Source organism: Mesorhizobium sp. CA16, assembly GCF_020165175.1.
Taxonomy (GTDB): Bacteria; Pseudomonadota; Alphaproteobacteria; order Rhizobiales; family Rhizobiaceae; genus Mesorhizobium.
In genome coordinates this window covers 1-54,723 of record NZ_JAIUHP010000017.1, presented here as the reverse complement: position 1 = coordinate 54,723, position 54,723 = coordinate 1, and the positions used below count along the sequence as shown (strand labels likewise).

The 54,723-nt window shown below is 64.7% G+C and carries 59 protein-coding genes (1 of these 59 only partly in view); 25 read left to right on the top strand and 34 right to left on the bottom strand.

Annotation, left to right across the window (positions count from 1 at the left end; translation table 11 throughout):
* The 4 genes from LB525_RS22285 to ppa all read left to right on the top strand — a co-directional run.
* Positions 1–37: the final stretch of a TPM domain-containing protein gene (locus LB525_RS22285; RefSeq protein ID WP_263492856.1), read on the top strand. It extends 821 nt beyond the left edge of the window; the window shows 37 of its 858 coding nt (coding positions 822–858); its start codon lies beyond the left edge, outside the window; the stop codon is at positions 35–37.
* Between the two features lie 6 nt (positions 38–43).
* Entirely contained in the window at positions 44–682 is a 639-nt protein-coding gene (locus LB525_RS22280) for a TPM domain-containing protein (protein ID WP_224547169.1), read from the top strand.
* A gap of 218 nt (positions 683–900) precedes the next feature.
* Positions 901–1,410: a GNAT family N-acetyltransferase gene (locus LB525_RS22275; protein ID WP_040991512.1), complete on the top strand. Its 510-nt coding sequence runs from the start codon at positions 901–903 to the stop codon at positions 1,408–1,410.
* Positions 1,411–1,533: 123 nt separating this feature from the next.
* A complete protein-coding gene (gene ppa, locus LB525_RS22270) occupies positions 1,534–2,067 on the top strand; it encodes an inorganic diphosphatase (RefSeq protein WP_095769600.1) in 534 nt (177 codons plus the stop codon).
* Positions 2,068–2,069: 2 nt separating this feature from the next.
* Here the strand turns inward: ppa and LB525_RS22265 are convergent, their stop codons facing one another.
* Genes LB525_RS22265 through LB525_RS22250 form a run of 4 tightly spaced genes read right to left on the bottom strand, consistent with a single transcriptional unit; the run spans position 2,070 to position 6,526 of the window.
* Positions 2,070–3,017, bottom strand: a complete 948-nt coding sequence (locus LB525_RS22265) for an ABC transporter permease (RefSeq protein ID WP_224547166.1) — start codon at positions 3,015–3,017, stop codon at positions 2,070–2,072.
* Positions 3,018–3,020: 3 nt separating this feature from the next.
* Entirely contained in the window at positions 3,021–3,998 is a 978-nt protein-coding gene (locus tag LB525_RS22260; RefSeq protein WP_224547165.1) for an ABC transporter permease, read from the bottom strand.
* 1 nt (position 3,999) lies between these two features.
* On the bottom strand, positions 4,000–5,463 hold the full coding sequence (locus LB525_RS22255; protein ID WP_224547163.1) for a sugar ABC transporter ATP-binding protein: 1,464 nt from the start codon (positions 5,461–5,463) through the stop codon (positions 4,000–4,002).
* A 46-nt stretch (positions 5,464–5,509) separates the two neighbouring features.
* The gene (locus LB525_RS22250; RefSeq protein WP_095769596.1) at positions 5,510–6,526 is read right to left on the bottom strand and encodes an ABC transporter substrate-binding protein; all 1,017 of its coding nucleotides are present in this window, start codon (positions 6,524–6,526) and stop codon (positions 5,510–5,512) included.
* Between the two features lie 181 nt (positions 6,527–6,707).
* Between LB525_RS22250 and LB525_RS22245 the strand changes: the two genes are divergently transcribed.
* From LB525_RS22245 to LB525_RS22215, 7 genes are all read left to right on the top strand, one after another.
* Positions 6,708–9,119 carry a glucan 1,4-alpha-glucosidase gene (locus LB525_RS22245; RefSeq protein ID WP_224547160.1) on the top strand — a complete coding sequence of 804 codons (2,412 nt, stop codon included), beginning with the start codon at positions 6,708–6,710 and terminating at the stop codon, positions 9,117–9,119.
* A 50-nt stretch (positions 9,120–9,169) separates the two neighbouring features.
* Complete coding sequence (gene gnd / locus LB525_RS22240; RefSeq protein WP_140544756.1) at positions 9,170–10,183, top strand: phosphogluconate dehydrogenase (NAD(+)-dependent, decarboxylating); 1,014 nt, start codon at positions 9,170–9,172, stop codon at positions 10,181–10,183.
* Between the two features lie 13 nt (positions 10,184–10,196).
* On the top strand, positions 10,197–11,573 hold the full coding sequence (zwf, locus tag LB525_RS22235) for a glucose-6-phosphate dehydrogenase (protein ID WP_224547158.1): 1,377 nt from the start codon (positions 10,197–10,199) through the stop codon (positions 11,571–11,573).
* A 16-nt stretch (positions 11,574–11,589) separates the two neighbouring features.
* The gene (locus LB525_RS22230; RefSeq protein WP_224547156.1) at positions 11,590–12,294 is read left to right on the top strand and encodes an ROK family protein; all 705 of its coding nucleotides are present in this window, start codon (positions 11,590–11,592) and stop codon (positions 12,292–12,294) included.
* Positions 12,295–12,499: 205 nt separating this feature from the next.
* Complete coding sequence (locus LB525_RS22225; RefSeq protein WP_095769591.1) at positions 12,500–12,961, top strand: MucR family transcriptional regulator; 462 nt, start codon at positions 12,500–12,502, stop codon at positions 12,959–12,961.
* Between the two features lie 178 nt (positions 12,962–13,139).
* Positions 13,140–14,240: an aminotransferase class I/II-fold pyridoxal phosphate-dependent enzyme gene (locus tag LB525_RS22220; RefSeq protein WP_224547154.1), complete on the top strand. Its 1,101-nt coding sequence runs from the start codon at positions 13,140–13,142 to the stop codon at positions 14,238–14,240.
* Between the two features lie 155 nt (positions 14,241–14,395).
* Complete coding sequence (locus LB525_RS22215) at positions 14,396–15,634, top strand: MFS transporter (RefSeq protein ID WP_224547145.1); 1,239 nt, start codon at positions 14,396–14,398, stop codon at positions 15,632–15,634.
* 87 nt (positions 15,635–15,721) lie between these two features.
* On the opposite strand, the gene LB525_RS22210 is transcribed toward LB525_RS22215, so the two are convergent.
* Positions 15,722–15,952, bottom strand: coding sequence for a hypothetical protein (locus LB525_RS22210; protein ID WP_224547448.1), 231 nt, complete (start codon positions 15,950–15,952; stop codon positions 15,722–15,724).
* A gap of 285 nt (positions 15,953–16,237) precedes the next feature.
* The gene (locus LB525_RS22205) at positions 16,238–17,140 is read right to left on the bottom strand and encodes a LysR family transcriptional regulator (RefSeq protein WP_224547446.1); all 903 of its coding nucleotides are present in this window, start codon (positions 17,138–17,140) and stop codon (positions 16,238–16,240) included.
* 136 nt (positions 17,141–17,276) lie between these two features.
* Between LB525_RS22205 and LB525_RS22200 the strand changes: the two genes are divergently transcribed.
* Positions 17,277–17,699: a RidA family protein gene (locus LB525_RS22200; protein WP_224547142.1), complete on the top strand. Its 423-nt coding sequence runs from the start codon at positions 17,277–17,279 to the stop codon at positions 17,697–17,699.
* A gap of 340 nt (positions 17,700–18,039) precedes the next feature.
* Here LB525_RS22200 and LB525_RS22195 read toward each other — a convergent pair whose 3' ends face one another.
* The 6 genes from LB525_RS22195 to hemC all read right to left on the bottom strand — a co-directional run bounded on the left by LB525_RS22195 (position 18,040) and on the right by hemC (position 24,095).
* Positions 18,040–18,756, bottom strand: coding sequence for a glutamine amidotransferase (locus tag LB525_RS22195; RefSeq protein WP_224547130.1), 717 nt, complete (start codon positions 18,754–18,756; stop codon positions 18,040–18,042).
* Between the two features lie 18 nt (positions 18,757–18,774).
* Positions 18,775–19,254 (bottom strand): TerB family tellurite resistance protein, encoded by a 480-nt coding sequence (locus LB525_RS22190; RefSeq protein ID WP_224547128.1) that lies wholly within the window; start codon positions 19,252–19,254, stop codon positions 18,775–18,777.
* Between the two features lie 45 nt (positions 19,255–19,299).
* Positions 19,300–20,877 (bottom strand): heme biosynthesis protein HemY, encoded by a 1,578-nt coding sequence (locus LB525_RS22185; protein WP_224547126.1) that lies wholly within the window; start codon positions 20,875–20,877, stop codon positions 19,300–19,302.
* Between the two features lie 9 nt (positions 20,878–20,886).
* Positions 20,887–22,356: a COG4223 family protein gene (locus LB525_RS22180; RefSeq protein WP_224547124.1), complete on the bottom strand. Its 1,470-nt coding sequence runs from the start codon at positions 22,354–22,356 to the stop codon at positions 20,887–20,889.
* A 100-nt stretch (positions 22,357–22,456) separates the two neighbouring features.
* On the bottom strand, positions 22,457–23,170 hold the full coding sequence (locus LB525_RS22175) for a uroporphyrinogen-III synthase (protein WP_224547123.1): 714 nt from the start codon (positions 23,168–23,170) through the stop codon (positions 22,457–22,459).
* 1 nt (position 23,171) lies between these two features.
* Positions 23,172–24,095 (bottom strand): hydroxymethylbilane synthase, encoded by a 924-nt coding sequence (hemC, locus tag LB525_RS22170; RefSeq protein WP_224547121.1) that lies wholly within the window; start codon positions 24,093–24,095, stop codon positions 23,172–23,174.
* Positions 24,096–24,197: 102 nt separating this feature from the next.
* On the opposite strand from hemC, the gene tsaD reads away from it, so the two are divergent.
* The 6 genes from tsaD to LB525_RS22140 all read left to right on the top strand — a co-directional run bounded on the left by tsaD (position 24,198) and on the right by LB525_RS22140 (position 28,239).
* A complete protein-coding gene (gene tsaD, locus LB525_RS22165; protein WP_224547444.1) occupies positions 24,198–25,283 on the top strand; it encodes a tRNA (adenosine(37)-N6)-threonylcarbamoyltransferase complex transferase subunit TsaD in 1,086 nt (361 codons plus the stop codon).
* The gene (locus LB525_RS22160; protein ID WP_224547119.1) at positions 25,280–26,281 is read left to right on the top strand and encodes an NAD(P)H-dependent glycerol-3-phosphate dehydrogenase; all 1,002 of its coding nucleotides are present in this window, start codon (positions 25,280–25,282) and stop codon (positions 26,279–26,281) included. The genes tsaD and LB525_RS22160 overlap by 4 nt, the downstream gene beginning before the upstream one ends.
* A gap of 15 nt (positions 26,282–26,296) precedes the next feature.
* Complete coding sequence (locus tag LB525_RS22155) at positions 26,297–26,593, top strand: YciI-like protein (protein WP_040996441.1); 297 nt, start codon at positions 26,297–26,299, stop codon at positions 26,591–26,593.
* Positions 26,594–26,683: 90 nt separating this feature from the next.
* Positions 26,684–27,109, top strand: a complete 426-nt coding sequence (locus LB525_RS22150; protein ID WP_095769579.1) for an EVE domain-containing protein — start codon at positions 26,684–26,686, stop codon at positions 27,107–27,109.
* Positions 27,064–27,762, top strand: coding sequence for a class I SAM-dependent methyltransferase (locus tag LB525_RS22145; RefSeq protein ID WP_224547117.1), 699 nt, complete (start codon positions 27,064–27,066; stop codon positions 27,760–27,762). The genes LB525_RS22150 and LB525_RS22145 overlap by 46 nt, the downstream gene beginning before the upstream one ends.
* 51 nt (positions 27,763–27,813) lie before the next feature.
* The gene (locus LB525_RS22140; RefSeq protein WP_224547115.1) at positions 27,814–28,239 is read left to right on the top strand and encodes a DUF1761 domain-containing protein; all 426 of its coding nucleotides are present in this window, start codon (positions 27,814–27,816) and stop codon (positions 28,237–28,239) included.
* A gap of 105 nt (positions 28,240–28,344) precedes the next feature.
* On the opposite strand, the gene gcvA is transcribed toward LB525_RS22140, so the two are convergent.
* A complete protein-coding gene (gene gcvA / locus LB525_RS22135; protein WP_095769576.1) occupies positions 28,345–29,265 on the bottom strand; it encodes a transcriptional regulator GcvA in 921 nt (306 codons plus the stop codon).
* 130 nt (positions 29,266–29,395) lie between these two features.
* Here gcvA and LB525_RS22130 point away from each other — a divergent pair, with 130 nt between their 5' ends.
* Positions 29,396–29,656, top strand: coding sequence for a hypothetical protein (locus LB525_RS22130; RefSeq protein ID WP_224547113.1), 261 nt, complete (start codon positions 29,396–29,398; stop codon positions 29,654–29,656).
* Between the two features lie 111 nt (positions 29,657–29,767).
* On the opposite strand, the gene LB525_RS22125 is transcribed toward LB525_RS22130, so the two are convergent.
* Complete coding sequence (locus LB525_RS22125; protein WP_224547111.1) at positions 29,768–30,364, bottom strand: L,D-transpeptidase; 597 nt, start codon at positions 30,362–30,364, stop codon at positions 29,768–29,770.
* An 84-nt stretch (positions 30,365–30,448) separates the two neighbouring features.
* Between LB525_RS22125 and LB525_RS22120 the strand changes: the two genes are divergently transcribed.
* The gene (locus LB525_RS22120; RefSeq protein WP_095769573.1) at positions 30,449–31,132 is read left to right on the top strand and encodes a response regulator transcription factor; all 684 of its coding nucleotides are present in this window, start codon (positions 30,449–30,451) and stop codon (positions 31,130–31,132) included.
* 266 nt (positions 31,133–31,398) lie between these two features.
* Positions 31,399–31,854 carry a Crp/Fnr family transcriptional regulator gene (locus LB525_RS22115; protein WP_095769572.1) on the top strand — a complete coding sequence of 152 codons (456 nt, stop codon included), beginning with the start codon at positions 31,399–31,401 and terminating at the stop codon, positions 31,852–31,854.
* Positions 31,855–32,138: 284 nt separating this feature from the next.
* Here LB525_RS22115 and xth read toward each other — a convergent pair whose 3' ends face one another.
* The 7 genes from xth to tesB all read right to left on the bottom strand — a co-directional run bounded on the left by xth (position 32,139) and on the right by tesB (position 40,398).
* Positions 32,139–32,945 (bottom strand): exodeoxyribonuclease III, encoded by an 807-nt coding sequence (xth, locus tag LB525_RS22110; protein ID WP_224547110.1) that lies wholly within the window; start codon positions 32,943–32,945, stop codon positions 32,139–32,141.
* Between the two features lie 225 nt (positions 32,946–33,170).
* A complete protein-coding gene (locus LB525_RS22105; protein ID WP_140846382.1) occupies positions 33,171–33,839 on the bottom strand; it encodes an outer-membrane lipoprotein carrier protein LolA in 669 nt (222 codons plus the stop codon).
* A gap of 286 nt (positions 33,840–34,125) precedes the next feature.
* Positions 34,126–36,804 (bottom strand): DNA translocase FtsK, encoded by a 2,679-nt coding sequence (locus tag LB525_RS22100; protein ID WP_224547108.1) that lies wholly within the window; start codon positions 36,802–36,804, stop codon positions 34,126–34,128.
* A gap of 224 nt (positions 36,805–37,028) precedes the next feature.
* On the bottom strand, positions 37,029–37,307 hold the full coding sequence (locus tag LB525_RS22095) for a hypothetical protein (protein WP_224547095.1): 279 nt from the start codon (positions 37,305–37,307) through the stop codon (positions 37,029–37,031).
* A 263-nt stretch (positions 37,308–37,570) separates the two neighbouring features.
* The gene (locus LB525_RS22090) at positions 37,571–38,854 is read right to left on the bottom strand and encodes an ammonium transporter (RefSeq protein WP_318012417.1); all 1,284 of its coding nucleotides are present in this window, start codon (positions 38,852–38,854) and stop codon (positions 37,571–37,573) included.
* A 94-nt stretch (positions 38,855–38,948) separates the two neighbouring features.
* Entirely contained in the window at positions 38,949–39,287 is a 339-nt protein-coding gene (locus LB525_RS22085) for a P-II family nitrogen regulator (protein WP_006327120.1), read from the bottom strand.
* A gap of 247 nt (positions 39,288–39,534) precedes the next feature.
* Complete coding sequence (gene tesB, locus LB525_RS22080) at positions 39,535–40,398, bottom strand: acyl-CoA thioesterase II (RefSeq protein ID WP_095769566.1); 864 nt, start codon at positions 40,396–40,398, stop codon at positions 39,535–39,537.
* Positions 40,399–40,501: 103 nt separating this feature from the next.
* Between tesB and LB525_RS22075 the strand changes: the two genes are divergently transcribed.
* Complete coding sequence (locus LB525_RS22075; protein WP_224547440.1) at positions 40,502–41,770, top strand: ubiquinone biosynthesis hydroxylase; 1,269 nt, start codon at positions 40,502–40,504, stop codon at positions 41,768–41,770.
* A gap of 332 nt (positions 41,771–42,102) precedes the next feature.
* On the opposite strand, the gene LB525_RS22070 is transcribed toward LB525_RS22075, so the two are convergent.
* From LB525_RS22070 to LB525_RS22060, 3 genes are all read right to left on the bottom strand, one after another.
* Positions 42,103–42,633, bottom strand: coding sequence for a hypothetical protein (locus LB525_RS22070; RefSeq protein ID WP_224547093.1), 531 nt, complete (start codon positions 42,631–42,633; stop codon positions 42,103–42,105).
* Between the two features lie 142 nt (positions 42,634–42,775).
* Positions 42,776–43,132, bottom strand: a complete 357-nt coding sequence (locus LB525_RS22065) for a YciI family protein (protein ID WP_224532150.1) — start codon at positions 43,130–43,132, stop codon at positions 42,776–42,778.
* Positions 43,129–43,545: a hypothetical protein gene (locus LB525_RS22060; protein WP_224547091.1), complete on the bottom strand. Its 417-nt coding sequence runs from the start codon at positions 43,543–43,545 to the stop codon at positions 43,129–43,131. The genes LB525_RS22065 and LB525_RS22060 overlap by 4 nt, the downstream gene beginning before the upstream one ends.
* 14 nt (positions 43,546–43,559) lie before the next feature.
* On the opposite strand from LB525_RS22060, the gene LB525_RS22055 reads away from it, so the two are divergent.
* The gene (locus tag LB525_RS22055; protein WP_124998336.1) at positions 43,560–43,985 is read left to right on the top strand and encodes an OsmC family protein; all 426 of its coding nucleotides are present in this window, start codon (positions 43,560–43,562) and stop codon (positions 43,983–43,985) included.
* 214 nt (positions 43,986–44,199) lie between these two features.
* Here the strand turns inward: LB525_RS22055 and LB525_RS22050 are convergent, their stop codons facing one another.
* From LB525_RS22050 to LB525_RS22015, 8 genes are all read right to left on the bottom strand, one after another.
* Entirely contained in the window at positions 44,200–44,832 is a 633-nt protein-coding gene (locus LB525_RS22050; protein WP_224547088.1) for a YceH family protein, read from the bottom strand.
* Positions 44,829–45,638: a DNA polymerase beta superfamily protein gene (locus LB525_RS22045; protein ID WP_224547086.1), complete on the bottom strand. Its 810-nt coding sequence runs from the start codon at positions 45,636–45,638 to the stop codon at positions 44,829–44,831. The genes LB525_RS22050 and LB525_RS22045 overlap by 4 nt, the downstream gene beginning before the upstream one ends.
* Before the next feature lie 7 nt (positions 45,639–45,645).
* Positions 45,646–46,425 (bottom strand): succinate dehydrogenase iron-sulfur subunit, encoded by a 780-nt coding sequence (locus tag LB525_RS22040; protein WP_140634833.1) that lies wholly within the window; start codon positions 46,423–46,425, stop codon positions 45,646–45,648.
* A complete protein-coding gene (locus tag LB525_RS22035) occupies positions 46,425–46,859 on the bottom strand; it encodes a DUF3052 domain-containing protein (RefSeq protein WP_224547084.1) in 435 nt (144 codons plus the stop codon). Before LB525_RS22035 ends, LB525_RS22040 begins: the two co-directional genes overlap by 1 nt.
* Positions 46,860–46,861: 2 nt before the next feature.
* Complete coding sequence (sdhA, locus tag LB525_RS22030) at positions 46,862–48,697, bottom strand: succinate dehydrogenase flavoprotein subunit (RefSeq protein WP_224547081.1); 1,836 nt, start codon at positions 48,695–48,697, stop codon at positions 46,862–46,864.
* A gap of 4 nt (positions 48,698–48,701) precedes the next feature.
* On the bottom strand, positions 48,702–49,097 hold the full coding sequence (gene sdhD / locus LB525_RS22025; RefSeq protein ID WP_224547079.1) for a succinate dehydrogenase, hydrophobic membrane anchor protein: 396 nt from the start codon (positions 49,095–49,097) through the stop codon (positions 48,702–48,704).
* Complete coding sequence (gene sdhC, locus LB525_RS22020; RefSeq protein WP_224547077.1) at positions 49,097–49,519, bottom strand: succinate dehydrogenase, cytochrome b556 subunit; 423 nt, start codon at positions 49,517–49,519, stop codon at positions 49,097–49,099. Before sdhC ends, sdhD begins: the two co-directional genes overlap by 1 nt.
* A 227-nt stretch (positions 49,520–49,746) precedes the next feature.
* Positions 49,747–50,298 (bottom strand): hypothetical protein, encoded by a 552-nt coding sequence (locus LB525_RS22015; RefSeq protein WP_224547075.1) that lies wholly within the window; start codon positions 50,296–50,298, stop codon positions 49,747–49,749.
* A gap of 344 nt (positions 50,299–50,642) precedes the next feature.
* On the opposite strand from LB525_RS22015, the gene LB525_RS22010 reads away from it, so the two are divergent.
* Positions 50,643–50,990 carry a hypothetical protein gene (locus tag LB525_RS22010; RefSeq protein WP_095769555.1) on the top strand — a complete coding sequence of 116 codons (348 nt, stop codon included), beginning with the start codon at positions 50,643–50,645 and terminating at the stop codon, positions 50,988–50,990.
* Between the two features lie 306 nt (positions 50,991–51,296).
* Here the strand turns inward: LB525_RS22010 and LB525_RS22005 are convergent, their stop codons facing one another.
* The gene (locus tag LB525_RS22005) at positions 51,297–52,493 is read right to left on the bottom strand and encodes a GGDEF domain-containing protein (protein ID WP_224547065.1); all 1,197 of its coding nucleotides are present in this window, start codon (positions 52,491–52,493) and stop codon (positions 51,297–51,299) included.
* A gap of 160 nt (positions 52,494–52,653) precedes the next feature.
* Here LB525_RS22005 and LB525_RS22000 point away from each other — a divergent pair, with 160 nt between their 5' ends.
* On the top strand, positions 52,654–52,959 hold the full coding sequence (locus tag LB525_RS22000) for a hypothetical protein (protein ID WP_095769553.1): 306 nt from the start codon (positions 52,654–52,656) through the stop codon (positions 52,957–52,959).
* Between the two features lie 63 nt (positions 52,960–53,022).
* On the opposite strand, the gene leuC is transcribed toward LB525_RS22000, so the two are convergent.
* The gene (gene leuC, locus LB525_RS21995; RefSeq protein WP_224547063.1) at positions 53,023–54,432 is read right to left on the bottom strand and encodes a 3-isopropylmalate dehydratase large subunit; all 1,410 of its coding nucleotides are present in this window, start codon (positions 54,430–54,432) and stop codon (positions 53,023–53,025) included.
* Positions 54,433–54,723 lie beyond the last annotated feature (291 nt).

Genomic DNA, 54,723 nt, shown 5'->3' with positions numbered 1-54,723 from the left:
CTCGTCGGGCGGCGGCGGCTCCTCGGGAAGCTGGTGAGGCATCATGGCAACGCGACCGATCAGCGCCGAGGACCATGACCGCATCGCCGAAGCGATCCGCACCGCCGAGTTGAAGACCGACGGCGAGATCTACTGTGTCGTCGCTCGGGCCAGCGACGGCTACTTCTTTCCGGCCGCGTTCACCACAACGATCGGCGTGTTCGTCACCAGCCTTGCCGTCGCCTATGGGCTGGAGGCATGGTGGCTGTCCATACGGCTGCCGCATTTCGTGCTGGCGCAAGCGCTGGCGCTGGCCTCGGTGCTCGTTTTGCTCTGGTTCCTGCCCACTTTGCGCATTCATTTCGTGCCGAGAAGGCTGCGCTATCAGGCGGCGCACGCCAATGCGATGAAGCAGTTCCTGGCCCGCAACGTCCACCGCACGAGCGCGCGCACCGGCGTGCTCATCTTCGTCTCCATTGCCGAGCGCTATGCCGAGGTCGTCGCCGACTCCGGCATCGACGCCAAGGTCGGCCAGCATGTCTGGGACGGCGTGGTGGGCGACCTGACCAAACATGCCGGTGACGACCGGCTGGCCGACGGCTTCGTCAAGGCTATCGGTACGGTCGGCGCGGTGCTCGCCGAGCATTTCCCGGTCACCGAAGGCGACACCAACGAGCTCGATGATCATCTCGTCGAAATCTGACTAGAGCATGATGCCGAAAAGTGTGAGGCGGTTTTCGGGCGACATCATGCTCTATCTCTTGGATTTAGAGACGGATTCAGATTTCAGGTCGATTCGACCTGAAATCATCCGGCTCTTGACGCCTCGTCGGCGAACGCACCTTTCGCCTGTGCGAAAGCGCGGAGGCGTGTTGGCGGACTCTTTGCAATCGCCCGATGCGGGTTTATGGTTAACCAATCATGAACACGCTGACGATCGACATCCGGAAGGCAGAGCCGCGCGACGCGAGCGCCATCGCCGAGGTGCATCAGCAGGCCTGGCGCGGCGCCTATTCCGGCATCATCCCGCATCGAACGCTGACCTCGATGATCAACCGTCGCGGCGTCGACTGGTGGGCCAACGCGATTCGCCGCGCCGCCACCGTGCTGGTCGTCGAGATCGGCGGAACCGTCGCCGGCTATGCCACGATCGGCAAGAACCGCGCCCGCGAGCTCAGGCAGCAGGGTGAGATCTACGAGCTCTATCTTCGTCCGGAATATCAGGGCATCGGGCTCGGCAGCCGGCTGTTCAAGGCGGCCAAGGCCCGGCTCGCCGACCACGGCCTGCGCGGCCTCGTGGTCTGGGCGCTGGAGGACAATCACAACGCCTTGGCCTTCTACGCCGGCAATGGCGGCCGCGATATTGCCGAAGGCGTTGAAGTCTTCGAGCAGAAGGCGCTCAAGAAAGTGGCTTTCGTCTGGAATGACTGACGTCGCCTAGGTTACAATCCATCACAAACTGTGCGCTTCCATTGGCGTTCAGTGCCATTCGCCGCATTGCACCATGACGTTTCGCCCGCTATCGGTCTTGCAATCGAGAGAGGGATTTTAGCCATGCGTATCGAAGCCGTGCCCACAGGAAAGAACCCGCCTGAGGACGTCAACGTCATCATCGAGGTGCCGATCGGCGGCGAGCCGATCAAATATGAAATGGACAAGGAGGCCGGCACCCTGTTCGTCGACCGCTTCCTGCACACCTCGATGCGCTATCCCGGCAATTACGGCTTCGTGCCGCACACGCTGTCGGGCGACGGCGACCCGATCGACGTTCTGGTCTGCAACACCCGGGCGCTGGTGCCGGGCTGCGTCATCAATGTACGGCCGATCGGCGTCTTGATCATGGAAGACAATGCCGGCCAGGACGAGAAGGTGATCGCCGTTCCCTCGCCCAAGCTGACGCTGCGCTACGAGAACGTCACCGAATACACGCATCTGCCTGAGATCACGCGCCAGCAGGTGCAGCACTTCTTCGAGCACTACAAGGATCTCGAGCCCGGCAAATGGGTCAAGATCGAGGGCTGGCACGATTCCAAATATGCCAAGAAGATGATCGTCGACGCGATCGCGCGGGCCAAGACAGCCAAATAAGGCTACCGAACGGCCTTCTCGCCGCCGGCCGCCGTGATCACCCCGACGATGATCAGCCCGGTCAGCACCAGCCGCACGCCGGCGCTGACGCCGAACGTGTTGAGCATGGTGAGCAGGAGCACCAGGAACAGGCCGGCGCCCCAGACGCCCGGCACATTGGCCTTGCCGCCAGCGACCGAGGTGCCGCCGATGACCACGACCGCGATCGAGGCGAGCAGGTATTCGTTGCCGATATCGACATTGGCGCCGCGGAAATAGCCGGCAAGCAGCGCCCCGTCGATGCCGCCCAGCGCGCCGCACAGCGTGTAGGTGAGGAAGCGGATGCGGCCGACATTGACGCCGGCAAGCCAGGCGGCGCGGATGTTCTGGCCGATCGCCAGCACCGAGCGGCCGTAGATCATGCGCTGCAGCGCCAGCGCGGCGCCGATGGTGAAGACGACCGTCAGCATCGCCAGCGCCGGAATGCCCAGCACCTGCCAGTTGGTGAAGTCGGCAAAGCCCGGCGGCGGCTTGATCTGCAGGCCGCGGCCATAGCTGATGTCGACCGACTGGATGATGAAGCTCGCCGACAGCGTCGCGATGATCGGCGGGATGCGCAGCGCCCAGATCAAGAGATAGTTGATTGCGCCGATCGCGGCGCCGCAGGCGAGTGCGGCAAGCAGCCCGACGACGATCATGGCGTCGCTGCCGCCCATCACTTTCATGGCGACCGCGCTTGCCAGCCCGATATTGGCTGGCAGCGACAGGTCGACATTGCCGGGTCCCAGCGTGATGACGAACATCTGGCCGACGCCGACGATGACGGTGAAGACGGCGAGCGAAAGTGCTGCCGTGACCATGCCTCCGGCGCCGTAGCCGCCTGTAAAGGCAATCGTGGCCAGCCAGACGACCAGAGCGCCGACGAACGACCAGATCCAGGGTTTTTCAAGCAGCGTCCGCACCGAGGTCATCGCTCACCGCTCCCTGCGGCTGATCAGCACCCGCGCCGCCAGCACGATGATCAGGATCGCTCCGTTGGCGGCCACCTGCCAGTCGGGCGGGATGTGCATGAAGGTCAAGAGCGGCGAGGCGGCCAAGGCCAGCGTCAGCGCGCCAAGGACGGCGCCGATCGGCGACACCCTGCCGCCGACGAACTCGCCGCCGCCGAGAATGACGCCGGCGATCGAAAGCAGCGTATAGCCATTGCCGATATTGGCGTCGGCCGAGGTAGTGATGCCGATCAGCGCCATGCCGGACAGAACGCCGAACAGGCCGGTCAGCGCGAACAGCACGATCTTGGTCTTGAGCAGCGACCAGCCGGCGCGCCTCAGCGCCGCGGCATTGCCGCCTGAGCCGCGCAGGATGACGCCGTAGGACGTGCGCATCAGGCCGAAATGCACGACCGCGGCGATCAGCAGCGCGGCAAGGATCGGGAACGGAATGTAGGGCGGCTTGAACGACAGGATCGACAGCAGCCAGTCCGGCGCCTTGCCGCCGGGCTTGGGCAGGATCAGGATCGCAAGCCCCTGCCAGACGAAGCTCATGCCGAGCGTCACCACGATCGAAGGCAAATTGCGCAGGTGGATCAGCGCGCCCAGCAATGCATAGACGCCGATCGAGCCCATGAGCACGAGAATGCCGAGGAGCGGCGCGTCCCGCAGCCATGTCGCGGTGACGCAGCCGACGAAGCCGACGAACGTCCCTATCGACAGGTCGAGCTCGTTGCCGGCGATGACGAACATCTGTGCGATCGTCGCCAGCGCGATCGGGATCGCCAGGTTGAGCATCAGGTTGAAGCCGAAATAGCTGATGGCGCGCGGGTTGAGCCAGGCAATCGCAATCAGCACCAGCGCCAGCGACAAAGCCGGCAAAAGGCCGCGCAGCATGCGCGCCCGGGCGGCGCTGCCGCGCGGGGAGGCTTTCGGAACGGTGCCGGGGGCGATCGCCGTCATCTCAGGCCGCATCGCCGAACGAGGACTGGATGATCTTTTCCTCCGTCAGCTCGTCGCGCCCAAGATTGGCGACGATCCGGCCGTTCTTGAAGACGTAGACATGGTCGCAATTGTCGAGCTCCTCGGTCTCGGTCGTGTACCAGAGGAAGGTGCGGCCCTTGGCGGCCTCCTCGCGCACCAGGTCGTAGACTTCGAGCTTGGTGCCGATATCGACGCCGCGCATCGGGTCGTCCATCAGCACGATCTCTGCGTCGGAGCCGAGCGCGCGGGCAAACAGCGCCTTCTGCTGGTTGCCGCCCGACAGCGAATAGATGTTGTTGTTCATGTCCGGCGTGCGGATGCCGATCTTCTTTTTCCAGAATTCGGCAAGCTCGGCCTCGCGCTGCGGCGAGATCAGCAGCCCGTTGCGCAGCCGCGCCAGCGAGCGGATGCCGATATTCTGCGCGATCGACCATTGCGAAAAGATGCCGTCCGACTGGCGGTCGCCGGCGACCAATGCCACCGGCGCGGTGACCTCGATGCCGGTCCTGGCGCGCGAGGCGGCCGAGAAGATCGCCAGCAGAAGATCCGTCTGGCCATGGCCGGCAAGTCCCGCAAGGCCGATGATCTCGCCTGCGCGCGCGACAAGCTCCTTGCCGTCCTGCTGCCTGGCCGGGCGTGCCCGCACCCTGAGCGCTCCTGGCTCGGTCTTGCGGGCCTCGGCGGCGGCTTTGTGATGTCCCTCGGCGCCGCCCATGGCCGCGACCAGCCTGTCGCGGTCGAACGCGCTCGCGGCGTCGGCGGCGACCACCTTGCCGTCGCGCATCACCACGATGCGGTCGGCGTTCTGCAGCACCTCGCCCAGCACATGCGAGATCAGGATGCAGCTGCCTCCGGCCGCCACGAAGCGGCGCACGAATGAAAGCAGCTGGCCCGCCGTATGCGCGTCGAGCGACGAGGTCGGCTCGTCGAGGATGACCAGATGCAGGGGCTCGCGGGTCAGCGTGAAGGCGCGCGCCACCTCGACCATCTGGCGCCGCCCGATCGAGAGGTCGCCGGCGATGTCGTCCGCTGAAATGCCGTGGTCCGGGAAGATCTCGTCCAGCTTGGCGCGGATGAGGTCGGCGGCCCGGCGCCGCCAGCCGAAACCGGTGAGCGCGGGGTGATTGATACGGGTATTCTCGGCGACGCTGAGATTGGGGCAGAGCGACAGCTCCTGGAAGACGCAGCGTATGCCAAGCTCCAGCGCGCGCGCCACCGAATAGCTCGCTTCCTGATTGCCGCGCACGGCGATCTGCCCGCCATCCGGCCGCAGCGTGCCGGCCACCATGTGCATGAGCGTCGACTTGCCGGCGCCGTTATGCCCGACCAGCCCGACGCATTCGCCCGCGCCGACATGGAAGTCGACGCCGTTAAGCGCCCGAACGGCGCCGAAATGCTTTTCGGCGCCGTTGAGCCTGACGATATCCGCAATAGCCTGAAGCATCCTCAACTTTATCCGGTTGGCGATGCGGACCGCAATGTGCCCACCGCTATTGCTTGATGTTGGCCTTGATCGCCGCGATAGCTTCTTCCTGCGTGTATTCGTGCGTGGCGACGCCGCCTTCCTTGATCTTCGGCAGCGCGGCCTCGAAATCGTCCTGGGTGAAGGCGAGATAGGGCACCAGGAGGTCATGCGGGATGTCCTTGCGGCCGTCGAGCACCTGCTGCGCCACCCAGAAGGCCAGCGTCGACACGCCGGGCGCGATCGAGGCCGACCAGGTCTTGTAGCCGTCCTTCTCCTTCTGCTCCTTCCACCACTTCAGCTCGTCCTGCCGGTTGCCCATGATGATGGTCGGGCGTGGCTTGCCGGCCGCGGCGAAGGCCTGCGCGGCGCCATAGCCGTCGCCGCCCTGGTCGACGATGCCGACGACATCCGGCAACGACGGCAGGATGGTCGCCACCGCCTTCTGCGCCGTCGTCTGGTCCCAGTCGCCCGTCACCGAACCGACGATCTTGAACTCGGGATGGGCGGCAACGCCCTCGAGGATACCGGCATGGATGGCATCGTCGATCGAGGTGCCGGCGAGACCGCGGATTTCCAGCAGATTGCCGCCCTTGGGCTGGAATTTGGCCATCTGCTCGACTTCCTGCTTGCCCATGTCCTTGAAGTCGACGACGACGCGATAGGCGCAAGGCTCGGTCACGATGCCGTCGAAGGAGACGACGACGATACCGGCATCGCAGGCCTGCTTGATGGCGCCATTGAGCGCATCGGGCGACGCGGCGTTGATGACGATGGCGTCATAGCCCTGCAGGATCAGGTTCTGCACCTGGGCGGCCTGAGTCGGCACTTCCTTGTCGGCGGTGGTGAAGACATCCGCTGCCGCGACCACCTTGTCCTCGACCGCCTTCTTGGTGACGATCGCATAGCTGTCGAGCATCGCCTGGCGCCACGAATTGCCGGCATAATTGTTGGAGAAGGCGATCTTCTTGCCGCTGGTGTCGGCAAGCGCGGTGCCCGAGGCGAGCATCGCCGCAAATGCACTCAATACGAGCAGTTTCTTCATGTCGGTTCCTCCCGAGGTTGCTGCTGTTAACACGAAATCTCTGTTTTTTATCTATTGTCAGACAAATTCAGAGGAACCGCAAGCTGTCAACTCCAAACCATTGGCACTGCTCGATCAACTTGCGGTGCGGCAATTGAAAAGATGGCGACTCCTGTCTAGGAACGCGGCAGGAGGCCAGTGCATGGCAGTGACGCCGACCGTTGCTAAAGGCGCGCCCGGAATTCCGGCGCGCTGGACGTCAAGTGCCAAGAGTGGCGTCGGAACCGCGCTTTCGGCAAAAAGCCCGCTCTGGTTCACCACCAGCCACGGCATCCTGAATGAAATCTATTATCCGCACCTCGACAGCGCCTGCACGCGCGACCTGGGGCTGATCGTCACCGGCCCCGGCGGTTGTTTTTCCGAAGAGAAGCGCGATGCGGCCCACACTGTCGACCCTTTCGAGGACGGGGTGCCTGGCTACCGGCTGACCAACATCGCCTCCGACGGCGCTTACCGGATCGACAAGCGCATCGTTACGGATTCGAAACGACCTGTGCTGCTGCAGGAAGTGCATTTCAGCGCGATCAAGGGCTCGCTGGTTGATTATCGCGTCTACGCGCTGCTTGCGCCGCACCTCGTCAATGCCGGCATGGGCAATACGGCCTGGATCGGCGAGCACAAGGGACAGCGCCTTCTCTTCGCCACAGGGCGCGGCGTGTCGCTGGCGCTCGCCTCCTCTTTGCCCTGGGGCGCCTGCGCGGCCGGCTATGTCGGCTTTTCCGACGGCTGGCAGCAACTGCACGACAACGGCGCGCTCGATCCATCCTGCTTGGCGGCGGAAAACGGCAATGTCGCGCTGACCGGCGAGATCGGCTTTTCGGCCGGCAGGACGGTTGCCTTGCTGGCGCTCGGCTTCGGCGCTTCGCCGGAGGAAGCCGCCGACCTTGCGCTTGCAAGTCTGCAACAGGGTTTCGAGCCGGCCGCGAAGACTTATGTCGAGAACTGGCGGACATTTCAGGCAGGGTTGGAAAAACTCGACCGCCGCGGCGCCTCCGGCCTGAACACCTACCGCGCCAGCACCGCGGTGCTGGCGACGCATCTGTCGGTAGCCGGGCCCGGCGCCGCGGTCGCCAGCCTGTCGATCCCCTGGGGTTTCAACAAGGGCGACGACGATCTCGGCGGCTATCACCTCATCTGGCCGCGCGACCTGGTCGAGACGGCTGGCGGTTTCCTGGCGGCCGGCGACGGCAGGCAGGCGCTGCAGATCCTCGCCTATCTGCGTTCGATCCAGCAGCCGGACGGCCATTGGCCGCAAAATTGCTGGTCCGACGGCACCGCCTATTGGCCCGGCATCCAGATGGATGAATGCGCCTTTCCGCTGCTGCTCGCCGATGCCTTGCGCCGTGCCGGCCATCTGCCGAAGGCGAAGCTCGCCGACTTCATGGGCATGATCGAGAACGCGGCCGCCTATGTCGTGCGCAACGGCCCGGTCACCGGCCAGGATCGCTGGGAAGAGGATGCCGGCTACAGCCCTTTCACACTGGCCGTGGAAATAGCGGGCCTGCTTGCAGCGGCCGATATGCTCGACGCTTGCGGCAAGAATGAGCCGGCAAACTATCTGCGCGAGATCGCCGATTGCTGGAACGACCAGGTCGAGCGCTGGACCTATGTCACCGGCACGCAGGCAAGCGCCAGGGCAGGAACCGACGGATATTACGTCCGCATCGCGCCGCCCGACAATAGCGGCGCCGCGTCTCCGAAGGACGGCTTCGTGCCGATCAAGAACCGGCCGCCGGGCGACACCGACAAGCCCGCCGAGGCGATCATCAGCCCGGATGCGCTGGCGCTGGTCCGCTTCGGCCTGAGGGCCGCGGACGATCCGCGCATCGTCAACACCGTCAAGGCCATCGACGCCGAGCTGCGCTGCCAGTTGCCGCAGGGGCCGCTCTGGTACCGCTATACCGGCGACGGCTATGGCGAGCACGAGGACGGCTCGCCTTTCGACGGCACCGGCCGGGGCCGGCCGTGGCCGCTGCTTGCCGGCGAGCGCGCCCATTACGAGCTGGCAGCCGGCCGCGGGGACAGGGCGGCGCAGCTCCTTGAGACTTTCGAACGTTCGGCCGGCGTCGGCGGCTTCCTGCCGGAGCAGGTCTGGGATCGCCCCGACATGCCAGACCGCGAATTGCGGCTGGGCGCCCCTTCGGGCAGCGCCATGCCGCTGGTCTGGGCGCATGCCGAGCACATCAAGCTGTTGCGCTCGCTGCGCGACGGCGCCGTCTTCGACCTGCCGCCCCAGGGCGTCGAACGCTACATCAAGGGCCAGACGGTCTCGCCGCTTAGGATCTGGCGCTTCAACCACAAGATCCGCTCCATTCCGGCCGGCAAGGCGCTGCGCGTCGAATTGTCGGCGCCCGGGGTCGTCCATTGGAGCAGCGACAAATGGCTGACCGTGCAGAACAGTAAGACAACCGAGAATGCGTTCGGCATTCACCTGGTGGATTTGCCCGTTAACCGCCTGCAGCCGGGAACCACCATCCTCTTCACTTTTTTCTGGCCCGGGGCGATGCGTTGGGAGAATGTCGACTTCAGCGTCGGCGTTGGCGCCCAATCGTGATCCAGCAGGGCCATTGTACTTCTCCTTCCTCAAGCAATCGGGATGAAACCATGCAGATCGGAATGATGGGACTGGGCAGGATGGGCGCCAACATGGTGCGGCGCCTGATGCGCGACGGCCATGAATGCGTCGTCTATGACATCAATTCGGCAAGCGTCGCCGGCATGGTCAAGGACGGCGCGGTCGGTGCCGCCTCGCTGGAGGAGTTCGTCGCCAAGCTCGCCAAGCCGCGCTGCGCCTGGCTGATGCTGCCGGCCGCGATCACGGGCAGGATCGTCGACCAGGTGGCGGCGCTGATGGAGCCGGGCGACATCATCATCGACGGCGGCAATTCCTACTACCATGATGCCGTCGACCAGGCGGCCAAGCTGGCGGTTAAGGGCATCAACTTCGTCGATGTCGGCACCAGCGGCGGCGTCTGGGGCCTGGAGCGCGGCTATTGCCTGATGATCGGCGGCCCCGATGACGCTGTGAAGCATCTCGATTCGGTCTTTGCCACGCTGGCGCCTGGAGCCGATGCGGGCGCCAACCCGCCCAAGGATGCCGGCACCGCGCCCTTCGGTTATCTTCACTGCGGGCCGAGCGGCGCCGGCCACTTCGTCAAGATGGTACATAACGGCATCGAATATGGCGTGATGGCAGCCTATGCCGAGGGCATGAACATCCTGAAGTCGGCCAATGCCGGCAAGCGGTCCAGGATAGCGGACGCCGAGACCAGCCCGCTCGAAAATCCGCAATATTATCAGTTCGACATCGACCTGCCGCAGGTCGCCGAGGTCTGGCGGCACGGCAGCGTCATCGGCTCCTGGCTGCTCGATCTCACCGCCGGCGCGCTGAAGAACGACCCGGCCCTCGCCCAGTTCGGCGGCCGTGTCTCCGATTCCGGCGAAGGCCGCTGGACGCTGAAGGCGGCGATCGACACTGGCGTCCCGGCGCCGGTGCTGTCCTCGGCGCTGTTCGACCGCTTCTCTTCCCAGGGCGAATCGCAATTCGCCGACAAGCTTCTGTCCGCCATGCGCTATGCCTTCGGCGGCCATGTCGAGAAGCCGAAGACCGGCGCGTGAGGGGAGAGACTGCATGAGCCAGGAGAGGTCCGACACGCTGGTGCTTTTCGGAGCGACCGGCGATCTTGCGCACAAAAAGATTTTCCCGGCGCTCTACCAGATGGTCGCCAAAGGCACGCTGAGCGAGCCGGTGATCGGCGTCGCCTTCGAGCCTTGGGAGCTCCCCAAGCTGGTGGACCGTGCGCGCGACGGCATCGTCACCGCGCTTGGCCGTGTCGACGACAAGGTCTTTTCCAAGCTCGCCTCGCTGCTGCGCTATGTCAGCGGCGACTACCGCGACGGCGCGACCTTCGAGAAGCTGAAGACGGCGCTGGGTTCCGCGCAGCGGCCGCTGCACTACATGGCCGTTCCCCCGACAATGTTCGAGACGGTCGTGCAAGGGCTGGAGCAGTCCGGCACCGCGCGCGGCGCGCGGCTGATGGTGGAAAAGCCGTTCGGCCACGACCTGCAGTCGGCGCGCTGGCTGAACCGGGTGCTGCATCTGGTGTTCGACGAGCAGTCGATCTTCCGCATTGACCATTACCTCGGCAAGGAAGCGATCCAGAACCTGCTCTATTTCCGCTTCGCCAACTCCTTCCTCGAGCCGATCTGGAACCGCAATTTCGTCGAGAGCGTGCAGATCACCATGGCCGAGGATTTCGGCGTCGAGGGCCGCGGCAAATTCTATGACGATGTCGGCTGCATCCGCGACGTGATCGAAAACCACCTGCTCAACATCCTGTTGCTTTTGGCCATGGAGCCGCCGGTCGGCCGCTCGGCCGACGACCTGATCGACGAGAAGGTGCAGGTGCTGCGCGCGATCCGCACGCTGACCAAGGACGATGTCGTGCGCGGCCAATTCGACGGCTATCTGGCCGAGCCGGGCGTCAGGCCCAACTCGCCGGTCGAGACCTTCGCCGCGGTGCGCTTCTTCGTCGACACCTGGCGCTGGCGGGACGTGCCTTTCTTCATTCGCGCCGGCAAGAACATGCCGGTGCACGCCACCGAGGTGATCGTGCGTATGAAGCGGCCGCCGCTCGACGTCTTCGACCCGATCAAGCCGGGCGACGCCAATTATGTGCGCTTCCGCATCGACCCGCAGGTGGCGATCTCGATCGGCGCCCAGCGCAAGGTCGCCGGCGACGACATGATCGGCGAGCAGGTGGAGCTAACCGCGCTCGACGACACCAAGGGCGACATGCCGCCCTATGAGCGGCTGATCGGCGACGCCATGAACGGCAATGGCCAGCTCTTCACGCGCCAGGACGCGGCCGAGCTTGCCTGGCGCATCGTCGGCCCGGTGCTCGGCGACACCGCGGCGCCGGCAATCTATGCGCCCAAGACCTGGGGGCCGGTCGATGCCATGAACGGCTTCGGCCCACCCGACGGCTGGATCAATCCGAGCAAATAATTTTCGGGGAGGACGGATGGCGAAGGCAGCAAAGAAAGCCGCGGCGACCGGCGATCCGATCGTGCTCACCGTCGATGTCGGCGGCTCGCATGTGAAGATCCTCACCAGCGCAGGCGGCGAGATGCGCCGCGTCGCGTCCGGCCCGAACCTGACTCCGGACCAGGTCGTCTCGTCGGTCAAGAAACTGGCCGAGGGCCTGGACTACGACGTCATCTCGATGGGTTATCCCGGCCCTGTGCGCGACAACAAGCCCTCGCTCGATCCCTTCAATCTCGGCAAGGGCTGGAACGGCTATGATTTCACCGCCGCTTTCGGCAAGCCGGTGAAGCTCGTCAACGACGCGCTGATGCAGGCGATCGGCAGCTATGACGGCGGCCGCATGCTGTTCCTCGGCCTGGGCACGGGCCTGGGCGCCGCCATGATCATCAAGAATGTCGGCCAGCCCATGGAGCTCGCCCATCTGCCCTACAAGAAGGGAGCGACTTTCGAGGATTATGTCGGCGAACGCGGCTTGGTGAAGCACGGGAAGAAGAAGTGGCGCAAATACGTTTTCGACGTTGTCGACAGGCTTCGCGCCGCCTTGCAGCCGGACTATGTCGTGATCGGCGGCGGCAATGTCGACAAGCTCGATCAATTGCCGGAAAAATCCCGGCGCGGCGACAACACTCGCGCTTTCGAGGGTGGATTTCGTCTGTGGCGCGACAAGGCGCTGGTCGTCTGATATAGTTACATTTCAGTATAATTGTTCAAAACAGCGTGTATTGACGCGACAAAATGTTGCGTCGCGCAGATTTGCCGACTAGGAATTCGCCGGCCTGCGGCCCCTGCGGCTTCCCGAATTCGCAAACAACGCTCGCAGCGCTTCGACATTACACCGCGAAAACCGGATCGTTTTCGCGACCTTGCGGCAGAAATGGAGGGACTACGTGGACGAGGACACCAGCACAGCCAGGGAAATCGACCTGCTCGAGCTCACCGCTCATATCGTATCGGCCTATGTCGCCAAAAACCGCCTGCCTGCTTCCGACCTGGGCGGACTGATCGCCAGCGTCGCCTCTTCGATCGGCGGGATCAGCCAGCCGGCGGAGCCCGCGGCGCCCCCGCCGGTCCCCGCCGTCAATCCCAGGCGCTCGGTGACACCGGACTACATCATCTGCCTCGAGGACGGGAAGAAGTTCAAATCGCTGAAGCGCCATATCGGCGTGCATTTCGGCCTGACGCCGGAAGCCTACCGCACCAAATGGGGCCTGCCGGTGGATTACCCGATGGTCGCTCCCAACTATGCGGCGTCGCGCTCGCAGCTCGCCAAGTCGATCGGCCTCGGCCGCAAGGCGGAACCGGAGCCGGCGAAGCCTGCAAGGGCCAGGAAGGCCAAAGCCCCGGCCTGAAATAACGCGCCTGCACCAATGGTTTAGGGAAGCCTGCCGAGGAATCAGCCTTGGCAGGCTTCCTGCTTTTATGGCTTGGATACCGTTCCACCAGGCAATTCCAGAAAAGCCGTACGGAATTGCGTCAAAACAGGACGCGCGGTTTGTTTAAAAGAATGAACCGCTTGGGGACATGGTCATGAACTACACCAGGATGGTGATCGAGAAAGAAGCGCCGGAGGAATACGGCTACGAGCGCATCCGCTACAACCTTTCCGAAAGCTCGATCGCAGACCAGAAACTCTCCGACATAGGTCTCGCGCTGCCGGACCTCACGCTGTTTTATGGCGAGCACCGCGGCGACAGGGAACTGCGGGCGCTTATCGCCGGGCAGGACAGCGGTCTTTCCCCCGATGATGTGCTGGTGACCGCTGGCGCGGCCGGCGCGCTGTTCATCATCGCCACGTCGCTTCTGTCGGCCGGCGACCATCTCGTGGTCGTGCGGCCGAACTACGCCACCAACATCGAGACACCGAAGGCGATCGGCTGCGCCATCTCCTACATCGATCTCGATTTCGACGAGGGCTTTGCCATCGACATCGACCGTGCGAAGGCAGAGCTGCGGCCGAACACCAGGCTGATCAGCGTCACCTGCCCGCACAACCCGACCGGCACGATGATGACACGCGCCGATCTCGACGCGCTGACTACGCTTGCAGAGAGCCGCAAATGCCGCCTGCTGGTCGACGAGACCTATCGCGACCTCTCCTACGGCGCCCGGTTGCCGTCGGCGGCCTCGCTCAGCCCCGCCGCCATCAGCGTCTGCTCGCTGTCCAAGGCCTTCGGCATTCCGGGCATCCGCATCGGCTGGCTGATGACCCGCGATCCGCAGTTGCAGGAGACCTTCCTCGCCGCCAAGGAGCAGATCGGCATCTGCGGCAGCGTCATCGACGAGGCGATCGCGCGCGCCACGCTCGAACGCCGTGACGCCTTCCTCGCCTCGCTGCTGCCGGAAATGGCCAGGCGCCGCGACATCGTTCAATCCTGGATCGACGGCGAGCCTCTTGTCGACTGGGTGCGGCCGCAAGGCGGCGTCGTCGGTTTCCCACGGCTCAACGTCGATGCCGGCTTCGATCTTGACCGCTTCTACACCAGGCTGCTGGAGGAATACGGCACCTATGTCGGCCCCGGCCACTGGTTCGAGATGCCGAAGCGTTTCTTCCGCCTCGGTTTCGGCTGGCCGAAAGAGGCGGAGTTGCGCGGCGGGCTGGAAGCCATCTCGGCTGCTTTGAGAGGCTGAACGCCCTCACCAGAGCAGGGAATTTCGATTTTCTTAGATCCAGCGCCGATTTTTTACGCGCATGGCAAGACGAACTGGGCTAAAGGGTTGCGGCCGGACCAGCGCCCACCGTGGAAGTGCCCCGCCGGCCTTTGTCGCAACGGGGCCCTCGAATCATGACAGCCGAAACAACGTCACCAGACCAGCGCTACGCCGCGTTCCGGCACCGCCCGTTCCTCAGCTACTGGACGGCGCGCTTCCTCACCACCTTCGCCACCATGATCGTCTCGGTCGCCGTCGGCTGGCAGGTCTATGACCTGACCCGCAATCCGTTCGACCTCGGCATTGTCGGCATCGTCCAGTTCCTGCCTTCGCTGCTCCTGGTCCTGGTCACCGGCGTCGTCGCCGACCGCTTCGGCCACCGGCTGATCATGACGCTGGCGACCCTGGTCGAGGCCGGCTGCGCCTTGGCCCTGCTGCTTCTGACGCTGCGCGGCCTGACCAGCCCGCTGCCGATCTTCCTCGTGCTGGTCATGTTCGGCATTGCCCGCGCTTTCTACGGCCCGGCCTCGTCCTCGTTGTTCGCCAATCTCGTGCCGCAGGAAGATTTCGCCAACGCGATAGCCTGGAATTCGTCGGCCTGGCAGACGGCGACCATCGTCGGCCCGGTCGCCGGCGGCCTGCTCTACGGCGTGTCGGCGGAAGTCGCCTACGCCACCGCCGCTGTGCTGATGCTGGTTGCGGGCATGCTTGTGTTCACCATTCCCAAGCCTGCCCAGCAGACGGCCACCGACAAGCCGACGATGCAGACGCTGTTTGCCGGCTTCAGCTACATCTGGGGCGAGAAGATCGTGCTCGGCGCGATCTCGCTCGACCTGTTCGCCGTGCTCCTGTCGGGCGCCTTTGCGTTGCTGCCGGTCTATGCGCGCGACATTTTGCAGCTTGGTCCCTGGGGGCTCGGACTGCTGCGCTCGGCGCCGGGCATCGGCGCCATCTGCGTCGCCGTCTGGCTGGCCGGCCATCCGATCCGCGACCATGCCGGCAAGATCATGCTCGGCTTCGTCGCCTTGTCCGGCGCCTCGATAGTGCTGTTCGGCCTGTCGACCATCACTTGGCTGTCCATCGTCGCGCTCGCCTTGCTTGGAGCGACCGACATGTTCAGCGTCTATATCCGTGAGACGCTGATCCAGCTCTGGACGCCGGACGAGGTGCGCGGCCGCGTCAATGCCGTCAACCAGGTCTTCGTCGGCGCCTCGAACGAGCTCGGCGAATTCCGCGCCGGCACCATGGCGGCGCTGATCGGCACGGTTCCCGCCGTGGTGATCGGCGGCATCGGCGCCATCGTCGTCGCCGGCCTGTGGGCCTATCTGTTTCCAGCACTGCGGCAGGTGCGGCACCTGAACAGCCGGAACTGACTGAGTTCTGAATCCAAGCCGCTGGATCCGACGTTCGGGCCAATCACGCTGCGCTGTCGACCAGCGAGGTAGGGTCGGAAGCTGTTTCTACTCCGAAAAGCTCACGCTGACGCCCCGCTGCCGAAAATAGGCCTGCATCAATTTGCGGCCGGCGCGGTTGTTCTGCACCAGCTTGGCCGGATCGAACACCGCCTGTTTCTTCCCCTCCCGCGCCAGCGCTGCCTTGAGTGCCGCGATATGCGCATCGAGGTCGGCATTGTCCGCTCGGAGTGAGGCATAGATATTTTCGGTCGCCTCGGCCAAGGTCAGTTCGTTCACGGTGTCTTCCTTTGATTGATTGCGCGGCGCCTTAGCACAGATTCGCCGCTCCGCCGATACCGATAAGACTGCCTGCGATCGGTACCACGCGGCGGTGATCGGCGGCATCGCAGGGCTACGTTCCCGGCGCTGCGGCCAGGTGGCCCTGAATAGCGGCAGTGATCAGACGGTCATAAGCGGCGATCAGCGGCAGAACACTGGTTCGCCAGCGCAACAGGGATGAACTGAGCACTCCAAATCCTCTGGCCCAACGGCCGGTCATGGCGCGGCTGCTCGTCGCTCTCATTAAGCTCCCTTCTTCCGCAGGTCATTGACGACATCGAGAAAAGCACGCAGCGCCGGCGGCACGGCTCGATGTCCAGGATAGTAGATTGCAACCTCTTCCGGAGCGGGCATCCACCTGGTCAGGACCTTGCGCAGCCGGCCATCGGACATGGCCGCTTCTGCAGCCGAATCCGCCACATAGGCGATGCCCAGACCCTTTACTGCGGCTTCGACCATTAGCTCCTCGTCATCAAGAACAATGGGGCCGTTAGCGTCAATCACGAGTTCCTGGCCGGCGCGTTCGAATTCCCATCGATAGAGCTTCCCGCTGGGCATGCGGTGACCGATGCAATGGTGGCGCTGCAATTCCTCCGGGGTTCCCGGCTCCCCTAAGCGGTCGAGATAGGCGGGCGAGGCGACGCAGATGAACGTCAGCCGGCGTGCAAGCGGCACGGCGATCATGTCCTTGGGAACCGATCCGAGGAGGCGCACGCCGGCATCGAACCCGCCGGACACGATATCGATGAGTCGCCCCTCGACGACGATGTCCACCGTTACATCAGGATGGAGCTTCGCCATCTGCGGAAGAACCCTGCGAACGAGAAGCCCAGCCATCAGTCGCGGTGCGTTGATGCGGACCGTCCCCGCAACATTGCCCCGGAACCCTGCGATACTGTCGAGCGCCTCGTCCAGTGAGGCGAGCGCCGGCTGAAGGCGGCCGAGCAGTTGGAAACCGGCTTCCGTCGGCGAGACGCTGCGTGTGGTGCGGTTCAGAAGGCGCACGCCCATGCGTTCCTCGAGCGCTCGCATGGCATGGCTCAACGTGGAAGGCGCAGTGCCGATCTCGTCCGCTGCGCGGCGGAAGCTGCGATGCGTGGCAACGGCCAAGAAGGCGGTGAGATCATTGAGGGACGGGCGGGACATTGGTGGTGTTTTTGCATCACCCTGTACCGATTTCAATGGCTAATGCGCACAATGCGATTGCGCTATCTCCAACTCGAAGACCCGGCTCCCGGCCGTTGCCGGTCCGCTCCCATTAACAAGGCAGAAAGGACACGAAATGCCTGCACGTGACGCCATCTATCCGGCCAAACGCCACGCGTTATATGATATTCATCGATATTCCGCAGCCATTCGCTCCGACGATCTTCTTTTCGTGTCGGGTCAGGTCGGGAGCCGTGAGGACGGCTCGCCCGAGCCCCTATTTGAGGATCAGGTTCGGCGCGCCTTTGCCAATCTACGCGAGGTCTTGGCCGCCGCCGGGTGTAGATTCGATGACGTTGTCGACGTCACCACCTTCCACACCAACCCGGATGACCAGATCGCAACAGTGCTGGCCGTCCGAGCGGAAGAGATCGGCGAACCTCCCTATCCGAACTGGACGGCAGTAGGCGTCAACTGGCTTGCCGGCTTTGATTTCGAAATCAAGGTCGTGGCCCGCATCCCTTCGACGACCAGCGACCGGCCGGCGGACAAGCGCTGATTGCTTGCCGTGCACTGGTGATTTGCTGGCAACGACGCTAGCTGGGAGCTTTCAGGATCCAACGCTCAAGATTTTGCATCTGGAAGGCGACCCGCTCGCGACTTGAAGTTCGCGAATGGGTCGACTCCGGCTAGAGCGTGAACGACCGGTAGGAAGGCGCCAGCGAAATCGGCTTAGCCGTCCTGCGACCAATAGCTTTGCATTCGACACAGTCTGCTATTTGGGCAGCGGCAAGGGCACCCCTACTGCTGACATTGGGCGCAAAGCGGCCTTTCCATGCCCCGGCAGGCGTAAGCCATTCTCGGTCAAAACCGAGCATTCAGAGCAATGGCCTTTCGCCCTACCCCACAGCCGGCCGCCCAAAAATCAACCCCAAAAACTCGCCCAGCCAGCGCCTGAGGTGCATGTCCCAGATCAGCCGGCCGCCGAGATGGTCGCGGCCGGGCTGGGCGCCGGGCAGCTCGAAGCGATGCGCGCCGCGCACCACCCAGCGCTGCATCATCGCCCTTGTCAGCTCGCCATGGAACTGGATGCCCCAGGCATTGTCGCCATAGCGGAACGCCTGGTTGGGATAGGTTTCCGCCGTCGCCAGCAGCGTCGCTTCCTTCGGCAGCGAAAAGCCTTCGCGGTGGAACTGGTAGACCATCTCCGGCCAGTGCAGCAGCTTCTTGCCGGCCTCGGTCGCCTTCAGCGGATACCAGCCGATCTCGACCAGGCCTTCGCCGTGGCCCCCGACCTTGCCGCCGAGATGGTTGGCGAGCATCTGCGCCCCGAGGCAGATGCCGAGGAACGGTCGGTTCTCCTTGAGCGGGATTTCCAGCCAGTCGGTCTCGCGGCGGACGAACTCATCCTCGTCATTGGCGCTCATCGGCCCGCCGAAGATAACCGCGCCGGCGTGACCGTCCAGCGTGCAGGGCAATTCGTCACCCAAGGGCGGCCGGCGGATGTCGAGGTCGAAGCCTTCTTCCAGGAGCATGTGGCCGACGCGGCCGGGGCTCGAAGTCTCCTGATGCAGCACGATCAGGATTTTTGGTCTCGGCCTCGATCTGGGTGGCATGGAAGGCGAAGGATCCTGCTATTCGTCGCTCGATTCGCCCCGCGCGCCGGGCACCTCGGCCGCCGCCTTGCGGCGCGCCTCGATGCGGTCGCGACGCTCGACGCCGATCAGCTCGGCGACCCGCCAGACTGTGTTATCCTCGAGCTCATCAAGCTCGCCATCGGCATAGACGATTTCCCACATCAGGCCGATGAAGGCCTTGCGCGCCTCGGGGTCGAGGTGGCGCTTCAAGACGCTGGTGAAGGCGTAGAGGTCGATCGCCTCGTTGTCGGCTCGCTCGCCGGCCGCCGCCAGCGCATCGAGTTCCTGGCCGCTCACCGAATAGGTCTCGGCCAGGATCTGCTTGAACCGTTCCCACTCGACGTCCTGGCGCACGCCGTCGGCGTTCATCACATGATAGAGCAGCGCCGAAGCCGCGACGCGCGGATCGTCGGCGCTCGGCTTGGTCTCGCGCCCAGCCGGCAGATCCCTCAGGAAGGACAATACGCGCTCGAACATCGATGTTTTTTCCCTGCCCAACAAACCCGGTCCCAGAACACAGCCTCAGAACAAACGAAAGCGGCGCGGCGATTTTTCCGCTTCTTCTTCCGGCGTGACCCCAGGGTCGTCCGGCAGAGGCGGCAGCTCCGGACCGGGCTCGCCGATTTCAGCCTCGCTGACGGCTTCCGCAACGGACGCTTGCTTCTCGCCGCCGTTTGAAGGCACCGGCGCCGGCTTCTCGGCCGGAGCATCGGCGACGATGTCGATCGCCTTCTCGGCGACAGGCTGGACAGGCGGCGCAGCGGTGATTGCCGGCACGGCGACATCCGCGTCGCTGTCGATCAGCTGGCCAAGCCGCTCCATCGGCGCCCGCCAGGTGAAGGCATCGAGCTTACCGGTGACCGGCGACACCGGCGCCCAGCGCTCGGAGATGACGCCGTCCGCCACCCACGCCGGATCGCGCGGCGCGCGCACCGCCTTCGACAGCAGCTGCCGCACCTTGCCCTGGTCGCCGGTCTCGGCCTCCTCGATATCGGCGAGCAGAAGATAGGCGCCCTCGCGACGATCCATGCGGATCGCGGCCTCCGCCTCGCGCCGCGCCGTGGCGAAATCCTGAGCATTGAGCGCTGCGCGCGCCACGGCCATCGACGACTCGGGATGATTCCTCTTCAATTCCTGCAGCTTCTTCGCCCGGTTGAGGCGGTCGAGCACGGCGTCGCCCGGCCTGGCATGGGTGTAGAGCTCGGCGATGTCGGGATGCGGCTCGGCCTTCCAGGCGGCCTCCAGGATCTTGGAGCCCTTGCGCACGTCGTTTTGCCGGATAACCAGATCGGCGGCGATCACCGCGGCCGGCGCGAAATCCGGCGCCAGCTTGTTGGCTTCGAGCGCCGCGGTGCGGGCCGCGTTCGGGTCGCTGTCGACCAGCGCCTGCGCCTTGGCGGTGAGCAGCACGGCGCGGCGGCGATTGGCGGCGTCGCGCTCGATCTGCCTGGTCGATTTCTGCGCCTCGACCAGCTTCAGGGCGCCGTCCCAATCGCCGCGTTCGGTAAGTTCTTCCAGCGTCGATTCCGCCGCCCAGGCAAGCTGCGGCGCCACCGCCGCCGCGCGGCCGGCATAGTGGCGCGCGGCATTGCGGTCGCCGAGGCGCTCGGCCTCCAGATAAAGCCCGCGCAGGCCGAGCAGCCGCATCTCGGGATCGTCGAGCATGCGCTCGAATTTCTCCCGCGCGCCTTTATGGTCGCCTTCGAGCAGCGAGGCCTGGGCGTCGAGCAGGTTGATCAGCGGCTCCTGATCGGAGCTGATCAGCTTGGCCACCTCCTTGGTCTTCTTGCGCGCCAGCGCGCCGTCGCCGGCGCCGGCGGCGATCATGCCCGTCGACAATGCCTGGTATCCGCGGTCGCGGCGGCGCACCCTAAAGTAGCGCGAGATCGTGTAGGGGCTGTTCCACAGCGACTTGATCAGCCACCAGACGATCATCACCGCCGCCACAACAGCGACGATCGCCACCGCCGCCACCATCAGCGTGACCTGGTACTGGTAGCGGTTGAAGGTGACGAGCATCTCGCCCGGGCGGTCTGCCAGCCAGGCAAAGCCGAGCCCGAGCGCGAAGACGACGGCGAGGAAGACGAGGATGCGGATCATCTTGTCTCCTTAAGCCTTCGTCGCGCCGGCAATCAGCGCTTCGAGCTGCTTTTCGACCTCCAGCCGTGCCTTCAGTTTGCCGGCAAAATCGGCGCCGGCCGCCTTTGCCGCGTCCGGCAGCGTGTCATATTCGCTGAGCGCCTTGGCGTAATCGCCCTGGTTGACCGCCACTTCCATGCGCGCGACGGTTTCCGGCACGCCCTTGCCCTCGACCGCGCCGACCGGCCGCACCTTGACCAGCGATTCAGCGCTCGACACCAGGCTCTGGAAGAAGCCGGCATTCTGGTCGACCGGCTTTGCCGCCTCGATCATGGCGTTGGCGGCGGCATCGGCCTCCGCAGCGATGGTGGCGCGGGTCGGCACGCCCTTTTCGGCATAGGAGCGCAGCGCCGCGAGCTCGGGCGCGTCCGGCGCGATCGCCGCGAAGGTGTCGAGCTCGGTCGCGAAGGGCGCGCCGCGATCCAGCGCCGACTTCAGCGCCGAGGCGGCGATCGCCAGCGCGATCTTGGGTTGCGAGGCTTGCGCCTCGACCTTGCCGGAAAGCTGCGAGACGGACTGCTCCAGTGCCGCCACCCTGCCGTCCACGGCCTTGGCCGCATCGCCGTCCGATTTCACCAGCGCGTCGAGCCCGGCGATCTTCTCGTTGAGCGGACCGAGATCGGCGGGTGCCGCATTGCCGTTCTTCTGCAGCTCGGCGACGGTTGTCTCGATCTGGCCGACCTTGTCGCCGAGCGCCTTGAGCGCAGTGCCGTCGCCGCCCTGGCCGGCCGACGATTTCAGCGCCGCCACATCGGCCTTGACCTGATCGAGCGCCGAGGACAGGCCGTCGATCTTGGCCGAGGTGCCGCCGCTTTCCTTCAGCGCCGCGATTTCGCTTTTCAGCGAAGCGATCTCGCCGTTGACGCTCTCGAGCGACCCGCCGCCCGGTCCCGACGAGCCGAGCAGGCCGACCGCTTGCAGCAGGCCGGCGCCGGCAAGCGCGATCACGCCGCCGACGACGCCCGCAGCGATGGCGTTGACGCCGGTTCTGCGCGGGGGCTGCGGCACGCCATCCTCGCCCCATGTCTCACTTCGTGTCTCGCTTGCCTTCGATGCCGAGGCGCCGGCGCCAGGCGCGGATGCGTCCTCGAAATTGTAATCGAAGCCCTTGGGCTGGCTCTTCGGCGCATCGGACGCGCCGGGATACGGCGCCTCCGGCTCGTCCTTGCCGGCCTCTGATTTATCGGCAGTTGCCTGCGCGGCGTCGCTATGCTCCCACGGCTCGATATCGGCCTGCTCGGCATGGATCGGCTCTTCCGGCGGCTCCGGCTGCGAAGCAGCGGCGGCCTCTTCTGCCTTCGCCTCGTCGGTCTGCGCGGCACTGGCCTCGGCCTTGGCGGCATCCTCGTCAGTGATTCGCGAGACGGCGCCGGGCTCGAGTTCGATGGTCACCGGCTCGCGCCGGGTCTTCGAATGTCGCATCTTCGGCGTCTTGACCATGCTTTGGGCTCCGCGAACTGGCTTGAGGATGGTTCAAAGGGTCCAGGGGATGCTCTAGCACATCACCAAGCGGTGAAAAGGGGCGGTGTGATGACGCGGCTCAGCCGGGCAGCGACAAAAGCGCCAGCAGCTGCTCTTCCTCGGGCTTGGACGCGATGCGGACCCTGTCACCGGCAACCCCGTCCAGCGGCTCGGCGACACGCGCCGAGAGCGCCAGGAATTCCGTTCTTTCAAAGAGATGCCGCAAGGCCGGCCGCGCAATCAGGCTGACCAGAGCCAGGCTGGCCTTGGCCGAATAAAGCAGCGCCGCGTCGGTCGGCCGGCCCGACAGGCGGGCGACTACATCGGCATCGCCATAGTCGATGCTTGTCGTGTCGTAGGTCTCGATCGCCTGGACATGCACGCCAGCCGCCGCCAACCGCTGCTCGAACGCAGGCAAGCGGACGCGGCCGCACAGATAGACGATTGCCCTGCCGGCAAGGCCGCCGGCGATGGCGTCTGCCAGCGCCTCCGCATCGCCCGGACCCTCGGTGACGGCAAAAAATCCCGCCGCGCGGCAGGCTTCGGCCGTCCTTTCCCCGACCGCGTGGCAAGGCAGGCTTGCAAGCGGCGCGATCAGCGCCTTCGGCGCATGCAGCGCTGCATTGGCGCTGGTGACAGTGACCGCGACGGCATCGCGGCCGATGCTCGCCTCGACCGGCAATGCGCTCGTCTCGGTCAGCGGCAGCAGGACAGGCTGAAATCCCAGGGCTTCGAGGCGCCGTGCCGTGCGCGACGCGCCAGGCTCCGGCCTCGTCACCAGGACGCGGACCATGTCAGGCCCAGCCGTCGAAGAATGTCGCACCAGCCCTGGCGCGAACCGTGCGCGCCGCGTCCAGGCCGATCTCCGCCGCGTCGGCAGCCTCGCCTTCCAGCCGGACCTCATGCGATTCCGTGCCGTCGGGCGAGATGATCAGCCCGGCGAAGGACAGTTTTTCGCCCGCCACCGTCGCATGGCCGGCTATCGGCGTGCGGCAGGAGCCGTCGAGCGCGGCGAGAAAGGCGCGCTCGCAGGTAAGCGCCTGGCCGGTTGGCACGTGATGGATCGCCGCCAGCATCTTTTCGACGTCGCGGTCGCCGATGCGGGTTTCGATGCCGATCGCGCCTTGTCCCGGCGCCGGCGGAAAGGCTTCCAGCGGCATCAGGTCGGTGACGACATGCTCAAGTCCGAGGCGCTTCAATCCGGCATAGGCCAGGATGGTGCCCTCGGCGACGCCTTCGTCGAGCTTGCGCAGCCTGGTCTGCACATTGCCGCGGAAGATCACCACGTCGAGATCCGATCGCATGCGGCGGATCAGCGCTTGACGGCGCAGCGATGACGATCCGACCGTGGCGCCATGCGGCAGGTCGGCGATCCGCTTCACGTTCTTGCCGATGAAGGCGTCGCGCGCGTCCTCGCGCGGCAGGAAGGTGACAAGCTCCAACCCGACGGGCAGCACCGTCGGCATGTCCTTCGACGAATGCACGGCGATATCGATGCGGCGCTCGAGCAGCGCTTCCTCGATCTCCTTGGTGAACAGGCCCTTGCCGCCGGCCTCCGACAGCGGCCGGTCCTGGATGCGGTCGCCACTGGTCGAGATCGGCACCACTTCGAACGCCTCTTCGGGCAGGCCATGCGCCTGCATCAGCCGCGCCCGCGTCTCATGCGCCTGGGCCAATGCCAGCGGGCTGCCGCGTGTTCCGATTTTCAAAGTTTGCATGGCGCGCGGTCCGTGATAACCCCCAGGCAGCTTGAGGTCTGCCGGGCCTTTTCCTAATTGGGATTGGCCGGTGATACAATCATAGAGGCCAGCGACCAATTGATCCGCGTTCTGGGCATTGAGACGAGCTGCGACGAGACGGCGGCCAGCGTTGTGGCGCTGGACGGCGTCGCCGCGCCCGAAATCCTGTCCAACATCGTGCTCAGCCAGATCGAGGAGCACGCGGCCTTTGGCGGCGTCGTGCCCGAGATCGCCGCGCGCGCCCATGTCGAGGCGCTGGACGGCATCGTCGAGGCGGCGCTCGCCGATTCGGCGGTGTCGCTCGATGAGATCGACGCGATCGCCGCGACAGCAGGGCCGGGCCTGGTCGGCGGATTGATCGTCGGCCTGATGACGGCCAAGGCAATCGCCGCCGCCGCCAACAAGCCGCTGATCGCCATCAACCACCTCGAGGGCCACGCGCTGACGGCACGGCTGACCGACGGCCTCGACTTTCCTTACCTTCTCCTGCTCGTTTCGGGCGGCCACACCCAGATCGTCGCGGTGCGCGGCGTCGGCGATTACCAGCGCTGGGCGACCACCATAGACGATGCGCTGGGCGAGGCCTTCGACAAGACCGCCAAGATGCTTGGCCTGCCCTATCCCGGCGGCCCGAATGTCGAGAAGGCGGCCGCCAGCGGCGATGCAGGCCGCTTTGCCTTCCCGCGCCCGATGAAGGGCTCGGCGCAGCCCGATTTCTCCTTCTCCGGTTTGAAGACGGCGGTGCGCCAGGCGGCGAGCGCGATCGCGCCGCTAAGCGACCAGGACGTCGCCGACATCTGCGCCTCTTTCCAGGCCGCGGTGGCGGACGCGCTGGGCGATCGTGTCGGCCGCACCCTTGCCCGGTTCCGCCACGAATTCCCGGACCATGCAAAGCCGGCGCTGGTCGTTGCCGGCGGCGTCGCCGCCAACCGCACGATCAAGGCGACGCTCGAAGCACTGTGTTTCGAGGCCGGCTTCGCATTCGTCGCGCCGCCGCAGAAGCTTTGCACCGACAATGCGGCGATGATCGCCTGGGCCGGCATAGAGCGGCTGCGCGCCGGCATCGCCGACGAAAACGCCGCCGATTTCGTGCCGCGCTCGCGCTGGCCGCTCGACGGTGTTTCCGCGCCTCTGGTCGGCTCGGGCCGGCGTGGTGCCAAGGCATGACCAAGAAAAGCACCAGCGGCTGGCGTGTTGCGGTGCTGGGCGGCGGCGCCTGGGGCACGGCGCTGGCGCTGGCCATGTTGCGCGCCGGCCATGATGTCCGGCTCTATGCTCGCGACGCCGAAACCGTCGCCGCCATCGCCCGCGGCGAGAACCCGCGCTACCTGCCCGGCATCAGGATCGAGCCCGGCATCACGGCCACCAGCGACATTGCCGCGGCGCTTGAAGGCGCCGACTGCGTGCTCGCCGTGACGCCGGCGCAGTCGCTGCGCGCCGTCCTGGCCACTGCCCGCAACCATGTGCCCCAGGGAGCGCCGCTGGTGCTCTGCGCCAAGGGCATCGAGCGCGATACCGGCGCGCTGCTCTCGGCGATCGTCGAGGAAAGCCTGCCGGGCAATCCGGTCGCGGCGCTTTCCGGCCCGAGCTTCGCCAGCGACGTCGCGCGCGGCCTGCCGACCGCCGTGGTGGTTGCCGCCCGCGATGCTGAACTGGCGGCCGAGCTTGCCGCGCGTTTTTCGGCGGAGAACCTGCGCTGCTATTCGAGCGACGACCTGATTGGCGTCGAGATCGGCGGCGCGCTGAAGAACGTCTTTGCCATTGCCGCCGGCGCCGTCACCGGCGCAGGTCTCGGCGCCAGCGCCCAGGCCGCCATGGTGACGCGCGGCTTCGTCGAATTGCGCCGCATCGGCGCCGCCTTCGACGCCCGGCCGGAAACGCTGATGGGGCTTTCCGGCCTCGGCGACCTCTTGCTCACCTGTTCCTCGGCCCAGTCGCGCAATTTCGCCTATGGCCTGGCGCTCGGCCAGGGCAAGCCGCTTGCCGGCCTGCCGCTGGCCGAAGGTGTGCCGACGGCGGGGATTGCCGCCCGCATCGCTGCCGAGCGCGGCATCGAGGCGCCTATCATCTCGGCCGTCGCCGCCATCCTCGACGGCAAGGTGACGATCGGCCAGGCCGTGACCGCGCTGATGACGAGGCCGCTCAAAACCGAAACCGACATTTGACCATCGGAGTTGAAAATGCTGTTTGCGTTGATTTGCAAGGACAAGCCCGGCAGCCTGCAGCTGCGCGTCGACACGCGGCCGGCGCATGCTGCGTTCCTGGAAGGTCTGATCGCCGAGGGCAAGCTTGCCTTTGCAGGTCCCTTCCTCGACGCCGACGGCAAGCCGGACGGCAGCCTGGTGATGATCGAAGCGCCGGACATGGCTGCTGCCCAAGCTTTGGCCGCGGCCGATCCCTACGCCAAGGCCGGCCTGTTCGAAAGCGTCCAGATCCGTCCGTGGAACTGGGTCTTCCAGAAGCCCGCCGGCGCATGATTGGCTGCTCTCGCCGCATCGACGGCGAGAGAGTAAGCATAGACGGGAACGCCATGCGTGGCGGTGCGACAAAGCGATGGGACAAACGATATGAACTACTGGCTGTTCAAGTCCGAACCCTCGGTCTTTTCCTTCGAGGCGCTGAAGGCCAAAGGCAAGGCCGGCACGCAATGGGATGGCGTGCGCAACTACGCCGCCCGCAACAACATGAAGGCGATGCAGATCGGCGATCTCGGTTTCTTCTACCATTCCAATGAGGGCCTCGACATCGTCGGCATCGCCGAGGTCTGCGCGCTGGCCCATCCCGACACCACGACCGACGATCCGCGCTGGGAATGCGTCGACATCCGCGCCTATAAGGACGTGCCGAAGCCGGTGACGCTTGAAGAGGTCAAGGCCAACCCGAAGCTCGCCGAGATGGCGCTGGTCCGGCTCGGCCGGCTTTCCGTGCAGCCGGTGACGCCGGCTGAATGGAAAGAGGTCTGCCGCATGGCCGAGCTCAACCCGGCGCCGTGACCCGGCTTACGCCAAAGAGCGCGAAAAAGTTCATCCTCGACAATACGGCGCTGATGGCGCCGCCGCATGTGCCGGAAGTGCTGCTGCACCTCGCCGACGAGGCGCATGATCTATGGCTGCGCACCGAGGAGGAGCTGGCCGAGATCGGCCTGCCGCCGCCCTTCTGGGCCTTCGCCTGGGCCGGCGGCCAAGGCCTCGCCCGCTATGTGCTCGATAATCCGGGGACCGTACGCGGCAAACGGGTGCTCGATTTCGCCTCCGGTTCCGGCCTCGTCGCGATCGCAGCGATGAAAGCCGGCGCTAGCCAAGTGATCGCCGCCGACATCGACCCGTTCTGCGAGACGGCGATCGCCATCAACCTCGACGCCAACGGCGTTGAAGCGCAATTCCGCGGCACGGATTGCGTCGGCACCGACGACGGCTGGGACGTCGTGCTCGCCGGTGACGTCTTCTATGACAAGGCTTTCTCCGACCGGCTGCTGCCTTGGTTCGGATCTCTGAGGGAGCGCGGCGCCGAGATCCTCGTCGGCGATCCCGGCCGCGCCTACCTCCCCAAGACAGGGCTGCGATCGCTTGCCGTCTACCAGGTTCCGGTGACGCGCGTGCTGGAAGATGCCGAGGTCAAGCGCACCACCGTCTGGCGCCTTGCTTGACGCGATCGCCGAACAAGCGTTCCATCGCCTTTCAACTTGGAGGGGAAAAGCATGGATTTTTCGGTCGTGAACTGGCTGGCGGTGATCGCCGCCGCCGTCGTCGCGTGGCTGTTCGGCGCCGCCTGGTATATGAGCCTGAGCAAGCCTTGGCTGAAGGCCGCCAAGCTCGACTCGGCCACCATGCAGCGCTCGGTCGCTCCGTTCATCGTCAGCTTCATCGCCGAGCTGATCATGGCGCTCGTGCTGACGCTGGTGGTGGGCGCCATAACCGGCGGCGAGCCGAACCCGATCGCGGGATTGCTGTTCGGCTTCGTGCTTTGGCTGGGCTTCATTGCCACCACGCTTGCCGTCAACCACCGCTATGAAGGCTTCGGCTGGGCCCTGACGCTGATCGATGCCGGCCACTGGCTGGGCGTGATGCTGATCATCGGCGCCATCATCGGCTGGTTCGGCGCGCCGGCCGCCGCGGCTGGCTAAAGCAATTCCAGGAAAGTAGCGGTTTTCCGTCCGGAATTGCGCGGAAACAAGTATTTAGAGCGGTTCGACGATTCAGAGAAACGCTGAACCGCTCTAAGCCAGCCGTCATGTCGGCGTCTTCGCCGCCTCCTCGGTAAGCCATTCGCGAAAGGCGACGACGCGCGCGTCGTCCTTCGCCGCCTCCGGATAGACCAGGAAATAGGCGAATTCCGGCGCGACCTTGATGCCGAGCTCGAAAGGCCGCACCAGACGTCCTTGCGAAAGATCGTTGGCGACCATGGCGAAGTCGGCGAGCGCCACCGCGTTGCCGTCGAGCGCCGCCTGGGTGGCGTCGGTCGACGACCCGAAGACCAGCGTGCGGCTGTCGTCGAAATCGTCGACGCCGGCCGCGTGCATCCACATGCTCCAGTTCGGCCAGGTCACGCCCTGCCGCGACCATTCGATATGCGCGAGCGTGTGGTTGAACAGGTCGCGCGGCTCCTTCAGCGGCGGACCTGACGCCAGCAGCGCCGGGCTGCACACCGGGATGATGATGTTCTCGAACAGCCGATGCGCGCAGAGCCCCGGATATTTGCCGGCGCCGAAGCGGATGCCGACATCGACGTCGTCGAGGTCGAAATCCCGGACATCGTAGGTGATGTCGAAGCGCAGCTCGATGCCCGGCTTTTGCTTGCGGAAGTCGTCGACGCGGCGCATCAGCCATTTCGTCGCGAACTGCGCGTCGAGCGTTACCTTCAGCAGCGCCGTGCCGCGAGTCATCTTGCGGGCGCGGCTGACGGCGCGGTTCAGCAGGTCAAGCGCATCGACCGAGGCCTCCAGCAGCACATTGCCTTCCTCCGTCAGCCGGATGGTGCGGCTGGTGCGCGTGAACAGCACTAGCCCGAGCTGATCCTCGATTTCCTTGATCTGGTGGCTGACCGCCGCTGGCGTCAGGCCGAGCTCGTCGGCCGCGCGGGTGAAGTTGAGATGCCTGGCTGCCGCTTCGAACGTCCGCAGCGCACGCGTTCCCGGCAGCAGCTTGGACATGCGATCTCCAAATAAAACTTGACGATCGGAAAAGAACTACTCGTTTCCCGTTTGTTTTTCAATCCGGCATCATGGCTTCATCGCAACACCATAAAACCGGATTTGATATCCGGAGAACACGGATAGAGCCATGTCTGAGATCGCCCTGAAGCCCTGCACCACCCTGGAATCCCCTTCCGGCTTCGCCCTTTGGCTGCGTTCGGCACGCGATTGGCTGCGCCAGGCTCGCGTCGCCGCCCGGATGTCCCATGATCCGATCGAAGACCTCTCCGATAGCCAGTTGCGCGACATCGGCGCCGGATGCCGCGACATCGCGAAGACGATGGACAGGGAGCTTCGTGAGATCGGGCTGCTCGGCACGGGCTGGCAGAAACCGGGAAAGAGGCAGTAAAGATTAGGCAAATAGGCAATAGGGAAGGAGACACCTACTGCCTACTGCCTACTGCCTACTGCCTACTGCCTACTGCCTACTGCCTACTGCCTACTGCCTACTGCCTACTGCCTACCTCACCACCTTCACCACCGTCCTGTCCGACAGCAACGGAAGCAGCCTCGCCATGGTCCGCGCCGTCACCGCCACGCAGCCTTGCGTCGGCGTGAAGCCCGGCCGGGCCAGATGGAAGAAGATCGCGCTGCCGCGCCCGCGCCGGCGCGGCGCGATGTTCCAGTCGAGCACCAGGCAGACATCGTAAAGCCGATCGTCGCGCTTCATCCGCTCATGGCTGGCGCCATAGGGGATCTTGACCGGGCGATTGTAGTTGCGGTCGTCCGGCACCTCGCACCAGCCGAGATCCGGGCCGATCGGCGCCATCGGCAGCCTCGTCCTGCGTCCGCCCGCAAAATGATCGCCCCGGAAATAGCCTGACAGGATGCGCATCGACGCCAACGGCGTCGCGCCGTCCCCTTCCTGCTTGTTGGCGGAGATGCCGCCGCGCCCCAAAGCGCAGGGAAACACCGTTTTGCCGGCTTGCAGGAAGCCTTGCGCGGGGTTGCCGGGGCGCGCGCGCACCACCAAAACGCTCAAGCCCTTCGGCAAAAATGCGCCCGACGCATTGCGCGCACGTTTTTTCTTGTATGATTGGGTCACGGAACAAATCACTGTGATCGGCTGTTGCGCCGGTGAGCTTCCGCATAAATGGGGGGAGGTCAACTGAATATTCTTTTTAAAACAACGGATTGATCCATGACATCACGTACCATACTGATCGTCGATGACGACGACGACTTGCGCGCCACCTTGGTTGAGCAGCTGGCGCTCTACGAAGAATTCGACGTCCAGCAGGAAGCGACCGCCGCAAAAGGCGTTGCCGCGGCGCGCAGCGGCGTCGTCGACCTGCTCATCATGGATGTCGGCCTGCCCGACATGGATGGCCGCGAGGCGGTGAAGATCCTGCGCAAGGGCGGCTACAAGGCGCCGATTATCATGCTGACCGGCCACGACACCGATTCCGACACGATCCTGGGTCTCGAGGCCGGCGCCAACGATTATGTGACCAAACCTTTCCGCTTTGCCGTGCTGCTCGCGCGCATCCGCGCCCAGCTTCGCCAGCACGAGCAAAGCGAGGACGCGACCTTCTCGGTCGGTCCCTACACGTTCAAGCCCAGCCAGAAGCTGCTGATCGATCCGCGCGGCGCCAAGGTGCGGCTGACCGAGAAGGAAGCCTCGATCATCAAATACCTCTACCGCGCCGACCAGAAGGTGGTGACGCGCGACGTTCTTTTGGAAGAGGTCTGGGGCTACAATTCCGGCGTCACCACGCACACGCTGGAGACCCATGTCTACCGGTTGCGCCAGAAGATCGAGCGCGATCCTTCCAATGCCGAAATTCTTGTGACAGAAAGCGGCGGCTACAAGCTGGTTCCTTAAACATTTCATGATCAAGAGCAATTCCAGGAAAAGTGTGAAACGGTTGGGCTCGGCGGCTTCGCCAAGGACGACCGTCCGGAATTGCGTCGAAACAAACATTTAGGGCGGTCGGGCGGGACCGGTTCGGGTACGATCCTGGTGCTGGAGGGTGATGGGGTCGGCTCGTTGCACGCATCGCATGATGCACGGTGGAGCGTTTCGCGAGCCCAGGAGGGCGCGCCGCTCCAAAGGAGGGACTGGACTGACCGCTCGGGGACACAGCTAGGATGGCGCTGGATGACGACATCCGCATTCTGTCAAGCGTGAAGCTTTTCCAGGGCTTCACGCAGGAACAGCTGCGCCTGCTTGCCTTCGGCGCCGAGACCACCGTGCTGCAAGCCGACCATAAGCTGTACCGCGAGGACGATGTCGCTGATTCTGCTTATATCGTGGTCAGCGGTTTGATCGCGCTCTATCGGGAGCTGGGCGGCGAACGCGTCCCGATCGGTACGGCAGGCCCAGGCACCATGCTGAGCGAACTGGCGCTGATCGCGGATACCAACCGGCTGACCAGCGCCTCGGCCGCGGTCGATTCGGAAGTGATCCGATTGAGCCGCAAGATGTTCCACCGAATCCTGGAAGAATATCCGGAGATCGCGGTGCTGTTGCATGAGCGCATCCTGGAGGAATTCCAGCAGATGATCGCCCGCATCGAGGCACTGGCGCCAAGGTTTACGGAGTAGGATGGCGCCGGCCAGAAAGCGCCTTCGTCATTCTAGGGCGGAGCAAGGAGCGAAGCGACGCGCGCAGACCCTAGAATCCATTCCGTGACGTTGACGCTTCGCCGCATTTGCAGAATGAGGTTTTCTGGGCGAAGCGGCCTGCCCAAGGCTTCTTTGTTCTGCATCGTTGCATCCTTCGGCACCGGTAACGGAATGGATCCTAGGGTCTGCGCGCCGCTTCGCGTCGCTCCGCCCTAGGATGACGAACGCGAAGGTTTGCGTCTCTTAGCCGCCGACGTCCAACCTCAATCCAATTCAAACTTCGCAATCACCGGCACATGGTCGGACGGCTTCTCCCAGCCGCGCGCCGCCTGCAGGATCTCGTAGCCGGCGAAAGCCGGCACAAGGTTGGCGGATGACCAGATATGATCGAGACGGCGGCCGCGGTTCGAGGCTTCCCAGTCCTTCGCGCGATAGCTCCACCAGGTGTAGAGTTTCTGCTCGGCCGGCACATTGAGCCGCATCAGGTCGACCCAGCCGCCGGCCTTGCGCATCGCCTCGAAATTTGTCGTCTCGACCGGCGTGTGGCTGACGACGTTGAGCAATTGCTTGTGCGACCAGACGTCGTGCTCCTGCGGTGCGATGTTCAGGTCGCCGACCAGGATCGAGGCGGACGTTTCGTCCCCGCTCGCCGGTACGGAGTTCATCTCGTAGACGAAATCGAGCTTGTGCCTGAATTTGCGGTTGATCTCCGGATCCGGCTCGTCGCCGCCGGCCGGCACGTAGAAATTATGCACCAGCACCGACTTGCCGCCCGCCTGCACCCTGACCGACAGATGCCGGCTGTCGTCGATCTCGCAGAACCGTCGCTTTTCGACCAGCTCGATCGGGCGGCGGGCGACGGTGGCGACGCCGTGATAGCCCTTCTGGCCGTGGAACAAGATGTGCTCGTAGCCCGCCTTGCGGAAGGCTTTTTCCGGGAACAGCTCGTCGGGGACCTTGGTTTCCTGCAGGCAGAGCACGTCGGGCGCGTGCTCCTTCAGGAGCCGCTCGACGATCGGCATGCGCAGGCGCACGGAGTTGATGTTCCAGGTGGCGATGGTGAAGGGCATTCAGGCGGGTCCGGCAAGAGATCGCCGATCTAGTGCCAGCCGCGCGCAGTAAAGACAAGCCGGACTATGCCCTTCGCCAGGTTGTAGGTTCGCTGAGATTCAGGTCAGGACGAGCCGAGAATGGTGGCTTCCGAGAACCGGAGCGGAGCGTACTTGAAGTACGTGAGCACCGGAAGCGCAGGAAGCCGCCATTCGCAGGCCGGCCTCACCTGAATATCGGCGGACCTACCTGGTCTTGGTATTGAGCTCTCTGTTCGCCGTATAGTCGATCGCGAAAGTGTCCGCCGGGAAGTTGCCGCCTTCCTTGACGTTGAAGATCATCACCGTCGTGTCTTTCCCTTGAGCGTCGGTGATCGTCCACTGGCGCAGCTCGTAGGTCTTCGGATCGAACATCATGGTGATCGTCGCATTGCCGAACACCGATTTGTCGGAAAGCTTGATGGTGGTGAGGTCGTCCTCTTCCTTGACGGCCTTGACGCGCCCGCCGGAGAGGTCGATCCGGTCGTCGAGCAGCAATTTCAGCGGCGTCTTCGACAGCGGGTAGAGGTCGGAGGTGTTGAGCTTCTTATTGAGGATCACCACCGACTTGCCGTCGGAGATGACGCGGAAGTTCGAGGAGCCGTCATAGTTGAAGCGGATCTTGCCCGGACGCTCGAGGAAGAACTTGCCGCCGGTCTGCTCGCCTTTCGGCCCGAACTGGACGAACTCGCCGCTCATCGACTTCACCGAGGAGAAATGGTCGGCGATCTTCTGCGCCGCGGGCGGCACGGCGGCCTGCGCGGCGGCCATGAGCTGATAGCCCGGCACGAGATTGAGAGCGGCGGCACCGCCAAGCATCAAGCCGAGGCCAAGGACCTGGCGGCGGGTGAGGGCGAATTCGGTCTGGGTCTTCATGCCGGTCACTTTCTGTGATTCGTATCGCCGCAGTTTCTGGACTCCCACTAGGGCCTAAGTTTGGCGGGTAGGCGAGAGCCCGCATTGAACGCGCCAGACGATTTCCGGTTGCCTGCTGACCCGGATCGGTGTCTCGCCGCGCCAGGGTTTGTCGAGATTCAGATCAGGCCGAGTCGAAAATGGTGGTTTTCGAGAACCGGAGCGGAGCGTACTTTTCGTACGTGAGCACCGGAAGCGCAGGAAGCCGCCATTTGCAGGCCGGCCTCACCTGAATATCGATAAGCCCCTAGAATTTGTCCTCTTCTGTCGGCACCAGGATCTCGCGTTTGCCGGCGTGATTGGCCGGGCCGACAATGCCTTCCTTCTCCATCTTCTCGATGATCGAGGCGGCGCGGTTATAGCCGATGCCGAGCCGGCGCTGGATGTAGCTGGTCGAGGCCTTGCCGTCGCGCAGCACCACCGCCACCGCGTGGTCGTAGGGGTCGTCGGAATCCTCGAAATTGCCGCCGCCACCGCCGCCGGAGCCGCCCTTGCCCGACGGACCGTCCTCGTCGTCCTCCTCGTCGTCCTCGGTGATGGCGTCGAGATATTCCGGCACGCCCTGCAGCTTCAGATGCCCGACGACCTTCTCGACCTCGTCGTCCGAGACGAACGGGCCGTGGACGCGCTGGATGCGCCCGCCGCCTGCCATGTAGAGCATGTCGCCCATGCCGAGCAACTGCTCGGCGCCCTGCTCGCCAAGAATGGTGCGGCTGTCGATCTTCGACGTCACCTGGAAGGAGATGCGGGTCGGGAAATTGGCCTTGATGGTGCCGGTGATGACGTCGACCGACGGGCGCTGCGTCGCCATGATGACATGGATGCCGGCGGCGCGCGCCATCTGCGCCAGGCGCTGCACCGCGCCTTCGATGTCCTTGCCGGCCACCATCATCAGGTCGGCCATCTCGTCGATGATGACCACGATATAAGGCATCGGCTCGAGATCGAGGTCCTCGGTCTCGTAGATCGCCTCGCCCGTCTGGCGGTCGAAGCCGGTCTGCACGGTGCGAGAGATCTTTTCGCCCTTCTTCTCGGCCTGCTGGACGCGCGCGTTGAAGCCGTCGATGTTGCGCACGCCGACCTTGGACATCTTGCGATAGCGATCCTCCATCTCGCGCACCGTCCATTTCAGCGCGACGACCGCCTTCTTCGGATCGGTGACGACCGGCGTGAGCAAATGCGGGATGCCGTCATAAACCGACAATTCCAGCATCTTGGGGTCGATCATGATCAGCCGGCATTCCTGCGGCGTCAGCCGGTAAAGCAGCGACAGGATCATGGTATTGATGGCGACCGATTTGCCCGAGCCGGTGGTGCCAGCGACCAGGACGTGCGGCATCTTGGCGATGTCGACGATGACGGCCTCGCCGTTGATCGTCTTGCCGAGCGCCAGCGCCAGCTTGGCCTTGGTCGTCTCGAAATCGCGGCTGGCCATGATCTCTCTGAGATAGACCGTCTCGCGCTTGGCGTTGGGCAGCTCGATGCCGATGGCGTTGCGTCCCGGAACGACGGCGACGCGGCAGGCGATCGCGCTCATCGAGCGGGCGATGTCGTCGGAAAGGCCGATGACGCGCGAGGACTTGATGCCGGGCGCCGGCTCCAACTCGTAGAGTGTGACGACCGGACCGGGTCGCACATGGATGATCTCGCCCTTGACGCCGAAATCTTCCAGCACGCCTTCGAGCAGGCGCGCGTTCTGCTCCAGCGCGTCCTTCGACAGGCTTGGATCCTTGGCGATGTTCTTCGGCTCGGACAGGAAATGCAGCGACGGCATCTCGAACGTGTCGGAACCGATCAGCGAGGTCTGCGCCTCGCGCTGGACGCGGGCGCCCGGCACGGGTCGCGCCGCCGGCGCCGCGACGCGGGTCGCGGCATCGGAGCGGAAATTCTGCACCCTGGCGCCCGGCACGGCGCGGCGCGGAGTGGGCGCCTCGTCGTCGAAATCGTCGAGGTCGGCGTCTTCGTCCGCCTCGTCGCCGAAAATGTCTTCATCGACCGGATCGACCGAAACGCTGCGGTCATTGACCATGGCGGCGAAGAATTCCGGCTCGACGCGAGCGCGGCCGCCGGGGCTCATGCGGGCCTCGGCGAACTCGGCCGATTCGACCCGCTCGGCCGCGCGCCGCCAGGCGCTTGCCTTCGGTTCCATCGGCGGTTCGAACTCGTCGCGCTCCCGCCTGCGCCGCTCGGCGCGGCGATGCAGGAAGGCGCGGAACGACAGCCACCAATGGGTGATGGCGCCGAGTGCGAGTATCCCCTCATCGCCCTCGTCCTCATCCTCGTCGAACAGCATCTCGTTCTGTTCGCGCGGATCGGGCCGGGCGGCGCGCTCCGTGACGGCAAAGCCGTTCTTGCGCGCGATCAGCGCCGAGCCATAGGCGAACAGCCACAACATCGGCGCGGCGAGGATGACCGCTATGATGCTGGCGAACAGCCCTTTCGGATAACCGCCGACCGCGATGCCAGGGATTTTCAGCACCATGTCGCCGAACACGCCGCCGAGGCCGGTGGGCAGCGGCCAGGTGTTTGGCGGCGTCACGCAGCCTGCGATGGCCGCGGCGATGAGCGCAAAGCCGAACCAGGCAAAGCCGCGCTTCGGCAATTTGTCGACGCCGCGCGCGGAAAACAGAAGGAAGCCCCAGATCACCGCCGGCACCAGCCCCGCGACGGCGGCAAGGCCGAAAAACTGCATGGCGAGGTCGGAGAACACCGCGCCGGCATAGCCCATGGCGTTGGTGACGACGTTGCTGGTGGCGTGCGAGAAGCTCGGATCGGCGACATTCCATGTGGCTAGAGCGGCAATGCCGAAGGCGGTGAACAGGAACAGCCCCGCGCCGACCAGCCGCCCGACCTGACGCCGCGCGAATGCCTGGATGCCGTGCCCCGTATCGGTCAGCGCGAGCGGTGCTGAAGCGCCTGAACGCATGCTCTTCCCCGTGATCGTTGCCTGGCCGGGCGCATGGCGCATTCCGGCAGATTCGAACGCCAGACTATCGGGGGGAAGGTTAAGGCCGCATTAACCATGGGCCTTTACCCGCATTGCGCGGAGACCATGGCGCGGAAACAAAGATGGCAGGCCTCGCGGCCCGCCACCTCCCTGTCTTCAAACGCCGATAGGATCAGGCCCTTCCGGGACCTGACCTTCCACGATCACTTGTTGGCGCCGCCATAGGCCATGAGATTGGCGCAGAATTCGGCGTGAGGCTTGCTCATCGCCGCGTCCTGGCATTCCTTCATCATCATGTCCTGCTTTTCCTTCGGCATCGAAGCCCAAGCCGCCTTGAAGTCGGCTTCCGGCTTCATGGTCTTCATGCTGGAGTCGGTGAAGAACGGGGCCATGTTGGACGGCTCATCGAGAGCACCGGCGAGTGCAACGCCGCTGATCATCGAAAGAGCCATTGCTCCCAGGACGATGTTCTTGATGTTCATCAGGTGGTTTCCTTCCCTCTTGTTCTGACGGACGCCTTGATGACGCTCGCTATCCCAGTACGGAATCTGACGGGCGATGTTTCATGCCGACGGATCAAGTGAATGTGATCGAATGGCTTGGATGGCCGCCCGACAAAAAGGAGGCCCGGAAGGGTGTTCCGGGCCTCAAGGCGTGAGCCCCTTTCGAGAGCGTCACGACGGGATCTTGGGAGGAATTCCGGGCCGGCGGGAGGAGGATCCGCCGGCCCTTGGCGAAGTCTGCCTTACGGCACAACTTCGCCGTGCTGGGTGACGTCGAGGCCTTCGACCTCTTCCTGGGTCGACGGACGCAGGCCGACCAGAGCCTTGACGATGTAGAGGATCACGAAGGTGGCGATCGCCGTCCACAGGATGGTGAAGGCGATGCCGTAGAGCTGCTTGCCGACTGAGGCGTCCTTGCCGAGGGCGTTGATGGCCGGATCTGCCAGCGCGCCGGTGAGCAGCGCGCCGACGATGCCGCCGACGCCGTGGACGCCGAAAGCATCGAGCGAGTCGTCATAGCCGAACGCATGCTTGAGCTTGACCGCCGAGAGGTAGCAGACCACACCGGCGATGATGCCGATGATGAAGGCGCCGGTCGGGTTGACGAAACCGGAAGCCGGCGTCACCGCGACGAGGCCGGCGACGGCGCCCGAGATGATGCCGAGCACCGAAGGCTTCCTGGCGACGATCCATTCGGCGAACATCCAGGCCAGCGCCGCGGCGGCGGTGGCGACCTGCGTGTTCATCATCGCCGCGCCCGCAAGGCCGTCGGCAGCCAGTTCCGAACCGGCGTTGAAGCCGAACCAGCCGACCCACAGCAGCGAGGCGCCGATCACCGAATAAACGAGGTTGTGTGGCGCCATGTTGGTGGTGCCATAGCCCTCGCGCTTGCCGAGCACCAGCGCGCAGACCAGGCCCGCGACACCAGCGTTGATATGGACGACCGTGCCGCCGGCGAAGTCGAGCACGCCGGCCGAACCGAGGAAGCCGCCGCCCCACACCCAATGCGCGATCGGCGCGTAGACGAAGACCAGCCACAGGCCCATGAAGATCAGCAGCGCCGAGAACTTCATGCGCTCGGCGAAGGCGCCGGCGATCAGCGCCGGCGTGATGATGGCGAAGGTCATCTGGAACATCGAGAAGACGAATTCAGGAATGTTCGCCACGCCCGGCGCCCAAAGCGTCGAGACGGTGATGCCGTGATGGAAGAATTTCGAGAAGCCGCCGAGATAGGCGTTCGTGGCGCCGCCGTCGGAGAAGGCGAGCGAATAGCCGAACATGAACCACAGCACCGTCACCAGGCAGGTGATGGCGAAGCTCTGCATGATGGTGGCGAGCACGTTCTTCTTGCGCACCATGCCGCCGTAGAACAGCGCCAGGCCGGGAATCGTCATCATCAGCACCAGCGCCGTCGAAGTCAGCATCCAGGCGGTGTTGCCGGTGTCGAGCGCCGGCGCCGGCGCGGCGGGCGCCGCGGCAGTAGCTGCCGGGGCGGCCTCCTGCGCGATGGCGGCGACGGTGCTCATGGCCACGAGCGCGAGCGAAGCGGCCGCGCGTCCCGTCGTCTTCAAGGTGGAAGGAATATTCATTGAACTCTCCGTTGGAATGGATGGTCGCCGCTTAGAGCGCGTCGGTGTCTGTTTCGCCGGTGCGGATACGTACCGCCTGGTCGATGCCGAAGACGAAGATCTTGCCGTCGCCGATCTGGCCGGTCTTGGCGGCCGCGGTGATGGCTTCGACGGCCTTGTCGACCATGTCGGCGCCGACCGCGACCTCGATCTTGATCTTGGGCAGGAAGCTGACCGCGTATTCCGCGCCGCGATAGATTTCGGTATGCCCCTTCTGACGCCCGTAGCCTTTGACCTCGGTGACGGTCAGGCCCTGGATGCCGACGGCGGTTAGCGCTTCGCGCACCTCGTCGAGCTTGAACGGCTTGATGATTGCCATCACGATTTTCATAAGGTTTCACCCTTTGCTGTTGCGGTCCCCCGCGTTTGCACACCTTCACCGATCCCGAGGAGCCGGAGAGTGCCCGACAGGATTCAAGCTCCGTGCCAATTGCCGAAGCAGGGTGTTAACCTGTTGTAAACAAAGAGAATGGGCAATCGGTGCACATCATTCGCGCACGGGCATGGCAGGATGCCTGCTTATAAAATAGGCAAAAAATCGAAAATGCACGTATTCCAGGCAGTAGCCTGAAGCCGGCTCAGCGTTTCAGCCGAATCAGGCCTTCCTGGGCGACCGAGGCGATCAGTGTCCCATCCCGCGCGAACAGCGAGCCGCGGGTGAAGCCGCGCGACCCTTGCGTCGACGGGCTGTCCTGATTGTAGAGGATCCAGTCGTCCAGCGAATGGCTGCGGTGGAACCACATGGCGTGGTCGAGGCTGGCGGCCTGGATGTCGCGGTCGAAGATGGCGCGGCCATGCGCGAAGGTAGAGGTGTCGAGCAGCGTCATGTCCGAAAGATAGGCAAGCACGGCCGCCTGAATGGCGCGGTCTTCCGGCACCGGGCCGGTGGTGCGGATCCAGATGTTCTGCTGCGGCTCCAGTTTCTCGCGGCTCGTGTAGTGCTTCAGCATCACCGGCTTCATCTCGATCGGCCGGTCGCGCTCCCAGTAGCGCCTGATGCCTTCCGGCACCGCCTCGCCGAACTTGCCGAGCAGCTCGCGTTGTGTGAGCAGCGTGTCGGGCGCCGGCACGTCGCGCGGCATCGGCAGCTGATGCTCGAGCCCGACCTCGTCCTGCTGGAAGGACGCCTCCAGCGAAAAGATCGCCTGCCCATGCTGGATCGCCACCACGCGGCGCGTGGTGAAGGAGCCGCCGTCGCGGATGCGGTCGACCTCGTAGACGATCGGCAGCTTGGTGTCGCCCGGCCGCATGAAATAGCCATGCAGCGAATGCACGTGGCGTTCGGGCTCCACCGTGCGCTGCGCGGCGACCAGCGCCTGCGCGATGGTCTGGCCGCCGAAGACGCGCTGCCAGTCGACCTTGGGGCTGCGACCACGATACAGATTGTGTTCGAGCTGCTCGAGGTCGAGAATGTCGAGAAGCTCGTCCATGGCCGCGGTCATGTTTGAAATCCTTCAAGGATGTGCCATGGCCGGTTTCGGACAGGACGTGCAGGCAGTCAAGGCCGCAGACCGCAGCCGACCGAAGCCGCGAAAGGATGATGCCATGGTCGACCGCAAGCCGAAGGAAGCGGAAGCGAACGGGGCGCCGCTCGACGTGCTCATCGCCGGCGCCGGCTATGTCGGCCTCACCGCCGCCGTGTCGCTGAAGCAGGCGCGCCCTAGCCTCGCCATAGCCATCGTCGATGCCGCCCCCGCCGGCGTCTGGCAGAAAGACGGCCGCGCCTCGGCCATCGCAGCAGCCGCCAGCCGCATGCTGGAACAGCTCGGCGTCTGGGAAGAGATCGCCCCGGAAGCGCAAGCGATCACCGAGATGATCATCACCGATTCGCGCGCCGCCGACCCGGTGCGTCCGGTGTTTTTGACCTTCGACGGCGAAGTGGCGCCTGGCGAGCCCTTCGCCCACATGGTCGCCAACCGCGACTTGAACGGCGCGCTGCGCCGCCGCGCCGAAAAGCTCGGCATCGACATCATCGAAGGCATGGCGGTCAGCGCCTTCGACGCCAACGGCGCCGGCATCACAGTGCACTTGGCCGATGGAGCGACGCTGAAGGCGCGGCTGCTGGTCGCCGCCGACGGCGTCAATTCGAAGCTGCGCGACATGGCCGGCATCAAGACGGTTAAGTGGGAATACGGCCAGTCCGGCATCGTCTGCACCGTGGCGCATGAGCGCCCGCACAACGGCCGCGCCGAGGAGCATTTCCTCCCTGCCGGCCCCTTCGCTACACTGCCGCTGAAGCCGGACAAGGACGGCACCAACCGCTCGTCGATCGTCTGGGTGGAGCGCACGCAAGATGCCAAGGCGCTGGTCGAGGGCGACGAGTTCGTCTTCGAGCACGATCTGGAGCAGCGCTTCGGCCTGAAGCTCGGCGAAATAAGAGTTGCCGACAAGCCGCGCGCCTGGCCGCTCGGCCTGACGCTCGCCCGCGCCTTCGTTGCACCGCGCTTCGCGCTGGCCGGCGACGCCGCGCACGGCATCCACCCGATCGCCGGCCAGGGCCTCAATCTGGGCTTCAAGGATGTCGCCGCCCTGGCCGAAGTCGTGGTCGAGGCCGACCGGCTCGGCCAGGATATCGGCGCGCTCGACGTGCTCGAACGCTACCAGCAGTGGCGCCGCTTCGACACGCTGCAGATGGGCATCACCACCGACGTCTTGAACCGCCTCTTCTCCAACGACATCGGCCCGCTGCGCCAGGTCCGCGACATCGGGCTGGGGCTGGTGGAACGCATGCCGAGGCTGAAGGAGTTCTTCATCCGTCAGGCCTCGGGCCTCTCCGGCGACACGCCGAGGCTGCTGAAGGGCGAGGCGATCTGAACGCCTTACTGGCCGAAGCCTAGACGACGGTCGTCATCCACGGGCGGAGCGGGAGCGAAGCGGACGCGAAGACCCGAGGATCCATTCCGTGACTTTAATCACAGGTGCTGCGGAGCAGAATTCTGCACCGCTGCAACGCTTACAGCTCACGGAAGAGACGTTTCGGCCAATCACGAAGGCAGGCGATCTGATCGCCTTGTGGCGCCGTGGCAAATTCAGGTCAGGCCGAGTCGAAAATGGTGGCTTCCGAGAACCGGAGCGGAGCGTACTTGAAGTACGTGAGCACCGGAAGCGCAGGAAGCCACCATTTGCAGGCCGGCCTCACCTGAATTCTAGTTCACCTCGAAGCCCAGCTTCTGCCGCAATCTCAGCATCCGCTGGTCGGCGATCCTGAGGCTCTGCCCGCCGCCTTGCGCGACGCGGTTCAGCATCCTGAGCAGGTCGTCCCGCTCATGCGGATCGAGGCGCTCGCGCAGGAACGGCGCCAGCTTGTCGATGACGATCGTCGTGTCGTCGATCTGCGCGGCGGCCCATTTGCCGTAGACGACCGCCTCGTCGGTCTTCTTCTGGCTGTCCGCGATCTGCGCGATCACCTCGCGAATGACCGCCTCGCGCTGCGGCAGGACCGGACCGTGCTCCGCGACGATCGCGGTGATCAGCGTCGCCGCCGCCACCACCGGATCGTCGATCGCCGTCAGCGGTGAGAGCGCGGCCTGATTGCGCAATTTCTTGCGACGGATGTTGCCTTGGACGCGCCCGACGACATCGGCGACCTCGCGCGCGGCGTCGCTCATATATTTCAGCCGGTACCACCAGATGGCGGCCGCTCCGAGCAGGCCGAGGATGGCGATCAGGAAAGGCATGCCGAATTTCCCCCGAAATCGCGGCGACGATAAAAGAAGCGCGGCATCGCTTCAACACGCAACGGTTGCGTCCGTGAAGAAACCCTGAAGATGTATCCTAAGAGATAACTTCAACCGGCGTCGCGCCCATGCTGACCGGCGGCTATGAGCCAGGCACGTCGTAGATCGCCCTGATCTCGACCGTGCCGAGCTCCGCCAGCGGGATCTTGGCCGCGATGTCGAGCGCCTCGGCAAGGTCCGCCGCCTCGACCATGACGAAGCCCAGCAATTGCTCCTTGGTCTCGGCGAAGGGGCCGTCGGTCACCAGCACCTTGCCCTTGCGCCGCCGGAGCGATTTCGACGTCTTCACCGACTGCAGCGCCTGCGCAATGACCAGCTTGCCTTGCCGGTCGAGCTCCCGATCATAGCCGAGCGAATCGGCATCGAGCTTGGCCATGCGCTCGGGGGTCAGCGCGTAAAGGTCCTTTTCCTCGCCATAGACCAGCAGCACATATTTCATTTCGAGTTCCCTTTCGTCGATAAATTATAAGAGGCGACGCTGTCGGTTTTGCCTGCCGTCGCCGCATGGTCGAGCAGGCATGTCGCGACGCCGATGATGGCGATGGCCGCCGCCAGCCGGCCGAAGCCAAGCGCCGGCGGATCGAGCCAGAACTCTTCAAGTCGCCTCCCTTTTCGCTCGGGCTTTCCCCAGACCGCAAGAAACAGATTGTCCATCTTAACCTCCATCGGCCGGGAGTGGCCGCCCGCAGGACGGTCGGGCAGACGGGAAGTCGACATTTTTGCATGCTTTTTTTTGAGAATTTTCGAAGCGCCTCGCGCAAGCACAATCATGCCGGGCCATGGATGGTCTTCCGCCGCGCCCGCGCTATAGTTCCTGGGAACGTCGGCGCCCGCCGGCGCAAACCCCGACAAGGCAGGAGGATTCCATGGACCGCACCGCAAACGCCGTCTGGAAAGGCAATCTGAAGGAAGGCAACGGCACGCTGGACACCCAGAGCGGCACCTTGAAGGGCACGCCCTATTCGTTCAAGGCGCGTTTCGAGGACGAAAGCGGCAAATCCGGCACCAATCCGGAAGAGCTGATCGCCGCCGCGCATGCCGGCTGCTACGCCATGCAGCTGTCGCACTTCCTGGCCGAAAACGGCACGCCGGCCGCCGAGCTCGACGCCAAGGCAGTGGTGACGCTGGTGCCCGGCACCGGCATCACCGGCAGCGCCATCACCCTGGTCGGCAAGGTGCCGGGCATCGACGCGGCGAAGTTCAAGGAGCTGGCCGAGAAGGCCAAGGCCGAATGCCCGGTGTCGAAGGCGCTGGGGGCGATCAAGGTGTCGTTGGATGCCAGGCTGGGGTGAGAAACTTCTCCGCAAAGGCTGGTGATCCTTCGCCCCCCTCTCTGCCCTGCCGGGCATCTCCCCCTCAAGGGGGGAGATCAGATGTCGCGTCGGCTTTCGCCAATCGCCGACGGTGAAAGAAGGGCGCCGGCGCCGGAACTGCTAATCTCCCCCCTTGAGGGGGAGATGTCCGGCAGGACAGAGGGGGGCGGCTCGCGCCAGCCTTTCCAGTGAGCTAACCGCCCAGCGCCTCGATCTTGGCGCGCAACCCAGCGACCTCTTCCTCCAGCGCCTTGACCCGCGCCTCGAGGTCGGTGTCCGAAGATGTCGCCGCCGGCTGCCAGGACGCCGCCGCTACCGCTGCCGCTTCCACCGGACCACTCAGCAGATGCACATAGCGCTCCTCGCGCTGGCCGGGCGCGAGTTCGAGCAGCTGGATCAGCGGCGGCCGGCGGCCGATCATCAGGTCGAGATTGCCGCGCAACTCCTCAATCGAAGCAAAGCGCGCCATCCGCTCCGAACGGGCCAGCAGTTCATGCGCCGTCTGCGCCCCGCGCAGCAGCAAGAGGCCGATCACCGCGATCTGCGGCGTGGTCAGCGAAAAGCGCTGCGCCATCAGATGCTCGTAGCGCTCAACGCGCGAGGCGAAGGCCTGGCGCACGAGGCCTTTCTGCTCGAGCGTGCTCAAGGCCCGCCGGACCTCCGTCAGCTCCAGCGCCATGACAGGCTCGCGCGCAGTCTTCTGGTTGGCGGCGGCGTGCGCGCCGTTGAGCGTCAGTGGATAGACGTCCGGCGTTAGCTCCTTCTTCTCGATCAGCGAGCCCAGCACACGCGCTTCGACGGCGGACAGGATGGGGAGATCGGTCATGGGCTTTCTGCCTCCCTGCGATAGAAATCCGTCGCCAGGGCGCGGTTGCGCGCCTGCCGCGCCTCGTCGCGGACTGAACCGGCCAAGTTCATCTCGTGGTGACCATAACGCGCTTCGAGATAACGCGCGATCTCGGTCGGAATAGAGCCAGTACCCAGCTCGCGCGTCACGCGTTTTTTCTCGATAAGCCGCCGGATTTCGCTGGTTGCCTTTGCTGGAATCTCGGTCTCGGCTAGGCAGTCGACCATATTCATCGGCGGCAGCCTGACAAAGTCGCGCTGCTCCATCCAGTCCAGGGCTACGATCGGGCGGATCAGGTAGAAGAGCTTCTTGAGCTTCACCTCTCCGGCAAAGCTGCCGATCTTTGCCACATGTGATCGCGCGAGGCCCAGATAGTGGCGCGAGACCCTAGCTGGATCGACGATCTCGGCAAGTAGGTCGAGAAGGCGGTCCCGAAAACCCTTCGCTTCCTCATATACAATCGGCGACTTGGCCCATTCCACGATCACCGCATTGCCGCCAAGAGCCAGAAGTAAGGCCTTGCGAAGATCCCAACCGCCAGCGTCGATTTCTCCTTCAAGCGGAAACTCGATCACGTCGCGCGGCTGCTCCAGCGCGAGGTGTTCGGCCACGGAACGTATATAGACAAAACGGCAATCATAATCGCTGTCGGGCGACGGAAAACCCCAGGCCCGGCTGCCGCTTTCGATGGCGAAAAGAATTCGCGCACCCTGCGCACGGGCCGTGTCCAGCCGCGCGCGGATCGCCGCGACCGCATCCGGTGCGAAATCGGCAGGCAGCGACATTCCCAGCCTAAACGCGCCTCTCCACCATCATCTTCTTGATCTCGGCGATCGCCTTGGCGGGGTTAAGCCCCTTCGGGCAGGCCTGCGCGCAATTCATGATGGTGTGGCAGCGATAGAGCCGGAACGGGTCTTCGAGATTGTCGAGCCGCTCGCCCGTCGCCTCGTCGCGGCTGTCGATCAGCCAGCGGTACGCCTGCAGCAGCGTGGCCGGGCCGAGGTAACGGTCGCCGTTCCACCAATAGCTCGGGCAGGAGGTCGAGCAGCAGGCGCACAGGATGCATTCGTAGAGCCCGTCGAGCTTCTCGCGGTCCTCGTGGCTCTGCAGCCATTCCTTGGCGGGCGTCGGCGAGACCGTCTTCAGCCACGGCTCGATCGAGGCGTGCTGGGCATAGAAGTTGGTGAGGTCCGGCACCAGGTCCTTGATCACCGGCATATGCGGCAGCGGATAGATCTTCACCGCGCCGGAAATATCCTCGACGCCCTTGGTGCAGGCCAGCGTGTTGGAGCCGTCGATGTTCATGGCGCAGGAGCCGCAAATGCCTTCGCGGCAGGAACGGCGCAGCGTCAGCGTCGGATCGATCTTGTTCTTGATCCACAACAGCGCGTCGAGAACCATCGGCCCGCAATCGTCCATGTCGACGAAATAGGTGTCCATGCGCGGATTCGCGTCATCGTCCGGCGACCAGCGGTAGATGCGGTATTCGCGCAGGTTGGTCGCGCCTTCCGGCTTCGGCCAGGTCTTGCCTTGCTGGACCTTCGAGTTCCTGGGAAGCGTGAGTTCGACCATTACCTGCGGTCCTTTCGGATGACGAGCTTCAGCCCGGACCAGATTTCGTTCACGGCGGCGACCTTGACGTCGACCAGGTCGCGCTTCAGCGCCTCCGACCGGATGACGTCCTCGGTGACGTCGGTCGGCACTTTCGATGCCTTCTTCGGCCAAGAGACCCAGACCATGCCGTCGCGCTTGATCGCCGTCTCGATGCCGGCCAGGCCGTCCTCGACCTCGGCGCGCTGCCGGGTGAAGGCATGCACGGCATCGTATTTCCGGCTGCCCGAGATCGCCGACCACTCGGCGAGCCTGTCGACGCCGGCAAAGGACACCGCCTCGGTCAGTTCATCGAGTTCCGGAGGCAGCGCGATGAAAGCGGCGACCATGCCGTCCCTGAGGCCAAGCTTGGCCGGGAGCGGCGTGCCGGAATATCCCGTGGTCGCTTGCGCCATGGTCAATACACCCGCGCCTTCGGCGCGATCTTGGCCAGGCTGATGCCGCCGTCCTTCTCCGCCAGCAGCGGCTCGGTATGCACCGGCCTGTAGGTCAGCGTCACCTTGCCGTCCTCGCTCAGATGGGCCAGCGTATGCTTGCGCCAGTTGGCGTCGTCGCGCGCCGAGAAATCCTCGCGCGCATGCGCGCCGCGGCTCTCCTTGCGCGCCTCGGCGCCGTAGACCGTGGTGATGGCGTTGGCCATCAGGTTTTCCAGCTCCAGCGTCTCGACGAGGTCGGAATTCCAGATCATCGAGCGGTCGGTGACCTTGATGTCCTTGAGCTCGCCCCAGAGTTCCGAAATGCGCCTGCAGCCGTTCTCCAGCGATTCCTGCGTGCGGAACACGGCGGCGTCTTCCTGCATGGCGCGCTGCATCTTCTCGCGCAGCACGGCCGTTGGCGTCGAGCCGTTGGCGTGGCGCAGCCTGTCGAAGCGCTCCATGATCTTCTCGACCGAGGCCGCGTTGGGCGACGGGATCGCCGACTTGCGGTCGATCACATGGCCGGCGCGGATCGCCGCCGCGCGGCCGAACACGACGAGGTCGATCAGCGAGTTGGAGCCGAGCCGGTTGGCGCCGTGCACCGAGGCGCAGCCGGCCTCGCCGACCGCCATCAGGCCGGGCGACACGCGGTCCGGATTGTCGAAGGTCGGATTGAGCGCCTCGCCCCAGTAATTGGTCGGCACGCCGCCCATATTGTAGTGCACCGTCGGCAGCACCGGGATCGGCTCCTTGGTGAGGTCGACGCCGGCAAAGATCTTGGCCGACTCGGAAATACCCGGCAGCCGCTCGTGCAGCACCGCCGGGTCAAGATGGTCGAGATGCAGGAAGATGTGGTCCTTGTTCTTGCCGACGCCGCGGCCCTCGCGGATCTCCAGCGTCATGCAGCGCGAGACCACGTCGCGTGAGGCAAGGTCCTTTGCCGACGGCGCGTAGCGCTCCATGAAGCGCTCGCCCTCGGAATTGACGAGATAGCCGCCTTCGCCGCGCGCGCCTTCGGTGATCAGGCAGCCGGCGCCGTAGATGCCGGTCGGATGGAACTGCACGAACTCCATGTCCTGCAGCGGCAGCCCGGCCCTGGCTGCCATGCCGCCGCCGTCGCCGGTGCAGGTATGCGCCGAGGTGGCGGAGAAATAGGTCCGCCCATAGCCGCCGGTCGCCAGCACCACCATCTTGGCCGAGAAGCGGTGGATTGTGCCGTCGTCGAGGTTCCAGGCCACGACGCCGGTGCAGGTGCCGTCCGGTTCCATGATCAGGTCGAGCGCGAAATATTCGATGAAGAATTGCGCGTTGTTCTTCAGCGATTGGCCGTAGAGCGTGTGCAGGATGGCGTGGCCGGTGCGGTCGGCGGCCGCACAGGTGCGCTGCACCGGCGGACCGTCGCCATAGTTCATCATATGCCCGCCGAACGGCCGCTGGTAGATCTTGCCTTCCTCGGTGCGTGAGAACGGCACGCCATAATGCTCGAGCTCGTAGACGGCGGCCGGCGCCTCGCGCACCATGTATTCCATGGCGTCGACATCGCCCAGCCAGTCCGAGCCCTTGACGGTGTCATACATGTGCCACTGCCAGGAGTCCGGCCCCATGTTTGACAGCGACGCGGCGATGCCGCCCTGCGCGGCGACGGTGTGCGAGCGCGTCGGGAACACTTTGGTGATGCAGGCGGTGCGCAGCCCCTGCTCGGCCATGCCGAGCGTGGCGCGCAGGCCGGCGCCGCCGGCACCGACGATCACGACGTCGAATTTGTGGTCGACAAAGGTATAGGCGGCAGCCGTGCTGGCTGTATTTGCGTTGGCCAAGACGTCAGCCTCCGAATGCGAGTTTGAGCAGGGCGAACAGCGAAGCGACACCAACTGCCACGCAGAAGAAGGTGTTGAGAGCGATCAGCGCCAGCCTCATGCCTTCGCCATGCACGTAATCCTCGATGATCACCTGCATGCCGATGCGCATGTGGTAGAGCGGCGAGATCAGCACCAGCCCGAGCACGACCACCACGAATGGATTCGCAAGCGCCGCCCGCACTTCCGTGTAGCCGTGGCCATTGACCGCGATCAGGAAGCCGACGAAGAACAGGATGAGCGGTATGTTGGCGATCGCCGTCAGCCGCTGGCGCCAGAAATGCTGCGTGCCCTCGCGCGCCGAGCCCAGGCCCCGCACTCTCGCCAACGGCGTGCGCATGTCCGAATTGTTCGCGCTCATCACAAAGCTCCCCGCGCCATGTAGCCGGCGATCCAGATCAGCAGCGTCAGCACGATCGAGCCGGCGAGCGTCGCCCAGGCGATCCTGGACGCTGTGTGTTTTTCCAGTCCCGCGCCGGTGTCCCAGATGAGGTGGCGCAGCCCGCCCAGCATGTGGTGCATCAGCGCCCAGGTGTAGCCGAAGAGAACAAGTCGGCCGAGCCAGGAGCCGAAGGCCCAGTTGACCCAGTCGAATGCGGCCTGCGAGCTCGAAGCGGCAATCAGCCAGGCCGCCACCAGCAGCGTCCCGAAATAGAGCGCGCCGCCGGTGATGCGATGGATGATCGACATCGTCATCGTGATCGGCGGCCGGTAGATCGTCAGATGCGGCGAGAGCGGCCGTTCACGTCTGGCAACTGCGCGGGTGGCTGGTGATTTGCTCATGGCTCCCCCAGTTCGGCATCCTGAATGCCGAGATGGGAATGCGGCGTTTGCCGCCCCCATTTATGGCATCGGACAGCCGGTTTCTAATGCTCTTTTTGCACCGCGTCAAAGCCGGAAAATCGTTTTGGAAACATCATTTAGTCTGACAAATTGAGGGCCGCGCGCTTCAATCGATTAGCGGCTGTTCCGACGCCGGCGCAGCATTCGTTGCAGTGCAACAAAGAGCGCTATCTCCGACAAGTCTGCGGCGTCGATCCTCTCTTCATCACCAGCGCTTCGCGTCCGTCGATCACGATTGCGTCATGCGTCGCCGCTTCCTGGTAACGGCTGCTCTGGTTGGTGGGTGAGGCCGCGAATTCCTCGGTCGAGCCGTCCGGGCGGACCAGGCGTAACGACGAGCCGAGATTCTGGATGGTGATCATGCCGCCATTGCCGCATCTATAGTTGGCCGTGCCGATGCCGGACCGCGGCACGGTAAGGTCTGTGACGATCTTGGTTGCGGGCGCGCGGGTTGCGGGGGTCTTGGTCGTTGCAGGTGCCGGCGCGGTTGTAGCTACCGGGGCTGTTGCAGGTATCGGGGGTGTTGCAGCTGCTGGCGGCACCACGGGTGCAGCGGACTGCGGGGCCGGAGCAGTCGAGCCAGCGGGTGGGGCGGCATTCGCCACCTTCGGCGCGCCGTCCTGCGGCACGCAGGCCGCGGCCGCCAGAAGCAGCGGGATGGCGATCGACACCCGAACCGTGCGGCCAAAGCTCATGCGCTGCCCTTTCGTGCGCGGCACGCTACAGCAATTCCAGGAAAAAAGTGAACGGTTGGGTTCGGCGCCTTGGCCGTGGCCTTCCGTCCGGAATTGCATCGAAACAACGAGATAGGCGGTTGCCCTTTCCGTAAGACGGTGGACCGCTGTAGCCATGCGGCGCCGCAAGATCAAGTTGACCCTGGGTCAGCCGGCTATCCAGAACCGCGCCCGTCGCCTGATGGAGCTCGATCCTCGAAAATTAACCATGTTCCTTAAGAACCGGCGCCGAAAGCCTCCCGCCTCTTAACAAAGGTTAAGAAAGAGTTAATTTCCGATTCGAACCGGATTCCAGGCGCGCGATCTGCGCGCCGACCAGGGAGAGCGACATGCGTTCGAATTCAGTGCGGATAAGCCTCGCGGCCGCAACGCTGGCGGCGCTGGCGATCGCCGCGCCGGCCGAGGCCGGCTTGCGCCATCACGACCGCGTCTATGCCGATTCCTTCGGCAATCTCGTCATCGACAGCGCCGCCGGCTACAAGCGCATCATCGTCGGCGAAGGCAAGCTCGCGAAAGAACTTTCCCAATACACCGGCGGCCAGCCGGATGTGATCTATGACGATGCGGACGAGACTGGCGCGCCCGGCTGCTACCAGCCGCCGGTGCTGGTCAAGGGCCGCTCCTATATGTACGGGCTTTCCGACGGCGAGATGCCCAATCTCAATCCTTGCCGCTGAAGGCCGCCTGCGTTCGGCTCCGCCACAGCCTGACACGCGCACGCAATCGCGGCCGGCAAGGCCCGGCCTGTCGTCATTCTAGGGCGAAGCAAGGAGCGGAGCGACGCGCGCAGACCCTAGAATCCATGCCGTTCCATTAAGGCGTTGCGGCGATTGCAGAATTTGCACCGCAGCATTCTACGACAGAGGTAACGGCATGGATCCTCGGGTCAAGCCCGAGGATGACGAAATTGCAGGAGCTTCGGGCAATCGCGAACGTTACGATCGCCTTCTGGACTAGCAGGGGTTGCGCCGGGCCTGGATGTATCAGCCGACGGCGAGCGGCTCGGCAGCGAAGGCGGTTTCAGGTCTCTCATAGGAAAGCCGCACGCTGTCGCGGCCATTCTTCTTGGCTTTGTAGAGCGCCTCGTCGGCGCGCCGCATCAACGGCATCAGCCCTTCCCTGCCGGAGCGGGCGGCGACGCCGAAGCTGGCGGTCACCCTGACGCCGGGCGGCAGGCCCTCGATCGCGCCGGCCGAATAGAAGGCGCGGATCGCTTCGGCAAAGAGCCTTGCCGCCCCCAGGTCGCTGAGCGGCAGAAGCACGGCGAACTCTTCGCCGCCGATGCGGCCGGCGGCCCCGCGCGCGCCGGTGGCGGAACGCAGCTTGGCGGCGAAGTCGGCGATCACCCGGTCGCCTGCCTCATGGCCGTGCCGGTCGTTCAGCGCCTTGAAGTGATCGAGATCGGCAAGCACCAGCGCGACGGGAAATCCGGCCTTGCCGCACTGGTCGAGCAATAGGTTCGCCCGCTCCTCGAAGCCGCGGCGATTGAGGATGCCCGAGAGCGGGTCGGTATGGGTCTCGTCCTTCAGCGCCCTCATCACATCGAGCGCCGCCGCCGTGAACAGGCTAAGCGCGATCAACAGCGACAACAGCGCGTGCGAAAGCAGCGCCGTCGTCCAGTAGGACGAGCCGTAGAAGCCGTCATAGCTGGGGAACGGCCCGTGCGCGATGACGACGACCAGCGTGCGGGCGATGAAGTTCAGCCCCGAAAACAGCGACAGCACGAGCAGGATTTTCTCGGTTGGGCCGTTGTGGCGCACCGTTCTCAGTTCGGCGCCGACCAGCAGGCTGAGCGCGCCGAAGCCGAAATTCATGACAAGCACGCGCCAGGTGAGGTCCGGCTGGACGAACATGAACCAGACGAAGGCGGCGAGCCCGCCGCCGGTCACGATTGCGATACCGACATAAGGCACGCGTCGCCCGTAGCGCGCGACGATCGCGCTGGAGAGGCAGCAGGCCGCGATCGTGAAGCAGATGTTGGAAACGAGCTTGGTCAGCGCCACGCCGATCGGAAGCGTGAAATATTGCAGCAGGAAACCCGGCGCCGACAGGCAGTAGCTCGCGCCGAGCACAGCCAGATACGGTCGATGGCGCTGATAGGACCACAGCACGAGGAACGCAGCGCCGAGCGCCAGCGCTATCGTCGGATTGAGCAGCGCTATGAGCAGACCGGTGTCCAAAAGACTGCGACTTTTCCCAACTTACCCAACGGGAGATACTAGGACGCAAGCCCAAACAAGCGGTTAAGTCTCGATAGATACATCGCATGCCACGCGGAACCGGCCTGCCGGAGCGGCGTTGTCCGGCCAGACAGGAGACGCCAGACGGGAGACGATCGAGATGGCGGGCACGATCACTTTGACGAACCACGATGAAATCCGCTCCTGGGCGGCGGCGCGCGCCGGCTTCCCGGCCATCGTCGACGTCTCGCCCGAAGCCGGAACGCAGCCCATGCTGCGGCTGGTTTTCGGGCAGCAGGCTTATGAAGACACCGACCGCCCGGAGCGTCCGATCAACAGCGGCGGCTACGAACTCGTGGAGTGGGACGAGTGGTTCAGGATTTTCGACGAGCGGCAGCTGGCCTTGGTCGTCGCCGCCGACGAGCCCGGCCGGCGCGAGGAGTTTCACGAGATCATTCGCAGATAGATCGCTGAAAGCAAAAGGCCCGGACGTCGTGTCCGGGCCCTTGTTGAGAGACGCGGCCGGCTGTTACTTCCAGTCGCGGATGTCGACGAAGTGGCCGGCGATCGCCGCGGCCGCCGCCATGGCCGGCGACACCAGATGAGTGCGGCCCTTGAAGCCCTGCCGGCCCTCGAAATTACGGTTCGAGGTCGAGGCGCAGCGTTCATGCGGCTTCAGCCGGTCGTCGTTCATGGCCAGGCACATCGAGCAGCCCGGCTCGCGCCAGTCGAAGCCGGCGGCGACGAAGATCTTGTCGAGGCCCTCGGCCTCCGCCTGTTCCTTGACCAGGCCCGAACCCGGCACGATCATGGCATTGACGCGCGGATTGACCTTCTTGCCCTCGACCACTTTGGCTGCGGCGCGCAAGTCCTCGATGCGGCCATTGGTGCAGGAACCGATGAAGACGCGGTCGAGCTCGATGTCGGTGATCTTGGTTCCCGGCGTCAGCCCCATATAGTCGAGCGCGCGGATCTTCGAGCTGCGCTTGTTCTCGTCAGCGATCTCTTGCGGATCGGGCACGGTACCCTGCACCGAGACGACGTCCTCGGGCGAAGAACCCCAGGAGACGATCGGCGGCAGTTTCTGCGCGTCGAGCACCACGACCTTGTCGAAATGCGCGCCTTCGTCGGATTGTAGGGTCTTCCAATAGGCGAGCGCCGCATCCCAGGCGGCGCCCTTCGGGGCGCGCGGCTTGTCCTTGACATAGGCGAAGGTCGTCTCGTCCGGCGCGATCAGGCCGGCGCGGGCGCCGCCTTCGATCGACATGTTGCAGATCGTCATGCGGCCTTCCATCGACAGCGAGCGGATCGCCTCGCCGGCATATTCGATGACGTAACCGGTGCCGCCGGCGGTGCCGATCTCGCCGATGATGGCGAGGATGATGTCCTTGGCGGTGACGCCTTCCGGCAGCTGGCCGTCGACGCGCACCAGCATGTTCTTGGCCTTGCGCTGGATCAGCGTTTGGGTGGCGAGCACATGCTCAACCTCGGACGTGCCGATGCCATGCGCAAGCGCACCGAACGCCCCATGCGTGGAGGTATGGCTGTCGCCGCAGACGATGGTCATGCCGGGCAGCGTGAAGCCTTGCTCGGGCCCGATGATGTGGACGATGCCCTGGCGGACATCGTTCTCGGAATAATAGTCGATGCCGAAATCCTTGGCGTTCCTGGCCAACGCCTCGACCTGGATGCGGCTTTCCTCATTCTTGATGCCGAACTTGCGCTCGGGCGAGGTCGGCACGTTATGGTCGACCACGGCCAGCGTCTTTTCCGGATGCCGGACTTTTCTGCCGCTCATGCGCAGACCTTCGAAGGCCTGCGGGCTGGTGACCTCGTGCACAAGGTGGCGGTCGATATAGAGCAGGCAGGTGCCGTCGTCCTGACGGTCGACCGTGTGGTCGTCGAAGATCTTGTCGTAGAGGGTGCGCGGTGCGCTCATGTGCGTAAATCCGTCGATATGAGAATGGGAAAAGGACGCCGGCAATCCGGCGCGACGACTGCGATCGGTCGGTTCAGCGAAGTCGGCTGGTGAGCGCGCCGCAGACGCGCGCGGAGAAACGCGACGGCAGGCGCTTTCTGTCCTGCAGCACGAAACCCTTATAGGCCGGATCGCTGAAAAGCTTTTCCATGGCGCGGTAGATAGCAATGTTTTGCCTTTTCGGCAATTAGCGGCCGGAACCTGGTTCCTCGCCCCACGAAGTGGGGAGAGGTGGCTCGGCGAAGCCGAGAC

What these genes read in the sequence shown, in the direction of transcription:
- LB525_RS22100 (WP_224547108.1), bottom strand. Translation starts at nt 36,804, where the DNA reads ATGCGTTCAGGCGCTTCAGCACCGCTCGCGCTGACCGATACGGGGCAC.
- LB525_RS22095 (WP_224547095.1), bottom strand. Translation starts at nt 37,307, where the DNA reads ATGAACATCAAGAACATCGTCCTGGGAGCAATGGCTCTTTCGATGATC.
- zwf (WP_224547158.1), top strand. Translation starts at nt 10,197, where the DNA reads ATGAGCCAGGAGAGGTCCGACACGCTGGTGCTTTTCGGAGCGACCGGC.
- LB525_RS22010 (WP_095769555.1), top strand. Translation starts at nt 50,643, where the DNA reads ATGCGTTCGAATTCAGTGCGGATAAGCCTCGCGGCCGCAACGCTGGCG.
- LB525_RS22180 (WP_224547124.1), bottom strand. Translation starts at nt 22,356, where the DNA reads ATGGTCAAGACGCCGAAGATGCGACATTCGAAGACCCGGCGCGAGCCG.
- LB525_RS22250 (WP_095769596.1), bottom strand. Translation starts at nt 6,526, where the DNA reads ATGAAGAAACTGCTCGTATTGAGTGCATTTGCGGCGATGCTCGCCTCG.
- LB525_RS22245 (WP_224547160.1), top strand. Translation starts at nt 6,708, where the DNA reads ATGGCAGTGACGCCGACCGTTGCTAAAGGCGCGCCCGGAATTCCGGCG.
- LB525_RS22220 (WP_224547154.1), top strand. Translation starts at nt 13,140, where the DNA reads ATGAACTACACCAGGATGGTGATCGAGAAAGAAGCGCCGGAGGAATAC.
- LB525_RS22070 (WP_224547093.1), bottom strand. Translation starts at nt 42,633, where the DNA reads ATGCCTTTCCTGATCGCCATCCTCGGCCTGCTCGGAGCGGCCGCCATC.
- LB525_RS22120 (WP_095769573.1), top strand. Translation starts at nt 30,449, where the DNA reads ATGACATCACGTACCATACTGATCGTCGATGACGACGACGACTTGCGC.
- LB525_RS22255 (WP_224547163.1), bottom strand. Translation starts at nt 5,463, where the DNA reads ATGCTTCAGGCTATTGCGGATATCGTCAGGCTCAACGGCGCCGAAAAG.
- LB525_RS22160 (WP_224547119.1), top strand. Translation starts at nt 25,280, where the DNA reads ATGACCAAGAAAAGCACCAGCGGCTGGCGTGTTGCGGTGCTGGGCGGC.
- leuC (WP_224547063.1), bottom strand. Translation starts at nt 54,432, where the DNA reads ATGAGCGCACCGCGCACCCTCTACGACAAGATCTTCGACGACCACACG.
- LB525_RS22155 (WP_040996441.1), top strand. Translation starts at nt 26,297, where the DNA reads ATGCTGTTTGCGTTGATTTGCAAGGACAAGCCCGGCAGCCTGCAGCTG.
- LB525_RS22195 (WP_224547130.1), bottom strand. Translation starts at nt 18,756, where the DNA reads ATGCCACCCAGATCGAGGCCGAGACCAAAAATCCTGATCGTGCTGCAT.
- LB525_RS22185 (WP_224547126.1), bottom strand. Translation starts at nt 20,877, where the DNA reads ATGATCCGCATCCTCGTCTTCCTCGCCGTCGTCTTCGCGCTCGGGCTC.
- hemC (WP_224547121.1), bottom strand. Translation starts at nt 24,095, where the DNA reads ATGCAAACTTTGAAAATCGGAACACGCGGCAGCCCGCTGGCATTGGCC.
- LB525_RS22035 (WP_224547084.1), bottom strand. Translation starts at nt 46,859, where the DNA reads ATGGCGCAAGCGACCACGGGATATTCCGGCACGCCGCTCCCGGCCAAG.
- LB525_RS22075 (WP_224547440.1), top strand. Translation starts at nt 40,502, where the DNA reads ATGGTCGACCGCAAGCCGAAGGAAGCGGAAGCGAACGGGGCGCCGCTC.
- LB525_RS22065 (WP_224532150.1), bottom strand. Translation starts at nt 43,132, where the DNA reads ATGAAATATGTGCTGCTGGTCTATGGCGAGGAAAAGGACCTTTACGCG.
- LB525_RS22280 (WP_224547169.1), top strand. Translation starts at nt 44, where the DNA reads ATGGCAACGCGACCGATCAGCGCCGAGGACCATGACCGCATCGCCGAA.
- LB525_RS22200 (WP_224547142.1), top strand. Translation starts at nt 17,277, where the DNA reads ATGCCTGCACGTGACGCCATCTATCCGGCCAAACGCCACGCGTTATAT.
- tesB (WP_095769566.1), bottom strand. Translation starts at nt 40,398, where the DNA reads ATGACCGCGGCCATGGACGAGCTTCTCGACATTCTCGACCTCGAGCAG.
- LB525_RS22090 (WP_318012417.1), bottom strand. Translation starts at nt 38,854, where the DNA reads ATGAGCACCGTCGCCGCCATCGCGCAGGAGGCCGCCCCGGCAGCTACT.
- xth (WP_224547110.1), bottom strand. Translation starts at nt 32,945, where the DNA reads ATGCCCTTCACCATCGCCACCTGGAACATCAACTCCGTGCGCCTGCGC.
- LB525_RS22040 (WP_140634833.1), bottom strand. Translation starts at nt 46,425, where the DNA reads ATGGTCGAACTCACGCTTCCCAGGAACTCGAAGGTCCAGCAAGGCAAG.
- LB525_RS22000 (WP_095769553.1), top strand. Translation starts at nt 52,654, where the DNA reads ATGGCGGGCACGATCACTTTGACGAACCACGATGAAATCCGCTCCTGG.
- LB525_RS22140 (WP_224547115.1), top strand. Translation starts at nt 27,814, where the DNA reads ATGGATTTTTCGGTCGTGAACTGGCTGGCGGTGATCGCCGCCGCCGTC.
- LB525_RS22265 (WP_224547166.1), bottom strand. Translation starts at nt 3,017, where the DNA reads ATGACCTCGGTGCGGACGCTGCTTGAAAAACCCTGGATCTGGTCGTTC.
- sdhD (WP_224547079.1), bottom strand. Translation starts at nt 49,097, where the DNA reads ATGAGCGCGAACAATTCGGACATGCGCACGCCGTTGGCGAGAGTGCGG.
- LB525_RS22145 (WP_224547117.1), top strand. Translation starts at nt 27,064, where the DNA reads ATGGAAAGAGGTCTGCCGCATGGCCGAGCTCAACCCGGCGCCGTGACC.
- ppa (WP_095769600.1), top strand. Translation starts at nt 1,534, where the DNA reads ATGCGTATCGAAGCCGTGCCCACAGGAAAGAACCCGCCTGAGGACGTC.
- LB525_RS22085 (WP_006327120.1), bottom strand. Translation starts at nt 39,287, where the DNA reads ATGAAAATCGTGATGGCAATCATCAAGCCGTTCAAGCTCGACGAGGTG.
- LB525_RS22275 (WP_040991512.1), top strand. Translation starts at nt 901, where the DNA reads ATGAACACGCTGACGATCGACATCCGGAAGGCAGAGCCGCGCGACGCG.
- LB525_RS22215 (WP_224547145.1), top strand. Translation starts at nt 14,396, where the DNA reads ATGACAGCCGAAACAACGTCACCAGACCAGCGCTACGCCGCGTTCCGG.
- LB525_RS22205 (WP_224547446.1), bottom strand. Translation starts at nt 17,140, where the DNA reads ATGTCCCGCCCGTCCCTCAATGATCTCACCGCCTTCTTGGCCGTTGCC.
- gcvA (WP_095769576.1), bottom strand. Translation starts at nt 29,265, where the DNA reads ATGTCCAAGCTGCTGCCGGGAACGCGTGCGCTGCGGACGTTCGAAGCG.
- LB525_RS22260 (WP_224547165.1), bottom strand. Translation starts at nt 3,998, where the DNA reads ATGACGGCGATCGCCCCCGGCACCGTTCCGAAAGCCTCCCCGCGCGGC.
- LB525_RS22045 (WP_224547086.1), bottom strand. Translation starts at nt 45,638, where the DNA reads ATGTCGCTGCCTGCCGATTTCGCACCGGATGCGGTCGCGGCGATCCGC.
- sdhC (WP_224547077.1), bottom strand. Translation starts at nt 49,519, where the DNA reads ATGAGCAAATCACCAGCCACCCGCGCAGTTGCCAGACGTGAACGGCCG.
- gnd (WP_140544756.1), top strand. Translation starts at nt 9,170, where the DNA reads ATGCAGATCGGAATGATGGGACTGGGCAGGATGGGCGCCAACATGGTG.
- LB525_RS22055 (WP_124998336.1), top strand. Translation starts at nt 43,560, where the DNA reads ATGGACCGCACCGCAAACGCCGTCTGGAAAGGCAATCTGAAGGAAGGC.
- LB525_RS22115 (WP_095769572.1), top strand. Translation starts at nt 31,399, where the DNA reads ATGGCGCTGGATGACGACATCCGCATTCTGTCAAGCGTGAAGCTTTTC.
- LB525_RS22130 (WP_224547113.1), top strand. Translation starts at nt 29,396, where the DNA reads ATGTCTGAGATCGCCCTGAAGCCCTGCACCACCCTGGAATCCCCTTCC.
- LB525_RS22175 (WP_224547123.1), bottom strand. Translation starts at nt 23,170, where the DNA reads ATGGTCCGCGTCCTGGTGACGAGGCCGGAGCCTGGCGCGTCGCGCACG.
- LB525_RS22230 (WP_224547156.1), top strand. Translation starts at nt 11,590, where the DNA reads ATGGCGAAGGCAGCAAAGAAAGCCGCGGCGACCGGCGATCCGATCGTG.
- LB525_RS22050 (WP_224547088.1), bottom strand. Translation starts at nt 44,832, where the DNA reads ATGACCGATCTCCCCATCCTGTCCGCCGTCGAAGCGCGTGTGCTGGGC.
- LB525_RS22105 (WP_140846382.1), bottom strand. Translation starts at nt 33,839, where the DNA reads ATGAAGACCCAGACCGAATTCGCCCTCACCCGCCGCCAGGTCCTTGGC.
- LB525_RS22190 (WP_224547128.1), bottom strand. Translation starts at nt 19,254, where the DNA reads ATGTTCGAGCGCGTATTGTCCTTCCTGAGGGATCTGCCGGCTGGGCGC.
- LB525_RS22150 (WP_095769579.1), top strand. Translation starts at nt 26,684, where the DNA reads ATGAACTACTGGCTGTTCAAGTCCGAACCCTCGGTCTTTTCCTTCGAG.